The sequence below is a fragment of the Nocardioides sp. NPDC054178 genome (genome assembly GCF_055585005.1).
In genome coordinates this window covers 612,504-666,184 of record NZ_JBVJKY010000002.1, presented here as the reverse complement: position 1 = coordinate 666,184, position 53,681 = coordinate 612,504, and the positions used below count along the sequence as shown (strand labels likewise).

Below are 53,681 nucleotides of genomic sequence, written 5' to 3'. Positions count from 1 at the left end.
CCGCGGGTGTAGGCCGGGCCCGGGGGCGCCCGCCGGGGCGCCGGGGGCGCCCCCCCCGGGGGCGGGGGGGCCCCCGCCCCCCCCCCGCGCCCGACGTACGTGACGCCTCGGCGAGCGGGTGGCCAGTAGCCTCCGTGCATGCGGACTGGTCGGATCATCCTGCTCAACGGGGCGTCGAGCTCGGGCAAGAGCAGCATCGGGCGGGAGCTCCTGCCTCTGCTCGAGGACCCGTGGTTCCTGGTGCCGGTCGACGGGATCAGCGGGATGCGGTCGACGGTGCACACGCGGGAGCTCGACGACGCGGAGATCGCCGAGATGCTGCGGCGTACCCGGCTGGGCTACCACCGCGCGGTCGCGGCCCTGGCCTCGGTCGGCAACGACGTGATCATGGACTACCCGCTGAGCGAGCCCTGGCGCCTCGAAGACCTGCTCGAGGTGCTCGACGGCTACGACGTCACTCTCGTCGAGGTCTGGTGCTCGCCGGAGGAGCTCGAGCGGCGCGAGGCGGCGCGCGGGGACCGTCCGGTGGGCCTCGCCCGGTCGCAGACCCAGGTCTATGCCCACGGTGCGTACGACCTCCGCGTCGACTCCACCACCGCGACCCCGGCCGCGTGCGCGAAGGAGATCGCCGAGGCCCTTCCGGCTCTCACCGCGCCCAAGGCGTTCGACCGCCTCCGCCTCGTTCGCTCCGAGTAGGCGCCCCGGTCGGCCGAGGCGTCAGGTGCGTCGGCCGAGGCGTCATCGCCGTGCCCACTCGCCCGACGCCGGTGACTTCTCGGCCGGCGCGGCTGACTTCTCGGCCGGCGGGGGCGACCTCTCGGCGGGCGGGGTTGGCAGGGATGAGAAAATGATTCCCGACATGTCTGAAACGAAGCTTCCTCGCCCCGGTCAGGCCACCCTCGCCGGGTGGCTCATCGTGCTCGGCTCACTGCTCACCGTGGTGACGGCCTGGGACCAGATCGCCGGGCTGCGCAGCCTGGACACCCGGGAGCGGGTGGAGGAGGTGCTGGCCGAGCCGCCGCTGGCCGGCTCGGGGATCGGCCTCGACAACATCCTCGACCTCATGCACGTGATGGCGCTGGTGACCGGCGCCATGGCAGCCGCGGCGGTGATCCTCGGCTGGCACGTGCTGCAGCGCAGCAAGCAGGCCCGGCTCGCGCTCACGGTCATCGCTGCGCCGCTCTTCTTCGCCGGGATGTTCGGTGGAGGCTTCTGGTCCACGCTGGCCGCGGTGGCCGTCGTACTTCTGTGGATGTCGCCCACCCGCGACTGGTTCGACGGCGTCGCGCCGGCCAAGCGGGAGGCGCTCGAGAACGGCGACCCCGACCAGCAGTCGTACGTCGCGCCGGCTCCGCCGCAGGCCCCGACCGCAACGACCACCGAGATCAGCCCGACCGGCCCGACCTCCGGACCGGCTCGGCTCTCGGCGCAGCAGCCGCCGCCGTGGACCGGCGCGGTCGCCCAGCCCGCCAAGGCGGCGCCCAAGCGCCGGCCGGGCGCCGTGATGGCAGCGGCCGTGCTCACCTGGATCGGCTCCGGGCTCACCGCGCTGATGATGCTCGCCTCGGCGGTGACGGCGACCGCCAACCCCGACCTGATCCTCGACCAGGTGCGCAAGCAGGCGGAGAGCGACCCGGCGATGCGCGAGGTGGCGGGGCTCTACACCACCGACGTCATCGTCGCCTCGGCCTGGATCATGGCCGTGCTGGTGACGCTCGTCTGTGTCGCCGCCGGGGTGTTCGCCGCCTTCGCGATCCGCCGCCACTCCTGGGCCCGGGTCGCGCTGATGATCGCGGCAGGCACCTCGGCGCTCTCGCTGCTCCTCTTCGCCCTCGCCTTCCCGCCGGCGGTGGTCCTCTTCGGCGCGGCGGTCGCGACCTTCTCGTTCCTGCTGCGTCCCGAGGTCGCCGCGTGGTTCCGTGGCTGAGGCCGGCGGCCATAAAGCGCGGCAGCTGACCCTCGCGGCCGGATAGGCTCCGCGGCATGTCAGATCAGTACGGCTCCTTCGACAACCCCTATGGCGGCGAGCCGCCGTTCCAGGGGCAGGAGCCGCCGCCCCCGACGCCGTACGCCTCCCCGCAGCCGACACCGCCGGCACAGCAGGCGCCGCCGACGCAGCCCCAGGGATGGGGCCAGGCGCCGCCGGCCTACGGCCAGTACGCGATGGGGCAGCAGCCCCCGGCGTACCTTCGTCCTTACTATCCGCAGCCGGATCCCGACACCCGGCCGGGGACGGTGGTCGCGGCGTCGGTCATGACGATCGTGGGGTCGGTGATCGCCCTGCTGGTCTCGGTGTTCATGGTGCCCGCGGGGATCGCCGACTACAACGACCCGGCGTCCTCCGACAAGGGCGTGACGCTGGTGATGGTGATCTGGTTCGCCGTCTGCGGCGTGCTCAGCCTGATCGCGTTCCCGCTCGGGATCATGGTGCTGTTCCGCTCCAGGGTGGCCCGGATCCTGCTGACCGTCGTCGGCTCCATCGCCGCGCTGCTCTCGCTCCTCACGGTGCTCTATCCGGCGCTGATCATCTCCGCGCTGGTGATGCTGTACGCCGGCAGAGCAGGCACCTGGTTCGCCCGGCGTACGCCCGCCGACCCGCTGCAGCCCCCGGCGGCGCCGGGCACGCCACCGCCGGGCACGACACCGCCGACCCACCAGCGGTTCTAGCCGGGCTCAGGGGACGAGCGAGTCGTCCTTGGCGCCGTTCTCGGAGCCGCGGACGATCTTGTAGACGCGCAGGCCGATCCAGGCCACGACGGCCACGGCCACGACCACGATGACGATGTTCTGGAAGCGGCCGACGATCGGCTCGACCTTTTCCCAGTTGTCGCCGAGCTGGTAGCCGGCGACGACGAAGATGGTGTTCCAGATCGCCGAGCCGACGGTGGTGAGGATCAGGAACTTCCAGATCGGCATCCGGGTGACGCCGGCGGGCACCGAGATCAGCGACCGGAAGATCGGGATGAACCGGCCGAAGAAGACCGTCCAGGCGCCGTACTTCTCGAAGAACGCCTCGGTCTTCTCCAGGTCGGAGGTCTTGACCAGCGGGAGCTTCTCGCCGATCCAGTAGACCCGCTCGCGGCCGATGGCGGCACCGATCAGGTAGAGCGCGAGCGCGCCGACGACCGAGCCGAGGGTGGTCCAGATCAGTGCCTCGGCGATGGTGAACCGGCCCTGGGCGGCGGTGAAGCCGGCCAGCGGCAGGATGATCTCCGAGGGCAGCGGCGGGAAGAGGTTCTCCAGCGCGATGCCGAGCCCCGCACCCACCGGGCCGAGCTTGTCCATCAGGTCGACCGCCCAGCCGGCGACGCCGGTGAGCTCCTCGGTCTGGGCGGCGGTGAGGATCATGAGGCTCTCTTCGAAGTGTGTGGGTGGGCCGGGCGGCCGAAGCCTAGGAGGCTGCGCTGACCGCGTCCAGCTCGGCCCGGGTCAGCACGGATCGGATCTCCAGGGAGACGTCACGCAGCGACTCGCCGGGCTCGGGCGACCGGTCGATCGCACACACGACAGTGTCCACGATCGCACCAAGCGGACGGAGCGCGTTGACCGCGTCGCGCACGGCACCACCGGAGGTGATCACGTCCTCGATCAGGGTCACGCGCTTGCCGTCGAAGGAGGGTCCCTCGGCCAGCTTGGCGGTGCCGTACTCCTTCGCCTTCTTCCGGATGAAGATCGCCGGGATGCCGGTCTTGGCCGACACCATGGTCACGATCGGGATGCCGCCGAGCTCGAGGCCGCCGAGCAGCTCGGTGCCCTCCGGCAGCAGCTCGACCATGCGCGCTGCGACACGGTCCAGGAGCGCCGGGTCCGCCTCGAAGAGGTACTTGTCGAAGTACGTGTCGCTGACCTGCCCCGAGCGGAGCGTGAACTCCCCGTGCAGGCGGCAGGTGGCGTCGATGTCAGCAGCAAGGCTCTGGTCCGTGGTCACGCCCCCTAGCCTAAGTGGCATGAGCGAGCGCCAGCGAACGACCACCGCGCGACGACTTCACGGCATCCCGCCGACGATCTTCTCCGAGATGTCGGCGCTGGCCGTCGCCACCGGCGCGGTCAACCTCGGCCAGGGCTTCCCCGACGTGGACGGCCCCGCCGAGATCATCAAGGAGGCCGTCAGCGCCCTGGAGAGCGGCCGGAACCAGTACGCCCCCGGCCCCGGTATCCCCGCGCTCCGGGAGGCCGTCGCGGCCCACCAGCAGCGCCACTACAGCCTCACCTTCGACCCCGCCCGCGAGGTCGCGGTGACCACCGGCGCCACCGAGGGCATCGCGGCGGCGATCCTCGCCCTCGTCGACCCCGGCGACGAGGTGATCCTCGTCGAGCCCTACTACGACAGCTACCCCGCCATGGTGCAGTTCGCCGGCGGCGTACGTCGCCCGGTGACGCTCAGCCTGGACCCGGACGCACCCGGTGGGAGACTGCCGCGCGAAGCCCTCGAGGCGGCGGTCTCGGCGAAGACCACGGTGCTCCTCCTCAACTCCCCGCACAACCCGACCGGCACCGTGCTCACCCGCGAGGAGCTGGAGACGGTCGCCGCCTTCGCGCGTGACCACGACCTGACGGTCGTCTCGGACGAGGTCTACGAGCACCTCACCTTCGACCACACCCCGCACCTCCCGATCGCCACGTTCCCCGGGATGCGCGAGCGCACCCTGACGCTGTCGAGCATCGGCAAGTCCTACTCCTTCACCGGCTGGAAGGTCGGCTGGGCGACCGGCCCCGAGCACCTGGTCCAGGCGCTGCTGGGCGCCAAGCAGTGGCTGACGTTCACCTCCGGTGCGCCGCTGCAGCCCGCCGCTGCGTACGCGCTCGAGCATCTCGACCACTGGCCGAAGGAGCTGGCGCTCGACCTGCAGCACAGGCGCGACCTGCTCTGCGACGGACTGAGGCAGATCGGCCTGGACGTGACGATCCCGGAGGGCACCTACTTCGCCGTCTCCGACATCAGCGACCTCGGGTGGCAGGACGGGCTCGAGTTCTGCCGGGCGCTGCCCGAGCGGGCCGGCGTCGTGGCCATCCCGCTGCAGGGGTTCTACGACACGGATGCCGGCAAGCAGCTGGTCAGGTGGACCTTCACCAAGCAGCGCGAGGTGATCGAGGAGGCACTGGAACGTCTCGCCCGCGGAGAGCTGACGCGTTAGTGGTCGGCCCGGCGGTCGGCCCGGCGGTCCGCGTCGTCGTCGGCCGGAGCGCGCGGCGGCACGGCCAGGCCGAGGATGTCGCGATCGGGGTGACCGTCGTGGTCGAGGTCGGCGGCCAGCCGCGACGCCGTACGCCGCCGGCGCCACCACTCCACCATCGCGGGCACGAAGGCGAGCGCGAAGAGCAGCAGGATCAGGTAGTCGATGTTGTCGGCCAGCCAGGGCCAGCGGGAGCCGACGAAGAAGCCGAACAACGTCACCACGAGCACCCACAGCACGCCGCCGACCAGGCTCCAGAAGTAGAACCGTCGCCGGTCCATGTGGGTGACTCCGGCGACGACGGTGACGTAGGTGCGTACGAAGGCGATGAATCTGCCGATCACCAACGCCTTGTTGCCGTGCTTGTCGAAGAATTCCCGGGTCTGGTCGAAATGCCTCTTTTTGATGAACCGGCCGTCGCGTTCATAGAGCCGCGGGCCGATCTTTCGGCCGATCTCATAGCCGGTCACGTTGCCGGCGAACGCCGCCGCGACGAAGAAGAGCATCGCGATCACGATCTCGACACCGGGAGGGCCGGGAAAGAGGTCGATCTTGCCGGTCGCGATGAAGATTCCGAGCGCGATCAACAGGCTGTCGCCGGGGAGGAACGGGAAGAAGAGACCGCACTCGATGAAGATGATGATCAGGCTGATCCAGAAGAGCGGCTCGCCGAAAGTGGCCAGCAGAAAGTCCGGACTCATCCATTCCAAACCGGCCAACATCGGCGCAAAATTCCCCGCACCTGTCACGGCCCCTACGGTACCCATAGGTAACAACTCTTGTTGTCGAATATTCTGACTCGGCGATGAACGAGACACGACCGTCCGAGGCTGAATCCAGAGCGCCGTACGACCCGATGCCCCATGGGCAGCCCGAGGTCGGGCTGGGCCCGTGGCAAGGAGAGTGGCCCGAGGGGGAGCACTGGGACCCGGACCTGCTGGCCAACGGTGACCGCCGCAACGTGGTCGACCGTTACCGTTACTGGACGCTGGAGGCGATCGTCGCCGACCTCGACCAGCGCCGCCACGGCTTCCACGTCGCCATCGAGAACTGGCAGCACGACTTCAACATCGGCACCATCGTCCGCACCGCCAACGCCTTCCTCGCCGCCGAGGTGCACATCGTCGGCAACCGCCGCTGGAACCGCCGCGGCGCGATGGTCACCGACCGCTACCAGCACGTCCATCACCACCCGGACGTGCCCGCGCTCGCGGCGTACCTCCATGAACGAGGCGTACGCCTCCTCGGCATCGACAACCTGCCCGGCTCCCTCCACCTGGAGACGATGGAGCTGCCGAAGTCGGTCTGCTTCCTGTTCGGGCAGGAAGGCCCCGGCCTGTCCGAGCAGGCCCGCGAGAGCGTCGACGGCACCTTCTCGATCGCTCAGTTCGGCTCGACGCGGTCCATCAACGCCTCGGCGGCCGCGGCGATCGCGATGCACTCCTGGGTCGTCCAGCACGCCGATCTGGGCTCGGACGAGGCCTGGCGCGGCTGAGAGACGAACGATCCCCCGGGCGCACGGCCCGGGGGATCGGTGGAGCAGCTGGAGTCAGCGGGTCAGTTGGTGTTCCGCTCGTAGCAGACGACCGTGTGGTCGCCGGTCTGCCACTCGTACTTGCTCGTGATGCTGTAGGCCCTCGTCCTGGCCGGGCAGTTCTTCGCGACGGCGTTCTGGATGGAGGTCGTGCTCGGGTAGGTCGTACCGGACTTCTTGAAGGCCGAGATCGACTTGTAGGTGTGCCCGCTCAGGCAGGAGTACGGCCCGGCGAACTTCGCGCTCATGCAGCCGCGGGTGCGCTGGGTCAGCGCGATGCCCTCGAGGAACTTTGCTCGGTTGGTCGGCAGGTTCTTCAGCGAGTCCTTGCCGGGGAGGACGACGTCGCAGCGGAACCAGCGCTGGCCGGCCTTGAACTGCTCGGGGGTGGGCACGTAGAACGCGGTCGTGTACGCCGACTGGTTCCGCTTCGAGGCGGTGCTACCAAGCTTCTTGCTGAGCGCGCGCGCGCACGTCTTGACCATGTGGGAGTAGTTGGCTTCGCGGGTGAGCGAGGCCTCGGTGCGGGTCGTACCCGAGACCAGGGTGCCCAGAGCGATGGTCTTCGCGGTGTGGGCCGCGCTGCACGAGACCTTCTTGCCGGTCTGGGACCAGGAGCCGTAGGCCGTCCAGCCGTAGTTATAGCAGGTGCCGACCGTGGGCTTGGGCGGCACCGCCGCGTCGGCCTTGGTGGCGGTGAGTCCGATGAGGGAGAAGACGCCGATGACGAGCCCGAGGATGAGGGCGGCCGTCATGGGCTTCTGCGCAGGCGCGAGCGCGCCGGCACGAAGTCGAGACATGATCGTGCTTTCGAATGGGTGGGATGTGGCCGCTGAATCCTTGCAGCGAGATGCCTGGCGGGGCATAGTCAATTCGGGTGGTTGTAACCGGGTTACGACCCGGTGTCACCCACGGAAACACGACCCGCTAAAGTTAACTCCCGGGTCGCCCGGATGTGCCCCACTTCGTGGGTGCGTGGCCTCGGGGCCGGGCGGCAGCGGGGGCTCTTTCAAGGCCTCGCGACCCGGTAGCGGATCTGCACCTGCTCGCCGGTCTGCAGCACGTCGATGACGCTCATCCTCTTGCTGGTGATGCGGCGGGGGAGCAGTGGCGCTCCGGCACCGAGGGTGACCGGGCAGATCCCCGCGACCACCTCGTCGAGCAGGCCGGCGTCGTCGAACTGGCCGACCAGGTCCCCGCCGCCCACGAGCCAGATGCCGCCGTCGACCGTGGCCGCGATCTCGTCGTAGACGGGCCTCACCTCGCCCTGCACGAAGTGCACCTGCGTGCCCTGCACCTCCGGCAGGTCGGTCGCGTGCGTGAACACCCACACCGGCCGCTCGTCGTAGTACTCCCGCCACTTCTCCGGCCCGGTCAGCATCTCCGGGTCGTGCTCGATCATCCAGCGGTACGTCGTCCCGCCCATCACCAGCGCCGCCGACTCCGCCATCAGCCGCTCCCAGGACGTCTCGTCGTCCCCGTGCGGCGTCTCGAAGAGCCAGTCCAGCGAGTTGTTCTCATCGGCGATGTAGCCGTCCAGCGATGTCGCGGTGAAGTAGGTGACCTTGGGCATGCCCCCGACGCTAGGTGCGTCAGGGGCATGCCCGCCCGACCGTTCTTGCTCCATCCCTAGGTCCGGGAGGCGTCCCCCGACTCCAGGCAGGTACGCAGCGCGGTCAGGCCGCGGGAGGAGTGACTCTTCACGGTCCCCTCGCTGATCCGCAGCTCGCGCGCGGTCTCGGCGACCGACAGCTGCAGCCAGTGGCGCAGGACGACCACCTTGCGCTGCATCTCGGGCAGCGCCTGGAGCGCCTCGAACAGCTCGGACCGCTCCTCGACCTGGTCCGCCGGACCGGACCGCTCGGGCAGGTCGCCCGACCGCTCCCGCTTCCACCACGGCCGCCGGGTCTGGTCGATGTGGGCGCGGACCAGGATCGTCCGGACGTACGCCTCCTCCGACCCGGGCTCCACCCGCCGCCAGGCCGCATAGAGCTTCACCAGCGACGTCTGCACCAGGTCGTCCGCCCGGTGCCAGTCTCCGCACAGCGCGTACGCCACCCGCACCAGGTGCGGCCGCCGGGCCGCGACGAACGCGGTGAAAGCCTCGTCGTGCGCGCTCATGCCCACGGCCCTTTAGGACCGTTGTTTCGCCGAACGATCTCGGCGAACTCGTCGAGCGAGAACGGACCTCGGTCCTCGGCGTACGGCGCCGGGAGCAGGGTGTAGGCGAAAGCCCACGAGACGTCCTTCGTCCGCGTGGCGCTCTCCTTCTCCTGGACCAGGACGTACTGCTCCTTGCCGTCGACCGTGATCCGGGCGGCTGCGGTCTGCGACGTCTCGGCGGTGAAGGATTCGTTGATGTCCGGGTCGGCGACCTGTTCGAGGACCTTCACCCCGTCCTCGGTGGGGACGATCGTCGAGCCGCTGAACTCGACCGCGTCGGTGATGACGGCTTCTTCGAGGTAGCGGTCATTCGGACGATAGGCCGTGCGATCCGACCCCTCGATGTCGGCCAGCCAGCCCTCGATGGTCTGACCGGGGATGGCATAGGTGGAACCACCCTCAGCGTTCAGGGTGGTGGTTGGCGTGTGGCACGCTCTGACGAGACCCCACCGCTCGATGCCGTCTCGCTCGAAGACCACCCCGGCCGAGCCCCAGGGCGCGTCGTAGCCGAGTGGGTTCGAGATCCTTCGGACGACCCTCCAGCCGTCTCCGCTGGCCTCCAACCCGCCGTCGGATCTCAGGGAGGCGCCCGGCGTGGTGTTGGAGATGTTGTGCGCCCACGTCTGGAAGTCGTTGGTGGTGCGGGAAGCGTCGGTGAAGGCGATGTCGGACGGGTACGGGAAGTAGGCGTAGATCGTCTTCTGCCCGTCGGTCGCGGCGATCGCGAGCGTGTCGCTGAGACCGGTGGGCTCCTCGACTCGCTCGACCTCCGTCCAACCGTCCTGGAAGGTGGTCTCGCCGGTGTCGAAGTCGTACGCGACGGGGGCGAGGTCGCTCAATGGGATGTCAGCCGGCGGCGGCCACTCCTCATCGGTCGAATGCGACGCGATCGGCGGTTCCGGGGTGGCGCTCTCACGCGAGGGGACGACGACCGCGCCGATCCCGATCACGGCGGCCACCGCGGCGGCGGTGCCGGCGACCACGGCGAGCCGCCGGCGGCGTACGAGCCTCTTCCCGTCCGCCACGAGCGCGGCCGGGTCGGGGTGTGTGGGCGGGGGTTGGGGGATCGCCCGTTCCAGGGTTTCCTGCCAGTCCATGTTGCCTCCAAGGTCAGTCTCACCCCTGGATACGGATCTGGTGGCAGATCCGTTGTCCTGCTTGATCGATCCAACTCCGAGCGTTGGTAACGGGTGCACGGGGGCGCATTACGCTGGCCACCAGCGCACCGGTCGACAACGGATCTTCAAGGAGACCCCCAGATGCCCATCGCCACCCCCGAGAAGTACGCCGAGATGCTCGCGACCGCGAAGGAGAAGGGGTTCGCCTTCCCCGCGATCAACGTCTCCTCGTCGCAGACGCTCAACGCGGCACTGGCCGGCTTCGCGGAGGCCGGCTCGGACGGCATCATCCAGATCTCCACGGGCGGCGCGGAGTACCTCTCCGGCCCCACCGTCAAGAACATGGTGACCGGCTCGGTGGCCTTCGCCGCCTACGCGACCGAGGTCGCCAAGTCCTACGACGTCAACATCGCGCTCCACACCGACCACTGCCCCAAGGACAAGCTCGACGGTTTCGTACGTCCTCTGCTCGAGCTCTCCGCCGAGCGTGTCCAGCGCGGTGAGGCGCCGCTGTTCCAGAGCCACATGTGGGACGGGTCCGCGGTGCCGCTGGAGGAGAACCTGCAGATCGCCTCGGAGCTGCTGGCCACGGCCAAGGCCGCCCACATCGTGCTCGAGATCGAGGTCGGTGTGGTCGGTGGCGAAGAGGACGGCATCGTCGGGGCGATCGACGACAAGCTCTACTCGACCCCCGAGGACGCCATCGCGACCGCCGACGCACTCGGCACCTCGGGCTATCTGACGGCGCTCACCTTCGGCAACGTGCACGGCGTCTACAAGCCGGGCAACGTCAAGCTCCGCCCCTCGATCCTGCGAGACGCCCAGGACGCGGTCGTCGCCAAGCTCGGCCTTCCCTCCGGCTCGAAGCCTTTCGACCTCGTCTTCCACGGCGGCTCCGGCTCGAGCGCCGAGGAGATCGCCGAGGCGGTGTCCTACGGCGTGGTCAAGATGAACATCGACACCGACACCCAGTACGCCTTCACCCGCCCGGTCGCCGGCCACATGCTCGCCCACTACGACGGCGTACTCAAGGTCGACGGCGAGGTCGGAAACAAGAAGCAGTACGATCCTCGCGCGTGGGGCAAGCTCGCTGAGGCCGGTATGGCCACTCGGGTCGTCGAGGGTGCCCAGCATCTCGGTTCTGCGGGCAACTCCATCGGCTGATCGACACGCCGGGGACAGGCCAATGGTCCCGATTCGGAAAACGTTGTGGCACACGGCATAGCAAACTCGGGCTTATGTCGTTGTGCCGGTCATTGGTAAAGCGATTCAATGCCCCTAGCTGGACGGCGACTCTCGGGTAATCAAGTCGGACCGTCCCCTCGGCGTTGATCTTGGGAGGGACATCCTCGGTATGGAAACCACTGCGCGAAACCGCACAATCGGCGGGATCGTCATAGGCGCGATCATTCTGATCCTGCTGCTCGTCTTGTTCTCTTGCACCGTGAACAGCGGTGATCCACAGAGCTCGCCGGAGAAGGATCCGACCACCGGGGAGTCTTCGCTCCCCAGTGATCCGGACACGCTCGAGCCTGACGAGAAGCCGTCGGAGAAGGAGTCCGACGAGCCGGAGATCGTCGACGACGACATCGTCCCGGCCGCCAACACCGGAGTGACCTTCATCCCCGCGGGCAACGTGCCCCGGGCAGCACGCCCACCTGTGAGCTCGACCCGAGCGCCTGCGAGGACACTCGTCCGCCGGGCGCCGGTGTGGACATCTGCGAGATCCGCCCGGACCTGACCCAGTGCCAGGAGCCCGAGCCGCCGACCACCCCGCCGGGTGACGGCGACCCGACCACGCCGCCGGACGACGACTGCCTGCTTCCCTTCGGCCTGCTCTGCCCCGACCCCGACCCGGAGGACCCGGACCCGGAGAACCCCGGCGAGCCCGAGGACGATGAGACGGCTCCTGACGCGGTCACGGTCAGCCCCTGTGTGGTGAACGGCAACACCTCCGCGACCATCGACTGGTCGGAGGCCAAGGACAAGAGCGGGATCGACCACTACACGGTGACGTCGCGTCCCAACGCCGGCAACCCGGGTGAGACCGACAAGACCTCGGCGACCTTCCCCGACCTTCGGGCAGGGGAGACCTACAGGTTCTCGGTCACCGCGACCGACAAGGCCGGCAACGAGTCCGAGGACAGCAACGAGGTCGACTGCGTCATGGACGTCACGGCGCCTGAGGTGCCTGAGGACCTGACCGTCGAAGAGGGCGACCCGAGCGACAGCACGCTGGACGTGAGCTGGTCCAGGTCCGAGGACAACGACGGCGGCGTCGGCGACGTCACCTACAACCTCTACCGCGACGGCGAGCTCATCGCCGCCGGCAACAACACGTCCTTCGAGGACACCGGCCTGAAGGCCGGCACGGAGTACACGTACTCCGTGCAGGCCGTGGACGGTGCCGGCAACGAGTCCCGGCGCTCCGCCGGGGTCTCGGGCACGACCACGAAGATCGCGCCGACGGTCCCGACCGGTCTCGACGCGAGCGGCGAGGGTGCGCTCGGCTTCACCCTGACCTGGAACCCGTCGGTGGATGAGGACGGCGTCACGCCGGCCGCGGAGATCGACTACCGGATCAGCGTCAACGGTGGACTGTGCTTCGGTGGCACGGTCACCGGTGAGACCACCTTCGACGCGACCTGTGTCCTGCTGTGGGACACCACGCGGGTCACGGTGACGGCGATCGACGGTGACGGCAACGAGTCGGCCCCCAGCCGGGTGCTCACAGTGAACTCCGACGGTACCGAGCCGCAGCCGCTCAAGGGCAACACTGCACTCCGCCCGAACGCCGCGGACGAGGACAAGTCCGACGCTCCGGCCGACAAGCCGGCGTCGCCGGAGGCCCCGGCCGAGGACGCTCCTGCCGAGGAGCAGCCGGCCGAGGAGGACTCGCCGCTGCTGCCGGGTCTGGACGACATCCTCCCGGGTGGCGACGACGCCGCCGAGGCTCCTGCTGAGGAGCCGGCCGAGCCCGAGGCGACGCCGAGCGAGTCGGAGTCCCCGGCCGCACGGCCGACGACCGAGGAGCCTGCCGAGGAGGCGACCGAGGACGCTCCCGCCGAGGAGGACGAGGGTGGCCTGCTGGGCGACATCGTCGACTCGGTGACGAGCGCCGTGGCCGCGGTGTTCTAACCGATCACACGCCGAGAAACAGGGCGGGGAGAGCCGAGAGGCTCTCCCCGCCCTGTCTGTTGTCGGGGTGCCGCGGCGCGGTCGCCCACGGCACCGAAGACTTCCCCACGCAAGCGCACGCGTGAGGAACGTACCTGAATGTGGGCGTCGGAGGTGTGGAGGAGCGGCGGCAGACTGTTCACCGAGGTAACTCGGTCGGCATCCATCCGCACAGACGCCCGAAAACCAAGGAGTCGGATGCCCAGCGCCCCCCACAAGCCCTGGACATCCGACGATCTTGGGTGACCGACACCAAGTCTGCGTCAGTCGTGCGCACAGGTTAGGCATAGAAACGCCCATGGATCCAGATAGTTAAGACGAAATTCATGAACTTCCTGTCACGATTCGAACAGATTCGAACAGATCGAGGGGCCGAATCATCTGGATCCATACATTAGGATTTCGGCGTGCGTGTGATGACCTCCCGAGCTCGCGCGGCCATCTTCGCTCCGATCGGCGACGAGGGCCGGGCGGCGCGCGTCGAGAACCGGCTCGCGGAGGCGATCCGCTCCGGCGTGCTCGCGCACGGCGAGCGGCTGCCGAGCGAGCCCGAGCTCGCCCAGATGCTCGGCGTCGCGACGGTCACCGCGCGCGAGGCGTTGGTCGCGCTGCGCGCCAAGGGTCTGGTGGTGACGACCCGGGGGCGTGGGGGCGGCTCGTTCGTACGTGCCCCGGAGAGCGGCGACCTCGTCGAGCACAGGCTCGCCGCGATGTCGCGGGTCGAGCTGCGCGACCGGGCCACGGTCTACCTGGTGGTGCTCACCGGCTGTGCGGAGATCGCGGCGGAGCGTACGGACCCTGACGAGGTCGAGGACCTGCGCGACCTGCTGATCCCGCTCAACGTCAGCGACGTGGCCCGTTGGCGCAGCGCCGACAGCGAGCTCTACCTCTCGGTGGCCGCGCTGACCCAGTCGGCCCGGATGACTCGCGAGGTGGTCCGCCAGGAGGCCGACTTCGGCGCGCTGCTCCGGATCCCGCTCAACGAGCCGGGCTTCCGGGAGGCCGCGGCGACCCGGCATCGGGAGCTTGTCGAAGCCCTCGCGGCAGGAGATGCTGTGAGGGCACGGGAGAGCGTACGTGAGCACGTCACCCACTCCCTCGAACGCTTGGCCGAGATCCATGAGGCGGTGCGACGATGACTGAGACGATGACTCCCATCGACTGTGTGGCTCAGGTCGAGCAGCACTTCGGGCCGATCGTGACCGAGCTCGAACGGGTACGCAGCGAGGTGGCCGCTCTCTTCGAGGCGGGCCCGGTCACCACCACCTCCTTACGGGAGCTGCTCGAGCCCGGTTCGCTGGAGTTCCTGCGCAACCCCGATCTCGTCGGTGGTGGCTTCGTCGTGGCTCCGGGTGTGCTCAGCGACCGCCGGCTCTACCTCGTCTGGTGGCAGGGTGAGGAGCGTGACTTCCTCGGTGACGCCGACGCGCCGGGCACCGGAGAGGCGATCGACTACACCCGCCAGCCCTGGTACCGCAGCCCGGAGCGCACCGGAGAGCTGACCCTCGTCGGGCCGTACGTCGACTTCGTCTGCACCGACGAGTACGTCATGACCACGACGATGCCGGTCTACGCCGGAGGCCGCATGGTCGGCGTCGCCGGAGCCGACACCCTGGTCGAGACGCTCGAGACGATGCTGCTGCCCGGCTTGCGTGAGGCCGGCGCGACGCTGGTCAACGGCCACGGCAAGGCGATCGTCTCCGCCGACCCGCAGCTGCCCACCGGCGCCCCGCTCACCACCGCCCGCGACATGATCCCGTGCCGCGGGCTTCCGCTCTCCGTCGCTCTAGGCTGACGGCTTCGCCATGTGGCGCGGGGTGGTGAAGAAGAGCACCGCCACGAAGCCGACCGTGAGTGCGACCGCCGGCAGCAGCATCACCTCCGACATCGCCGAGGCGAACTCCGTGGCCACCGCGGGCGGGATCGAGGATCCCGCCGCGGTCTCGTGGCCGGCCGCCAGCGATCCGCCCAGGCCGTGGGCGTTGAGGCGGAGGTCGATGAGCACGGCGACGGCGGCGGAGCCGATCACCGACCCGACCAGGCGGGTGGCGTTGTAGACCCCGGCCCCCGCGCCGGCCAGCCGCATCGGCACGTTGCGGGTCGCGGTCGCCGCCAGGGGCGCCCAGACGGCGGCCGAGCCGAGGCCGAAGACGGCCATCGGCACCAGCAGCTGCCACAGCTGGGAGTCGACTGTCATCGGCACCGCGAGCCAGAAGAGCGAGGTGGCGCAGAGGAAGAAGGCCACGCCGGTGAGCAGCCGAGGGTGCACCCGGTCGCTCAGCCGGCCGACCAGCGGCGCGGCGAGGAGGGAGACGAGCGCCATCGGGACCATCAGCAGCGAGGCCTCGAGCGCGGTGTAGCCGCGGACGAGCTGGGCGTAGAGCATCAGCGGGAAGCCCTGCGCGACGGCGGCGAAGCCCATGCAGGAGATCGCCAGGCTGGAGACCGAGAAGTTGCGGTCGTTGAAGATGGACAGCGGCACCAACGGCTCGTTGCGGTTGCGCGCCTGCCACCAGACGAAGAGCACCATGATCGCGACGCCTCCGACGACGAGCGCCCAGGTGAGGGCGTCCCAGCCCCGCTGCTCGCCGTTCTGCAGGCCGAAGACCACACAGAACATCCCGACGCCGCTGAGTGCCACGCCGAGCCAGTCGAAGACGTGCGCGTGGGTCTCCAGCTCGGGGACCATCAGCCAGTTGAGGACGATCGCGACGATGCCGATCGGCACGTTGACGAAGAAGATCCACTCCCAGCCGCCGGCCGCGACCAGCGCCCCGCCCGCGAGCGGGCCGACGAGCGTCGCGATGCCCGCGGTCGCGCCCCACAGCGCCATCGCCGAGCCACGCCGCTCGGGCGGGAAGATCCGGGTGATGGTCGCCATCGTCTGCGGCGTCATCATCGCCGCGCCGAGACCCTGCACCGCCCGCGCCGCCACCAGCGACTCGATGCTGCCGGCGAGCCCGCACCACAGCGACGACGCCGTGAAGACCGCCAGGCCGGCGATGTAGACCCATTTGGGCCCGAAACGGTCACCGAGCCTGCCCATGATCAGGACCGGCACGGCGTACGTCAGCAGATAGGCGCTGGTCACCCACAGCACGGCGTTGGCGCTCGCGTCGAGCTCGGCCATGATGTCCGGCGTCGCGACGGTCACGATCGTCATGTCGACCAGCAGCATGAAGAAGCCGATGCACAGCGCGAACAGCGCCCGCCACGGATGCTCGGTCGTCGGCGCTGCGGTGCTCTGTGTCACGGGCTGGGTCATGGCCACAGTCAACACCTGTTCGCCGACATCTCCGCGATCGGACTGCCCGGGGTAAGACGGTGGGTGGCTGCGGGCACAATGGTGGGCATGACCCACCAGGACCTGATGGCCGGACCGCCGCCGACCCACCTCCCCGCCGACCCCGCGACCGACGACCTGGCCGCCGGCACCGAGCCCGCCGAGGTCGTCCGCCGCCACCCGGCCTCGCCCGCGGCCTGGGCTGCGCTCGCGACGGCCGCCAAGGAGGCCGGCGCCGAGGACGTGACCATCTACGCCTACGCCCGCGTCGGCTACCACCGCTCGCTCGACATGTTGCGCCGCAACGGCTGGAAGGGCCACGGCCCGGTGCCGTGGGAGCACGAGCCCAACCGTGGGTTCCTGACCAGCCTCGCCCTCCTCGCCGAGCAGGCCAAGGCGATCGGCGAGACCGAGGAGTGGGAGCGCTGCAGCGAGTTCCTGCGGGACAGCAGCCCGACGGCGTACGACACGCTTCTCGGCTGATCCTCCGCCAACCCCATACCGAATCGCGTCGGACCAGCGATTTCGCCTAGCCTTGCCCTGTGACTGAGCAGACCACCAACGCGCCCGAACCGGACCTCAACGAGCAGATGCTGGTCCGGCGCGAGAAGCGCGAGCGCCTGCTGGCCGAGGGCAAGAAGGCGTACGCCATCGAGGTCGGCCGCACGCACACGCTCGCCGAGGTGCGCGAGGCCTACGAGGACAAGCTCGAGGCCGGCGAGGAGACCCAGGACGTGGTCACGGTCGCCGGTCGGGTCATGTTCGTCCGCAACACCGGCAAGCTCGCGTTCGCGACCCTGCAGGAGGGCATCGGCACCCGGCTCCAGGTGATGCTCTCGCTCGCCGAGGTGGGCGAGGAGTCGCTCGCGGAGTGGAAGAGCCTGGTCGACCTCGGTGACCACGTCGCCGTCACCGGCCGGGTGATCTCCTCGCGGCGCGGCGAGCTCTCCATCATGGCCTCGAGCTGGGAGATGGCGTCCAAGGCGCTGCGTCCGCTGCCCGTGCTCCACAAGGACCTCTCCGAGGAGGCCCGGGTCCGGCAGCGCTACGCCGACCTGATCGTGCGTCAGGAGGCGCGCGACATGGTGCGTACGCGCGCGAAGATCACCCAGGCGATCCGCCGCCGTCTGGAGGACGACGGCTACCTCGAGGTCGAGACGCCGGTCCTGCAGCTCATCCACGGTGGTGCGCACGCGCGGCCGTTCAACACCCACATGAACGCGTTCGACCAGCCGATGACGCTGCGCATCGCGCTCGAGCTCAACCTCAAGAAGGCCGTCGTCGGCGGCGTCGACAAGGTCTACGAGATCGGCCGGATCTTCCGCAATGAGGGCGTCGACTCCACCCACAGCCCCGAGTTCACGATGATCGAGGCCTACCAGGCCTACGGTGACCAGTTCACCATCGCCGAGGAGATGCGGCAGATGTACCTCGCCGCAGCCGACGCGGTCGGCTCGCGCCAGGTCGAGACCGACGCGGGTGTCATCGACCTCGACGGCGAGTGGAAGTGGCTGCCGGTCTACGAGGGCGTCTCCGAGGCCGTCGGCGTCGAGGTCACCCCCGACACCGACGTCGACACGCTCAAGGCGCTGGCCGACAAGCACGACGTCGAGCTCGACCCGGCCTGGGGCGCGGACAAGATCGTCATGGAGCTGTGCGGCGAGCTGGTGGAACCCCACCTGATCCAGCCGACCTTCCTGTGCGACTTCCCGGCGATCGCCCAGCCGCTGGCGCGGATCAACGACGAGGAGCCGGGCAAGGTGCTCGCCTGGGACCTGATCATCGGCGGTGTCGAGCGCGGCACCGGCTTCACCGAGCTGATCGACCCGGTCGTCCAGCGCGAGGTGCTCACCCAGCAGTCCCTCCTGGCCGCCGGTGGCGACGCCGAGGCGATGCAGCTCGACGAGGACTTCCTGCGGGCGCTGGAGTACGGCGCCCCGCCGATGGGTGGTCTCGGGCTCGGCCTGGACCGGGCGATCATGCTCTTCACCGGCGCCGGGATCCGCGAGACGATCCTCTTCCCGCTGCTCAAGCCGGAGGTCTGAGGGCCGGGCGGTTCGTCAAGGTATGCAGCCGAACCGTCACATCCCTCGCGGAACTCCGCACGGGATGTGACGGTTTCCCTGCATACCTTGATGAACCGACACACGACTAAGGTGCCGATATGGAGAACGGCCGGTCGCAGACGCTGATGACCGCGCTCGGGTTCGACCCGGGGGCGGCGCAGCTCTACAGCCGCCTGCTCCCGCTCAACGGGTGGCCGTTGGTGGTCGTGGCCGCGACGCTGTCCTCCTCCGAGGAGGAGCTGCTGGAGGAGGCCGCTCCGCTGGTCGAGAGCGGTGTCATCTCCATCGGCGAGACGTTGACCGTGCTCAGCCCGACCGCGGTGGTCGCCCACATGCTGGAGCGGGCCGCGACCCGGGCGCAGGACGCCCACGACCACCTGCTCAAGATCTCCCAGTCGGTGCCGTACGTCGCCGGCACCGCCGCACGGCTCCCGGCCTCGATCGGCGAGGAGCACCCGATCGAGGGCGAGGTGATCGCGGCCGAGTTCACCCCGGAGACCTTCGAACGGCTGGTCTCGGCCACCTCGGGCGACATGATGTGGCTGCGCCCCGCGGTGACCGTGCATCCCTCGGAGATGCGGTTCATCTCGGTCATCGAGTCCACGATCAGGTCGGGACGCCGATGCCGTGGCATCTACCCGGTGGCGGCCCTGAAGCACTCGCCCGACGTGCTGCGGATGCGGGTCGAGATCGGTGAGGAGATCCGGATCCTGCCCCGCGTCGCCACCCACCTGATGGTGGTCGGCACCACGCACGCGATGTTCCCCGACCCGCTGGGCCCGGTGGAGCAGCCGATCATCAACGTACGCCAGCGGGGCATCGTCGAGGTGGTGACCAGCTACTTCGAGGAGCTGTGGCGCCGCGCCCTCCCTGCGGCCGAGCTCGAGGACCTGCCCAACGCCGAGCGCCGCCTGCTGCTCGCCGAGCTGGCCAGCGGAGCCCAGGACGAGCAGATCGCCCGGAGGCTCGGAGTCTCGCTCCGAACGGTCCGGCGACGGGTGGCCGAGCTGCTCGAGGAGCTCGGTGCGACGTCACGGTTCGAGGCCGGTGTCGAGGCCGCACGGCGAGCCTGGCTGTGACGTACGCGCCTGAATTTGCTAGCGTGTGGTCGCAAGAGCCCTGGTCTTGCCAGGGTTTTCTGCATTTGTAGGTGGATCGAGCACACACTAGATATTGGTGCGTTGAGCAGCCGGGCACGCCCGGAGGGACTCCGTCCGGAGCGAAGGAGCGACACACATGCCCGCGATCACGATCATCGGTGCCCAATGGGGCGACGAAGGCAAGGGCAAGGCGACCGACCTGCTCGGTGAGCACGTCGACTACGTCGTCAAGTTCAACGGCGGCAACAACGCCGGTCACACCGTCGTCATCCGCCAGGAGGACGGGACGAGCGAGAAGTACGCCCTCCACCTGCTGCCCAGCGGCATCCTGACCGCCGGCGTGACGCCGGTGATCGGCAACGGCGTCGTCGTCGACCTCGCGGTCCTCTTCGAGGAGCTGACCGGTCTGGAGGAGCGTGGCGTCGACATCTCCCAGCTGAAGCTGTCCGCCAGCGCCCACGTCATCGCCGACTACAACCGCCAGCTCGACAAGGTCACCGAGCGCTTCCTCGGCTCGCGCAAGATCGGCACCACCGGCCGGGGGATCGGCCCGACCTACGCCGACAAGGTCAACCGCATCGGCATCCGCGTCCAGGACCTCTTCGACGAGTCGATCCTGCGCGGCAAGGTCGAGGGCGCGCTGGAGCTGAAGAACCAGCTGCTCTCCAAGGTCTACAACCGTCGTGGCTTCACCGTCGACGCGGTCGTCGAGGACCTGCTGTCCTACGCGGACCGGATCGCGCCGATGGTCTGTGACACCGGCCTGCTGCTCAACCAGGCGCTCGACCGGGGCGAGACCGTGCTGCTCGAGGGCGGCCAGGCGACCCTGCTGGATGTCGACCACGGCACCTACCCGTTCGTGACCTCCTCCAACGCCACCTCCGGCGGCGCCTGCACCGGCTCGGGGATCCCGCCGACCCGGATCGACCGCGTCGTCGCGATCGTGAAGGCCTACACCACCCGCGTGGGCGAGGGACCGTTCCCGACCGAGCTCTTCGACGCGTCGGGCGACTACCTGCGCGAGAACGGCCACGAGTTCGGCACGACCACCGGACGCCCGCGCCGCTGTGGTTGGTACGACGCTGTGATCGCGCGCTACGCCGCCCGTGTCAACGGCGTCACCGACTTCGTCCTGACCAAGCTCGACGTGCTCGGCGGTCTCGACGAGATCCCGGTGTGCGTGGCGTACGACGTCGACGGTGTCCGCCACGACGAGATGCCCGTGAACCAGTCCGACTTCCACCACGCCAAGCCGATCTTCGAGATCCTGCCGGGCTGGAAGGAAGACATCTCGGGCGCGCGCTCGTTCGCCGACCTCCCGGCCAACGCTCAGGCGTACGTGAAGTACGTCGAGGAGATCTCCGGTGCCCCGATGTCGGTCATCGGCGTCGGGCCGGCCCGCGACGAGACCGTCATCATCAACTCGCTCACCTGACGGCGCGACGCCGAGAGGGGCCTGTCGGTCACTCTCGGCGTCGCCGCCGCGGCGTGCGCGGTGCTAGCGGCGGATCGTGATCCGCCCGGCCTTCAGGTCGACCCCGTGAGCCGGGTCGTCGCCGTCGGGCGAGGGGATCACGTGACCGATGTTGTCCTGATCCTCGAGCTCGCGCGCGGCGCGCGCGTTGCCGGGGTCGAAGACGTCGATGAAGCTGCCGAGGCCGTCGCCGAGCCCGGAGGAGACGCCGCGGCGCGAGGAGCGCAGGGCCTTGTCGCAGGCGGCGATCATCAGGCCGAGCACGACGACGACGGCGACACCGAACACGATCCAGGTCATGGTCGGGAGACTACGCCCGAGCTCACAGCAGCGAGGCGCCCTCGACGACTCCGAGCGGCTCGGCCGCGATGTCGGAGCGCCGCTGGAGACCGTCGAAGCTGACCAGGTCGGCGGCGGCGTACGCCCGCGAGCGCGCGTCATCGATGTCGTAGCCCGTGGCGCGGACCGCCAGCACCCGGCCGCCCGCGGTGACCAGGTGGCGGTGGTCGGGCTCCTCGGGCGTGGAGGCGTCGACGATCGCGGTGCCCGCGTGGATCACGTCCACGTCGTTGATCGAGTTGGCGTTGCCGGCGCCGGTGATGACGTCGCCCTTGGACGAGGACTCGGGGTAGCCGGCCGAGGCCAGGACGACGGTCACCGACGCGCCGTCGGAGAAGGTCGGCGCCTCGACGGTGTCCAGCGCACCCGTGGCCGCCGCGAGGAGCAGGTCGCCGAGGGAGGACTCCAGAAGCGCGAGGACCGGCTGGATGTCGGGGTCACCGAAGCGGCAGTTGAACTCGATCACCTTCGGGCCCTTGGCGGTCAGCGAGAGCCCGACGTAGAGGCAGCCGACGAACGGGGCGCCGCGCTTCTCCATCTCGACCAGAGTCGGCTCCACGACGGTCGCCAGCACGACCTCGGCCAGGTCCGGCTGCGCCCACGGCAGCGGTGAGTAGGCACCCATCCCGCCGGTGTTGCCGCCCTTGCCGCCGTCGAAGATCCGCTTGAAGTCCTGCGCCGGCTGGAGCGCGTAGGCCCGTGTGCCGTCGCAGATGGCGAAGAGCGAGACCTCGGGACCGTCGAGGAACTCCTCGATGACGACCCGCTCGCACGCGGCGGCGTGGGCCAGCGCCTCCGCCCGGTCACGCGTCACGACGACGCCCTTGCCTGCGGCCAGGGCATCGTCCTTGACGACGTACGGAGCGCCGAACTCGTCCAGCGCGGCGGCCGCCTCCTCGGGCGTGGTCGCCACGCGCGAGCCCGCGGTCGGCACGCCGGCCGCGGACATCACGTCCTTGGAGAACGCCTTCGACCCCTCCAGTTGCGCGGCTGCCTCCGACGGCCCGAAGACCGCGATCCCGGCGCCCCGGACCGCGTCGGCGACCCCGGCCACCAGCGGTGCCTCCGGGCCGACGATGACCAGGTCGACACCCAGCTCGCCCGCCAGCGAGGCGATCGCGGGACCGGACATGATGTCCACGTCCCGGAGCGTGGCGAACTCCGCGATCCCGGGGTTTCCGGGCGCGGCGTACACCTCGTTCCCCTCCTGGGAGAGCTTCAGAGCGAGCGCGTGCTCACGACCACCAGTGCCAACGACGAGGATCCTCACGGGCCTACCTTATGCTGCGACGAGGTGGCGGACCCGAGTGTGGTCACAGCTCGGCAGAGGGCGGGGTGACGGCCTCGTCGGGGCGGTGCTGGATGACGTCCTCGTAGTAGGACTCGGCGGCGTTGATGAGCTTGACCCACTCGCCGGCGAACTGGGAGAGCACCCAGCGGTGCTCGAGGATCTCGTGGAACATCTGCGCCGGGGTGAGCTTCGCCGCCGCGCCGGGCGGGCGCATGGCGACGATGGGCTCGTAGACCTCGCGCAGCCAGCGGCTCGCGGCGACCTCGATCGGCAGGTCGCCGAGCTCGCGGGTGGCGCGGAAGGCGGAGATGTCGTTGAGGATCCGCCGCGCCTGGGCGTCCTGGACGTCGAGCCCGGTCAGCGTACGCAGCTCGCGGCGGTGATGGCCGAGCTCGACCACCCGCGGTCGTAGGGCGACGGTGTCGCCGTCCTCGCTGGTGGTGATGTCGAGCTCCTCGACATCGAAGCCGAGGTCGTGGAGGCGCTCGATGCGCTGCTCGATGTGCCACATCTCCTCGGCGGAGAAGACCTGCTCCTCGGTGAGCTCGCGCCACAGCGCGTCGTAGCGGCTCTGCAGCCGCTCGACGATCGCGTCGATCGGGAAGGCCTCCGGCAGCGACTCGCTCGCCTGCAGGTCGAGCAGCTCGCCATAGATGTTCTGGTAGGCGACGTCGAGGTCGTACTCCCGCAGCCGGTCGGAGAGCTCCGGCTTGAGCTCGCCGGTCTCGGCATCGACCAGGTAGGCGGCGAACCCGGCCGCGTCGCGCACGAACAGGACGTTCGACAGCGACACGTCGCCCCAGTAGAAACCGGCCAGGTGGAGGCGGACGAGCAGGACGACGAGGGCGTCGATGAGGCTCGGCAGCCGGTCGGCGGCCAGGCCCCGCTCGAACAGGGCGCGGTAGGGGAGCGAGTAGGTGAGGTGCTCGGTCATCAGCGCGGCGTTGAGGTCGTTGCCGTCGTGGTCCTTGCGACCGGTGACGACGCTCTTGGCGACCACGGTCGGCAGGCCGAGGCGCTGCAGCTCGCGCAGCATGTTGTATTCGCGACGCGCGATGTCGGCCTGGGTCTCCTTGACCGCGTAGACGTTGTTGCGCACCCGCACGATGCGTACGACATGGCGGCTCAGGCCGCGGGTCAGCGGCACGACGACGTCATCCGGCCACTCCTCCAGGGGGAGTGACCAGGGCAAGGTGTAGATCGCCGGGTCGGGCCGGCTGGCGAGGATCCGCAGGGCCATACCGCCACGTTAGTGGGGCGGGGCATCGGACATGGGAGAATGTCCGCCGTGACTGTGGTGCCCAACGTTCTCGCCAACCGCTATGCCGCGGCCGACCTCGCCGGGATCTGGAGTCCCGAGCACAAGATCGTGCTGGAGCGCCAGCTCTGGGTCGCGGTGCTCAAGGCTCAGAAGGATCTCGGCATCGACGTCCCCGACGGGGTCGTGGAGGCGTACGAGAAGGTGGTCGCCCAGGGTGAGGCCGGCGTCGACCTCGACTCGATCGCGGCCCGGGAGCGGGTGACCCGTCACGACGTGAAGGCGCGGATCGAGGAGTTCGCCGCGCTGGCCGGCCACGAGCACATCCACAAGGGCATGACCTCGCGAGACCTCACCGAGAACGTCGAGCAGCTCCAGGTGCTCTCCTCGCTGAAGCTGATCCGCGACCGTGCCGTCGCGACGCTGGCGCGCCTGGCGCGGCTCGCGACCGAGCACGAGACCACGGTCATGGCCGGCCGCAGCCACAACGTCGCGGCGCAGGCGACGACGCTCGGCAAGCGGTTCGCGACCGTCGCCGACGAGATGCTGGTCGGTCTCCAGCGGGTCGAGGAGCTCATCGCCCGCTACCCGCTGCGCGGGATCAAGGGCCCGATGGGCACCGCCCAGGACATGCTCGACCTGCTCGACGGCGACGCCGGCAAGCTGGCCGCGCTCGAGGAGCGGGTCGCCACCCACCTCGGCTTCGAGAACGTCTTCACCAGCGTCGGCCAGGTCTACCCGCGCTCCCTCGACTTCGACGCCGTCTCGGCGCTGGTCCAGCTGGTCTCCGGCCCCTCCAACCTCTCCACCACGATCCGGCTGATGGCCGGCAACGAGCTGGTCACCGAGGGCTTCAAGGACGGCCAGGTCGGCTCGAGCGCGATGCCTCACAAGATGAACTCGCGCTCCACCGAGCGGGTCAACGGCCTCTCGGTGGTGCTGCGCGGCTACCTCTCGATGATCTCCGAGCTGGCCGGCGACCAGTGGAACGAGGGCGACGTCTCCGACTCCGTCGTGCGCCGCGTCGCGCTCCCGGACGCGTTCTTCGCCGCCGACGGCCTCTTCCAGACCTTCCTGACCGTGCTCGACGAGTTCGGCGCCTTCCCGGCCGTGATCCAGCGCGAGCTCGACCGCTACCTGCCGTTCCTGGCGACCACCAAGGTGCTGATGGCCGCCGTCCGCAACGGTGTCGGCCGCGAGGAGGCGCACGAGGCGATCAAGGAGGCCGCCGTCGGCACCGCGCTGTCGATGCGCAAGGGGCAGGCCGAGAACGACGTCTTCGCCAAGCTCGGTGCCGACCCCCGCCTCGGCCTGACCGAGGAGCAGATCACCTCGCTGGTCGCGGCGCCGATCGAGTTCACCGGTGCCGCCGTCGCGCAGGTCCAGGAGGTCGTACGCCGCGTGGAGGCCGTCACGGCCGCGCACCCGGAGGCCGCTGCCTACACGCCGGGGGAGATCCTCTGAGCTCGGTGACAGGCCCTTTGACGGGCCCGGTGATCACCGTCGCGGCGGTCGTCTTCCGGGACCGTGAGGGCCGGATGCTGACCGTCCGCAAGAACGGCACCGCGAGTTTCATGCTCCCCGGCGGAAAGCTGGAGCCGGGGGAGTCGGCCGCGGCGGCGGCCGTCCGCGAGGTGAGCGAGGAGCTCGGCGTACGGCTTCGGGTCGGGGAGCTCGCGCTGCTCGGCGAGTTCGAGGCGGACGCCGCCAACGAGCCGGGTCATCTGGTCCGTTCGACGGTGTTCACCTGGGCCGGCGAGGTCGCGCCGGACGCCGCTGCCGAGATCGCGGAGCTGCGCTGGGCGAGCCTTGCGGAGATCACCGAGGGAGCGGACTTCGCGCCCTTGACCAGGGAATACGTGGTCCCCGCTCTCCAGCCCGCCTGAACCACAGCGGCGCCAGACCGCACGGTGCCAGACTGTCGGCATGCCCGGGTACTTCGCCGCCGACTCCATGGTCGTCCGTGCGATGCGTCAGCGGGCCGTCGGGCTGACCTGGGGACAGCGGGCGCTGATCATCGGCGGTCTGCACCCACGGCTCTTCGTCGGCACCGCCCAGCACACGGCCCATCGGGCGACGCCCTACACCCGGCTCGCGCTGACGGCCCGGCTGATGGAGACGGTCTTCCTCGGGACGAAGCAGGAGGCCGACCGAGCGCTCGCGTTCACGGCGAAGAGGCATGTGCCTGTCGACGGGACGATGGAGGTCGACGGAGGCCCGGCCCATCCCGCGGGCTCGCACTACTCGGCCACCGACCCCGGGCTGATGTGGTGGACGGCGGCGTTCGCGCTCGACTCGGTCGAGTTCATGTATGACGCGCTCGTCCGCCCGCTGCGGCCGGACGAGCGCGAGGAGCTCTTCGACGGGTTCGTGACCTGGGCCGGTCTCTTCGGCATGCCGGCCTCGGCCGCGCCGGCTTCCTATCCCGACTTCCGGCGCCGTTTCGACGCCTGGCTCCACTCCGACGAGCCGTATCTCGTGGACGAGGCCCGTCTGGTCGGACGCCACATCGCCGGCACCGCCGGCTACCACCTCCCCGGTGGGTCACCGACCTCCGAGACCCTGCGGACCGTCGTCCAGGGCAGCCTCCCGGCGCTCGTCCGCGAGCACTACGGCATCGCGTGGTCGGCCGCGGCCGAGAGGAGATGGCGGGCCGTACGCACCGCCAGCCGCCTCCTGCACGGCCGCCTCTCGCTCCTCGGGCCCACGCCGCTGCTGCGCGGGCGGAGCGAGCGCTTCTACCAGGTCGTCCAGCGGGGCGAGCAGTCGTTGGTACGCCGGGGCGGCGTCAGCATCCCCGGCGTCTCGGACGTCACCTCGGCCTGAGGTCAGGCAGGCTTGACGTCCAGCACGACCTCGAACTCCAGCAGGTCGGCACCGGTGGAGACCGGCTTGCGCGGCGCCTCGCCCGGCGGGGTCGCGTGCGCGGCCCGGGCATCCCCGTCGCGCCAGGCCGCGAAGGACTCCTCGGAGTCCCAGTGCGTGACCACGAAGTAGCGGTCCTCACCCGCGACCGGTCGCAGCAGCTGGAAGCCGAGGAAGCCCGGTGACTTCTCGACCGACCCGGCACGCGCCGCGAACCGCTTCTCGAGCTCCGCGCCCGCCTCGGCCGGCACCTGGATTGCATTGATCTTCACCACAGACATGCCGCAAACCTATGCGAGGGCTGGGGAGGTGGCGTACGTGCCTGCGACGATGGACGGCATGTCCGATCCGGTAACCGTGACCATCGCCCGTCGAGTCTCCGTGGAGCGCCGTGACGAGATGGTCGCCTGGATGCAGGCGGGGATCCGGCTGGCCAGCGAGTTCCCCGGCTTCCTGGGAGCGGGCTGGGTGCGGCCGGCGCCCGAGTCCGACCAGTGGCACCTGCTCTACCGCTTCGACTCCCACGAGACCCTGGGCAGCTGGGACAACAGCCGCCAGCGCGGCTGGTGGCTGGGCGCGGGGGAGCCGTTCGTGGAGGAGACCCGGATCGAGCGGCGCACCGGCATCGAGGGCTGGTTCGACCCGCCCAGCACCTACGACGTCGAGCAGGTCTCCGGGGTCGCGACGGCGCCGCCGCGGTGGAAGCAGACGATCACGATCTTCCTGATGTTCTTCCCGGTCAGCCTGCTCGCCAACTGGGCCCTCGGGCCGGTGGTCGGTGAGTGGGCGCTGCCGCTGAAGGTGCTGGGAGTGATGGTCGTGACGCTGCCGTTCATGACCTACTTCGGGTTGCCGTGGATCACCCGCAACATGGAGTGGTTCCTGCACGGCCGCCCGGCGCCCTGGCGCCGCAGCTAGGGCTTGGGGGCGCCGCCGTCGGCGGAGAGCACCGCGTCGAGGAGCCCGGGGAACCGCGCGTCGAGATCCTCGCGGCGCAGCGAGAGGCGACGGGCGCGGCCGTTGGCCTCGTTGCGGACCACGCCCGCCGTGCGCAGCACCTTCATCAGGTGCGACTTCGTCGACTTCGGCACGTCCGGGTTGCTCAGGTGGCACTCCGCCATGTCGAGAGGCCCGTCGACCAGCTGGCGGGCGATCGCCAGGCGCTCGGGGTCGCTGAGTGCGAAGAGCACCGTCGTGAGCGAGAGCTCCGACCGCTCGGGGTGCGGGAGGTCCGGGGAAGAACTCATGGTTCGATAATAGTTGCACAGTCAGTGGAAGGCACGTACTCTCCTAAAAGGTTCGAAATAATTCGAACGGTGGATGGAGTGATGATGTCGGCAGACGTAGTGAGCGGTACGACCGGTACGAGGACGGGCGCGGTCGTCGGACGGCGCCTCGGCGCGGGGGTGGCCCTCGGGGCGGTGGTGCTGATGATGGCCGGGGCCAGTGCCCCGTCGCCGTTCTATCCCGATCTCCAGGTCGGCCTCGGGCTCCAGCCCTGGGTCATGACGGCGGTCTTCGCCGTCTACGCCGTCGCCCTGCTGGCCACCCTGCTCGTGTTCGGCTCGGTCTCCGACCACGTCGGCCGGCGTCCGGTGGTGACCGTCGGGTTCCTCCTGCTCGCCGGCAGCTTCGCGCTCTTCCAGGGTGCCGACACCGCCGCCGTCCTCTTCGAGGCGCGGGTCCTGCAGGGGGTCGCGAGCGGCCTGCTGCTCTCGACCCTGTCGGCAGCCGTGGCCGACTTCGAGCGGCCCTCGCGGCCCGGCTCCGCGGCCGTGGCCAACGCCATCGCGCCGATGGTCGGCCTGGCGCTCGGCGCCGTCGTCGCCGGTGTGATCCTGCAGGTGGCCGCGGATGCCCGGATCATCGTGTTCGACGCCCTCGTCGCGCTGTCCCTCGTCCTCGCCGCCGGGGTGTGGCTGGTGCCGGAGACCGCGCCCCGTCACGAGGGACTCCTCGCCTCGCTGCGTCCGCGGGTCGCCGTGCCGCCGGCCATCCGGGGTCTGCTCGCCCGCAGCGCGCCGGCGATCTTCGCGGGCTGGGCGACCGGTGGGCTGTTCCTCTCCCTCGGAGCCGCGATCGTACGCACCGAGCTGGGCGCCGGCAGCCATGTCCTGCAAGGGCTGGCGATCGGTGCCCTCGCCGGGTCCGGGGCGGTGGCGGCGTACGCCTTCCGCAACCGCTCCGCCCGGGCGACGACCCTCTACGGGACCGCCGCGCTGGCCGGCGGCACGGTGCTGAGCCTGCTCGCCCTCCCGACCGGGTCGGTGGTGGCGTACCTCGTCGCCGTGGTCGTCGCGGGCTCCGGCTTCGGGACCGCCTTCTTCGGCATCCTGCGCTCGATCATGCCGCTCCTGCCGGCCCACGAGCGGGCGGAGGTGTTCGCGGTGATCTTCATCGTCTCCTACCTGGCCTTCGGCATCCCGGCTGTCGTCGCCGGGCTGCTGACGCCGCAGATCGGTCTCGCGACCACGACCTACGCCTACGGTGCCGTCGTCGTGGTGCTCTCGGCCGCGGCCGGCCTGCTGCGCTGGCGCAGCGACGACTGACCAGGGCCGGGTCAGGGGTGCGCGATCGCGCCGCCACCCTTCCTCTCCTGGTACGTCGCCGAGAGCTCGTCGTAGGCCGCGGTGATCCGGGCCAGCTGCTCGGGGTCGGCGAGCGGGGCCAGCCCGGTGCTGACGAAGTAGGCGTTGGTGCGGTTGTAGAGGTCGCGCCCCGGGGCGACCTCGTCGCGGTCGGGATCCGGGACGGCGTAGACGCCCTTGAGGATCGCCAGGTCGTAGGGGATCGCGAAGGAGTCGGCCGAGTCCTGGTGGCTGAAGAGATAGGCGAACTCGGGGAACCCGGACCAGGCGATCCCCGACAGGCACAGCGAGCACGGCTCGTGGGTCGCCAGCAGCAGGCAGTCGGCGGGCGCCGGCCGGTCCTCTGCCGGCAGCTCGAAGAAGCGCTTGATGGCGTGGATCTCGCCGTGCCACAGCGGGTTCTCGGTCTCGTTGTTGGTCTCGGCGACCACCGTCGACAGGTCCGCGCGGCGCACGATCGCGGCGCCGAAGATCTTGTTGCCCGCCGCGACCCCGACACGGGTCAGCGGGACGATCTCCTGCTCGATCACGTCCAGCAGGCGGTGGACGTCCGCCTCGTCGGTCAGATCCATCAGACCAGCGCCTCGCCGCCGTGGGTGGCGAGCTTGCGGGCGACCTCGGCGAGGTCGGCGCGCCAGACCTCCTCGGGACCCGGCGGGAGGATGTCGTCCCAGTCGGGCGAGAAGCTGCCGCGTACGGAGAGCAGGTCCTTCGAGCGGGCCAGGAACCACATGTGCAGGTGCTCGGCGCCGTCGCCGATCCGCATCGCGTGGCAGCGGGCGATGTTGGGCAGGCTCTCCACGATCCGGGCGAGCCGCACCGTGAGGACACCGAACTCGGCCGCCTGGTGCTCGTCGAGATCGGGCAGGTCGTAGTGCTCGAGCGGCTCGAGGATCAGCACGAGCGGGAGCCCGGACTGCGCCAGGTGCTTCACCCGCCAGCTCTCGTCCTGCCAGATCACGCCGGGCAGATCGGTGCCGCACAGGGTGCAGTCCACCCCGTCCTGGCCGCTGCGCGGCTCCTCGGGGGCAGGGGGAGCGAGCGGTTTGGGGGCGATCTCGCCCTCGCGGACGACCCACGGGAAGACGTCCCACTCGGTCACGCTCGGCGCGGGCAGGTCACCGCCGGCCTGGACGCGGGCGTAGATCTGATCAGCTGTCTCGGCCATGGCTCGAAACCATGCCATATCCCGGCCCACCCTGCGGCGTGGATGCTTAGTCGAGTGAGTGACTTGACTAAGATGCCTCCATGACCACCGGTTTGCTTCCGTCCCTCCCGTCCTACGACGGTGCCGAGCTCGTCGTCCCGGCGCCGGGCGAGGGTCCGGGCAACTGGGCCGGCGCCGCGAGTGCGGTCCTGGCCGACGGTGTCTTCTGGCTGACCTGGCGCAACCGGCGCCCGCTCTCCGACGGACGCGGTGTCACGGTCAGCGTCGCCCGCTCGACCGACGGGGTGCGCTTCGAGACGGTGACCGAGGTCCACCGCGACCAGTTCGGCTGCGAGTCGCTGGAGCGGCCGGTGCTGGTGCCGCTGCCCGAGGGCGGCTGGCGGCTCTACCTCTCCTGCGCCACCTGGGACTCCAAGCACTGGTGGGTCGACAGCCTCACCGCCGACACCGTCGAGGGCCTCCCCGAGGGGCGCCGCCAGGTCGTCCACGCCGGCAGCGACACCGTCGCGGTCAAGGACCCGGTCATCGCGATCGACCCGGTGACCCAGACCTGGCAGATGTGGCTGTGCTGCCACCCGCTCACCGAGCCCGGCCACGAGGACCGGATGACGACCCGCTACCTCACCTCCACCGACGGCCTGGAGTGGCACGACGACGGCGAGGTCCTCGCCGGCCGCCCGGGCCGCTGGGACGCCCGCGGGGCCCGGGTCACCACGGTCGTCTCCCACGACCCGCTCGTCGTCCTCTACGACGGCCGCGCCGACGCCGAGTCCAACTGGTACGAGACCACCGGCATCGCCCGCTGGGACGGCACCCGGCTGGTCGCCGATGCCGAGGTGGCCCCGATCGCGAGCCCTCACTCCGACGGAGCCTTCCGCTACGCCAGTGCCGTGGCGCTGCCCGACGGCCGGATCCGCTACTACGTGGAGGCCGCCCGCGAGGACGGCGCCCACGACCTGATCACGCTGGTTCGCTGAGGTTCTGGGCGGACCTCGCCCGCTCCTGGAACGAACCCCGGCTCGAGGTGGAGAGCCAGTCGGAGAAGTCCTGTCCGCTCACCTTGGTGAGCAGCTCGATGTCCTCGGCGAAGGCAGGCAGGAGCTGCTCGCGCTGCTCCGGCGTCAGTCGCGGCCGGTGGTGGTCGCCCGGTCCGGAGAGCTGGCGCAGCAGCGGCGGATAGCTCTTGCGCCACACCTCCGGCGGCGCGAACTGGGCGAGCCAGGCACCGCCCCTGACCACGGGACCGAGCACCTTCGGACGCCAGCCGGGTTCGACGTACGTCCTGCTGTTGTCCTTCGGGATGTGGTCGACGTGGCCCTGCTCGATGCCGAGGAAGCGGCAGGCGCGGTCGACCGTCGCGGCCGGCTCGTCGACGATGTCGCGGTAGCGCACGACCAGCACGCGGTCCTGGCCGACCAGCCCGTAGAGGTGGTCGAGCTGGCGGCCGTAGAGCCCGAGCTCGCGGTAGCGCCAGAACGGCGCCCAGCCGTCGTGGGCGCGCCGGTCCTGGAGCCGGAACGCCGTGGGGAAGTCGGCGACGGGCTCCAGTCCGTCGCACCACAGGTGCATCCAGTTGGAGTAGGCGCGGTCGATCGGGTCGCGCACGACGGCGATCAGCTTCACGCCCGGAAGCTCCTGGGCGATCCGCCGCTGGGCGCCGGTGGACCAGAGGTAGAACGGCGTGCTCTCGCCCCTGACCGCGTGCTCGGGGGCGGCGGCGAAGAGCCGGTCGTAGTCCGTACGCCGCCAGATCCACTCCTGCTGGGAGTGCTTGTCGCCGGGGCCGCGCCAGTGCGGCGGCGGAGCGTCGTCGCACAGCCAGTACTTCGGCTCCTTCGGCGTTGTGGCGAACACCTGCGGGTGCCTGGCCAGCGCCGAGTGCAGAGCCGTGGTCCCGGCCTTCGGTGCCCCGATGATCAAGAAGTCTGGCTGTGGTCGTCGTTCCATGCGCGCGGCCCTCCCGCTTAAATTGCTCGAAACAGTCTACTTAAGCGAGAAACGGTTTGGGAGAGGTATCTCTTAGGCTGATCCCGTGGCTGACCTCAACATCCCCCCGGCGCCGGCGATCCCGGGCGCGAAGCACGTCCACTCCGGCAAGGTGCGTGACCTCTACGAGCTGGAGGAGGGGCCGTACGCCGGCCAGCTCCTGATGGTCGCCAGCGACCGCATCTCGGCCTTCGACCACGTCTTCGACACGGTCATCCCGGACAAGGGCGAGATCCTCACCCGGCTGTCGCTGTGGTGGTTCGGGCAGTTCGAGGACCTGGTGCCGACCCATGTGCTCTCGACCGATGTCCCCGCGGCCGTCGAAGGCCGTGCGGTGGTCGCCCAGAAGCTCCACATGCTGCCCGTCGAGTGCGTCGCGCGCGGCTACCTGACCGGGTCCGGCCTGCGGGAGTACGAGGCCACCGGCGAGGTCTGCGGCATCCGGCTCCCGGCCGGTCTCGTCGACGGCTCGCGGCTCACCCCGCCGATCTTCACGCCGGCCACGAAGGCAGAGCTCGGCGACCACGACGAGAACGTCACCTACGAGTACATCTCCAAGCTGATCGGCGAGGACGACGCCGCCGCGGTGCGCCGGCTCACCCTGGCGGTCTACCAGCGCGCCGACGAGATCGCCCGCGGCTGCGGCCTCATCCTCGCCGACACCAAGTTCGAGTTCGGCGTACGCCAGGACGACCTCGGCATCCGCACGATCGTGCTCGCCGACGAGGTGCTCACGCCCGACTCCTCCCGCTACTGGGACGCGGCGCAGTGGCACCCGGGCAGCGCGATCCCCAGCTTCGACAAGGATGTGATCCGGCGCTGGCTGCTCTCGCCCGAGTCCGGCTGGGACCGGGCCGCCGGTGGTCCGCCGCCGGAGCTGCCCGAGGAGATCGTCGCGCGCACGCGGGCGAAGTACGTCGAGGCGTACGAGAAGCTGACCGGGCATCGATTCTGAGACACGTGTCGCACTAAAAACCGCGGACCGTGTTTCTCGGGTGGCTACCTGCGGGTAAGTTGTGACGCGTAACACGCACACCACTGGAGGCCATGTGTCCACGTACAACCTCGCTTCGCTGCTCGAAGACTCGGCGGCGAACTATCCCGAGCGCACCGCGATCGTGCTGGGGGACATCCGTCTGAACTACGCCCAGATCAACGGTGCCGCCAACCAGGTCGCGAACCTGCTGGCGAGCAAGGGCGTCGGTGCGGGTGACCGGGTCGCCCTGATGAGCCCGAACCTGCCCTACTTCACGATGGTCTACTTCGGCATCCTCAAGGCCGGAGCCACCGTCGTCCCGCTCAACGTGCTGCTCAAGGGACGCGAGGTGGCCTACCACCTCAAGGACTCCGACGCGAAGGCCCTCTTCGCCTTCGAGGGCACCCCGGAGCTCGCCATCGGCGCCGAGGCGCACGCGGGCGCGCAGGAGGCCGGGGTCGAGAACTTCTTCCTGATCACCGCCGACCCGACCGCCGCGTCGCCGATCGAGGGTGTGACCACGCTCGGCCAGGGCATCGGGGCGCAGCCGCCGACCTTCGACACCGTGGCGACCGACGAGGACGACACCGCGGTCATCCTCTACACCTCCGGCACCACCGGGCAGCCCAAGGGCGCGGAGCTGCGCCACCGCAACATGCGCGACAACGCGCTGGCCGGCGCCGAGCTCTTCGGTGCCTCGGCCGAGCGGCCCGACACCTATCTCGCCGTGCTGCCGCTCTTCCACGCCTTCGGCCAGACCGTGGTGCAGAACGGCGCGATCGCCTTCGGCGGCACCATCGTGCTGCTGCCCCGCTTCGACGCCACGGCCGCGCTGGCGACGATGCTCAAGGAGAGCGTCACGTTCTTCGCCGGTGTGCCGACGATGTACTGGGGGCTGCTCGGTGCCCTCTCCGAGGACACCGACGTGGCCACCCTCGCCGAGAACCTCCGCGTCGCCGCCGCCGGTGGCTCGGCCCTCCCGGTCGAGATCCACAAGGAGTTCGAGAAGCGCTTCGGGGTCACCATCCTCGAGGGCTACGGCCTCTCCGAGACCTCCCCGGTCGCGTCGTTCTCGCTCTACGGCCAGCCGGTGCGTCCGGGCTCGATCGGGGTCCCGATCCCCGGCGTCGAGATGCGCCTGATCGACCCGGCCTCCTGGGACGACATCGAGTGGACCCCCGACGCGATCGGCGAGATCGCGATCAAGGGCCACAACATCTTCAAGGGCTACTACAACCGTCCCGAGGCCACCGCCGAGGTGCTCACCTCGGAGGGCTGGTTCCGGTCGGGTGACCTCGCCAAGCGCGACGAGGACGGGTGGTACTACATCGTCGACCGCGCCAAGGAGCTCATCATCCGCGGCGGCTTCAACGTCTACCCGCGTGAGATCGAAGAGGTCCTGCTGACCCACCCGGCGGTCTCGCTGGCCGCCGTCATCGGTGTCCCGCACGACTCCCACGGCGAGGAGATCAAGGCCGTCCTCGTCCTCAAGCCCGGCGCCTCCGCGACCTCCGAGGAGATCGTGGCCTGGTCGAAGGAGCAGATGGCGGCCTACAAGTACCCGCGCATCGTCGAGATCGTCGACGCCCTCCCCATGACCGCCACCGGCAAGATCCTCAAGCGCGAGCTCAAGTAGGTCTTTCGTACGTCGGCAGGTGCCGTAGCTCGAAGATCGCAGTCACTCCGTGGCTGCGATCTTCGAGTTTAGGACGGTCTGATCTGGGGTAGAACGGTTTCGTGGAGCACTCGGGGGATGCGAAGCTGCCGTTCGACCATGCCGGCATGGTGCGACTTCGTGACGAGATACAGGGCGGCGTCGTCGCGCGATGGCAGCTGCGCGAGCTGCACGCACACGACCACGACATCCGCCGTCTCGTACGAAACCGGGAGCTCGCCGCGATCCACCCCGGGGTCTACATCGGTCACACCGGCATTCCGACCTGGGGCCAGCGTGCGTGGGCGGCCGTGCTGGTGTGCTGGCCGGCGGCACTGACCGGGAGATCGGCGCTGCCGAAGCCGCCGGAGCGAGGCCCGATCCGGGTGATGGTCCCGATGAGTCGCACCGTGCGCGCGCCCGACGGCGTGATCGTCCGGCGGCGCGCTCGTTTCGACGGGTACGTCGACTGGGCTGCGTATCCACCGCGACAGCTGATCGCCGAGGCGGCGATCGATGCGGCCGCGGAGGGGCCGCATGTCGGTCAAGCGTTCTCGATGCTCGCGGACCTCGTTCAGACCAAGGCCGTGACGGCATCGGCCCTGATTGAGGCTCTCGGCTACCGCAAACGGTTGAGCAACCGGAGCCTTCTGGCAGAGCTTCTCGAGGACCTGAAGGCCGGAGCGTGCTCGGTCCTCGAACGCGAGTACCTCCGCCGTGTCGAGCGAGCCCACGGCCTGCCCACGGGAGAGCGGCAGGTCCCCGACTCGATCCGGGGCGTCTCGGTCGAGCGTGACGTCGCCTATGCGGCGTACGGGCTGGTCGTGGAGCTCGACGGCCGTGCCTTCCACGGCAGCGCCGCAGCTCGCGACGCCGACCACGCTCGTGATCTGGATGCTGCCGCAGCCCACAAGGTTCGGACTGTTCGGCTGACCTACGGCCAGGTGCTCGGCGACCCGTGCCGGACAGCGGCTCGCATAGGCGAGCTGCTTCGGTTCGGGGGCTGGGAAGGTCAGGTGCGTTCGTGCTCAGCCTGCCCCTCGGGCTCTCCCGGATAAGCTCGAAGATCGCGTTCACCAGGTGGCTGCGATCTTCGACCTACGGTGCGATGTGTTCGTTGCGATCCACGCCGAGCGCGTCGAGGGCCGCCTCGACCGCGGCGATCCGCCCGCCTCGGTCGGCCGGGATGAGCTCGACGGAAGCGTGGCCGTCGGCGATCCGGATGCCCAGGAGGGTGCGGTCGGCGTGAGGGAGCCGCTCGACCTGCACCCGGAAGGCTTCCGCTCTCCGGTCGAGAACCCATCTCGGCTCCGTGTCGCCCATGCCCCAGACCTCGATGAGACCAGGACGTACGCCGAGAGCGATCGCCGCTCCGTTGTTGAGGCCGACCTGGTTCACCCCGAGCGCCCGCGCGTGCTCCCTGGTGCCCTTCGATGCGAACCCCGTGACGACGGCGGCATCGGGATGGGCCGCGAGGATGCGCTCGGCGAGGACGCGTCGGCGTCGGGTCATCATCGGCATGACCACGGCGATCACGACCGCGCACAGAGCCGAGGACACGGCCACGGTGATCAGGACCCCGATGGCTCTGCCGTCGGCGCCGAACGCTTGGGCTGCCAGTAGGGCAACGAGTGGCGCGACGCCGAGCGTGACCTTCACGAGATGGTTGCGACGCTCTGCGCGTTTGTCGAGCCGTCTGCGTGGTGCGGGCATCGCGAGATCTCCAGTCTTCAAGAGCACTGAATCATCGCGTGTCGGGACGTGGCGGGCCATGCCTTTTCGGGACCGGCCGCCGTGGGTCGGTGTTCCCCGACGTGCGCCGCCGCGGCCGCCCGCCGGGTGGATCAAAATGCGACGGTGTTCGGAACCGGAGCATCTCGTGGGCCCCGGCGCCGACGGCGGCCAGCGCGAGCAGGCAGGTGACGCCCCCGCTGACCAGGGCGAACGAGCCCGAGGTCAGCTGGGCGACAGCGCCGCCGCGGAGGTTGCCGATCTCCGGCCCGCCGGCGCCGACGATCATCTCGATCGCGGCGGTCCGGCCGCGCAGGTCGTCGGGCACGGCGAGCTGGATCAGGGTGCCGCGGGTGACGACGCTGACCGAGTCGGCGGCTCCGGCGACGGCGAGCAGGGCCAGGCACAACCAGGGCGAGGTGGCCAGCCCGACGGCGCCGAGGCTGAGGCCCCACACGGCGGCGGCGACGATGGTGATCACGCCCGGCCGGCTGCGCCGGGTGAACGAGCCCGAGAAGAGGGAGGCGGCGACCCCGCCGACCGCGATCGCGGTCAGGAACAGCCCGAGGGTGCGCGGGTCACCGTCGAACCTCTCCTCGTTGACCAGCGGGAACAGGCTCACCGGCATGGCCAGGACGGTCGCCGCCAGATCGACGAGGAGCACGCCGCGTACGACCGGCTGGGTGGACGCGAAGCGCAGGCCTTCGAGGACTCCGCCGCCGCTCGTCCTCGTCGCGGGCGCGAGGGCCGGGAGGCCGGCGACCCCGAGGAACCCGGCGGCGAAGGAGGCCGCGTCGACGGCGTACGCGATCTCGAGACCGGCATAGCCGATGATCAGCCCGCCCAGGGCCGGGCCCAGGAGCATCGACCCCTGGAAGCTCAGCCGGTTGAGGGCGAGCCCGGCGGCGACCTGGTCGGTGGTGAGCAGCCGCGGGATCACGCCCATGCCCGCGGGAGCGGCTACCGACCCGGCGGCCGCCATGAGCGCGACCAGCGCGAGGACGGGGCCGAGCGAGGAGGGCGAGGTGCCGAGCCAGAGGGCCTGGGCGACCAGCAGCAGCGCCAGCACGAGCTGGACGACGGTCGTCGCCATCAGGATCGAGCGCCGGTCCACGCGGTCCGCCACGGCGCCGCCCCAGAGACCGATCACGAGCATCGGGACGAGCTGCGCGAGCGCGACGCTGCCGGACCAGAACGGGCTGTGGGTCGCCTCCCAGACCTGGTACATCACCGCGACGACCGAGATCTGCCCACCGAGCCCCGAGACGGCCCGCCCGATGAAGAACCGGCGGAAAGCAGGTGACGTACGCAACGGGGTGATGTCGATCAGCAGGTGGCGCACGAGGACCGACGGTAAAGCCGGTGATGGCCGATCGCCAACGGTTTAGGTGAGCGGCGTATGGCCCACCTAGACTGCAGCCATGCCTCGCGTTGTCGTCGACGTCATGCCCAAGCCCGAGATTCTCGACCCGCAGGGGAAGGCCGTTCTCGGCGCCCTGCCGCGGCTCGGGTTCACCGGGGTCACCGAGGTCCGTCAGGGCAAGCGGTTCGAGCTGGAGATCCCTGAGGTCACCGACGACGCGCTCGCCCAGATCGAGAAGCTGGCCGAGACCTTCCTGGCCAACACGGTGATCGAGAACTTCGTCGTTCGGGTCGAGCAGTGAAGATCGGCGTCATCACCTTCCCGGGCACGCTCGACGACGTCGACGCCCAGCGCGCGGTCCGCGTCGGTGGCAACGAGGCCGTCGCCCTCTGGCACGGCGACCACGACCTGCAGGGCGTCGACGCGGTGATCCTGCCGGGCGGCTTCTCCTACGGTGATTACCTGCGCTGCGGTGCCATCTCCCGCTTCGCCCCGATCATGACCGAGGTCATCGAGGGCGCCCAGAAGGGCCTTCCGGTGCTCGGCATCTGCAACGGCTTCCAGATGCTGGTGGAGTCCCACCTGCTTCCCGGCGGCCTGCTGCGTAACGACCACCTCAAGTTCATCTGCCGCGACCAGAAGCTGCGCATCGAGAACGCCTCCACCGCCTGGACCTCCGCGTTCACCCAGGGCCAGGAGATCGTGGTCCCGCTGAAGAACGGCGAGGGGCAGTACGTCGCCGACGCCGACACCATCAAGCGGCTCGAGGACGAGGGCCGCGTCGTCGCGCGCTACCTCGACGTCAACCCCAACGGCTCGGTCAACGACATCGCCGGCATCACCAACGAGGCCGGCAATGTCGTCGGCCTGATGCCCCACCCCGAGCACGCGGTCGAGACCCTCACCGGCTCCGGCACCGACGGCCTCGGTTTCTTCACCTCGCTGGCCGAGAAGGCCTTCGCCTGACCTCAGGCGTACGAATCGGCCCGGCTCGCGAATCGCGAACCGGGCCGATCGTCGTCTGGGTCTGTTCCTCCGCCTTGCTGGAGGAACGCTCACTCGACCCCGGGAGCGACCCGCCCGGGGACGTACGCACGCGACCCGGAGGGTCGCCGGAGCACGACGCTCAGCGAGGCGATGATCCCGAGCGCGCCGAGGGCGGCCGCGGCGTAGAAGGCCTCCCGCATCCCGGGGACGACCTCGCCGGGGGTGCCGTTGGCGACGTAGACCGAGGCGATCACGGCCAGCCCGATCGAGCCACCGAGCTGCTGCATGGTCTGCACCAGACCCGAGGCCGAGCCGGCGTGGGCGGCGTCGACGCCCTCGAGGCCGAGAGCCGTGGTGGAGGTGAAGACGAGCGAGGCGAAGGCGCCGTTGAGCAGGAACGGGGCCAGCACGGCGCCGGCGTACGTGCTCGACTCCGTCAGCGTGCTCAGCCACAGGAACGACACCGTCAGGCCGGTGGCGCCCAGGACCAGCACCCGCGGCATCCCGATCCGGGCCGCGATGCGCGGCGCGATCCGCGACATCGCGAAGATCATCAGGGTGAGCGGCAGGAACGCCAGTCCCGAGGCGAGCGGTCCCATGCCGAGCACGCCCTGCAGGTAGATCACGGTCAGGTAGAACGTCGCGAACTGGGCTCCGACCAGCCCGACCGCGGCGATGAACGCGGCGACGCGGCGGTGGCTGTTGAAGAGGTGGAGCTGCAGCAGCGGGTGGGCGACCCGGCGCTCGGTGAGCACGAGGGCGACCAGCAGGAGCAGGCCGACGACGATGCCGCCGATGGTGCGCACGGAGGTCCAGCCGTGCTCCGGTGCGCCGATCAGCGACCAGACGATCGCGGCCGCACCGCCGGTGGCGGTCACGGCGCCGACGATGTCGAAGCGCCCCGGTCGCGGGGCGGTCTCGGCGACGAGGCGGCCGACGAGGGCGAGCACGACGAGCCCGATCGGCACGTTGATGAACAGGGTCCAGCGCCACGACGCGATGTCGGTCAGGATCCCGCCGAGGATCAGGCCGATCGAGGCACCGCTGGAGGAGACGGCCGCGAAGAGGGCGATCGCCCGGGCGCGGCCGGCCTCATCCTTCGCCGACGTGGTCAGCAGCGCGAGCACCTGGGGTGCGGCGATCGCGGCACCGAAGCCCTGCAGCGCGCGGGCGATGACGAGCAGGTCGTCGGTCGGCGCGAGCCCGCCGGCCAGTGAGAAGAGGGTGAAGACGGAGAGACCGGCGACGAACGTACGCCGCCTGCCGAAGACGTCGCCGAGCCGGCCGCCGAGCAGCAGCAGGCCGCCGAAGGCGAGGGTGTAGCCGTTGAGCACCCAGGTGAGTGCCGCCGGGGTGAACTCGAGGTCGTCGGCGATCCGGGGGAGTGCGACGTTCACGACCGCCGAGTCGAGGACGATCATCAGCTGGGCGACCAGGACCAGGGCGATCCCGGCGCCGGCGGCCTTGGCGGCCGCGGGTGGCTTGGGTGGTGCCACGGTGGATGTCATTCAAGAGCTCCTGTTGGAGACGGAAAGAGAGTACAGTGAAGCGGAGGAAGTCTCCGCTTGTATGGAACACTACCGGAGTGTGTCTCCGGTTAGCAACGCCTTTTCGATCGGGCGCCGTGTCGTGCCGGCGGTGACTGCTGTTAACGTGAGGCCCCCGCAGAGTGGCGGGAGCCACGGAGGAGGTCTGGATGAGAGCCGACGCGAAGCGCAACCGCGAGCGGCTGATCGAGGTCGCCCATGCGGTGTTCAAGGAGCGCGGCCTCGACGCACCTCTGGACGAGGTGGCTCGGCGCGCGGGTGTCGGTCCTGGCACCCTCTACCGCCACTTCCCCACGCGCGAGGCGCTCCACGAGGCGATCATGGCGACCTGGATCGAGGAGGTCTCCGCCCATGTCGAGAAGGCGATGGCGACCGAGGGTGGCTGCCGGGAGAAGCTGCTCGCCTGGTTCGAGGAGTACGTCTCGCTGCTGACCCGTCACCAGGGTGCCGCCGCCAAGATCACGGCCTCCTTGGGCTGCCAGGACTCCCCGCTGCGCACCAAGTGCCAGACCTACGCCGACGCCAACGAAAGTGTCCTGACGGAGATGGCCGACCAGGGCGTGCTGCGCGACGGTGTCGACAACCTCGACGTGTGCCGTCTCCTCGGCGGCGTCGCGACCATGGCCGACCAGTCCTCGCTCGAACCCAAGGACGTACGTCCCATGCTCGACGTCATCGCGAACGGCGTCCTCAAATCCTGACCCCATCTGGGGCAGACTGGACATATGTCCTTCACCTCGCCGGTAAGCGGCCCGCAGAGCCCGCTGAAGCTGGAGTTTCCTCAGTCGCTCGCGACCTATGACGACTACGCCGCCGCCCAGAAGACGGTCGACTTCCTCTCCGACAAGGAGTTCCCGGTCGAGAACTGCATGATCGTCGGCACCGAGCTGAAGCAGATCGAGCGGATCACCGGCCGCCTCACCTGGAGCAAGGTCGCCTTGGCGGGCGTCCTGTCCGGTGCCTGGCTCGGTGTCTTCGTCGGCCTGATCATGTCCCTCTTCGGCAACGAGAACTTCCTCTTCATCCTGCTCTCGACGGTGCTGCTGGGTGTCGTCTTCGGCCTCATCTGGTCGCTGATCGGCTACGCCGCCACCCGCGGCACCCGCGACTTCTCGAGCGTCAAGGTGATCGTGCCGACCAAGTACGAGGTGCTGGTCGAGCACAAGGTCGCCGCCCGCGCCCGCGAGCTCCTCGCCGACCTGCCGGGCGCCCTCCCCAACCCCTTCTCCTGAGCGCTCACCGCCGCGCCTGTCTCAGATGATGAGACAGGCGCGGCGTTCGCGTGTAGTCACGCGTCTTCCGGGGAAGAACTCCGATGGAGAGGGAGGCCCCGATGTCATCTCAGATCAACGTACGTCCCGACGATCTCGTCAGGCTCGCCGACCGCTGCATCGACTGGGCGATGGACCTGACCGCTGCGACCACGGACAACGCCGGCGCGCTCGAGGTCGCCTCGCGCGACGCCGGCAACACCGCGGGCGGCTACGCCACCACGGCTGCCCACGGGCCGCTGGTCGAGGCCGCGTCCAGCGCGCTCGAGTCGTTCGCCGCGGTCTTCGAGGCCGACGCCGACGCCCTCATGCTGTGTGCGTTCGACATCTCCGCGACCGACGAGGAGGTCGCCCGAGCGGCCCGGTCCAGCAACTCGCTGCCCCCTGGGCCGACGCCGCGACCGCCGGAGCCGACCCCGGGTCCGCCGCCGCCTTCGCCCACGCCGAGCCCGTCCCCGGGCCCCACCCCGACCCCGCGCTGAGGAGCCCCGAGATGTCCGAAGGCACCTGGAAGCTGTGGGACGACGCGGCGTCGATCGACGACGCGTCGCGAGGCTGGACCTCGATCGCGAAGGCGCTCGACGGCGTCACCGAGTCGTTCATCAGCCGCTCCAAGGACGTGGTCGCCGACTGGGAGGGCCAGACGGCCGAGTCCTACGAGGGGCACCGCAAGACGCTCCTGACCGACCTCGACAAGGCGCGGGACCTCGCCGACAAGGCGTCCGCGGCGACGGCCCGGATCGCCGGCACCGTACGCATCGCCCAAGGTCACCTCGACCAGTCCTGGGCCACCGTGGCCCACGTCCCGCACCAGGGCAGCCCCTCGGGCGACATCCGGTTCGAGCCCGAGACCCCCGCGGACAGCAAGCTCGTCACCGACGCCATCGCGCGAGCCTCCGAGATCCGGTCCGGCCTCGACCGCGACCTCGACGCCGACCGGCAGGTGCTGGTCGACACGACCGCTGCCTGGCAGGGGCTGTCGAGGAGCATGGCGGCGATCGCCGAGTCCGGGCAGGACCCGTTCCACCTCCCCGCCGACGTCGACTCGGTCGGCATGATCAACGTCGACGGAAAGACCTACATCAACACCGGCAGCGGCGACGACGTGGTCACGGTCGGGATCAACCCGTTGACCGGGAAGCAGGTCGTCACCGTCAACGGTCAGATGTACGAGGTGCCTCCCGGCAACGAGATCGTCATCCGCGCCGGCGAGGGCAACGACGAGATCAACGTCCCGCAGGGCACCAACGTCAACCTCTCCCTGCTCGGCGGCAGAGGTGACGACCGGCTCAACGGCGGCAGCGGCAGCGACCGCATCCTCGGCGGCCAGGGCCGCGACCACATCTTCGCCGGCGACGGCGACGACCGGATCTCGGGTGGCACGGATCGCGACTACATCGACGCCCAGGGCGGCAACGACCTCGCCACCGGAGCGGGCGGCGACGACACCGTCTACGGCATGGCCGGCAACGACCGGATCAGCGGCGGCCGCGGCCAGGACTACCTCGAAGGTGCCGACGGCGACGACCTGCTCGTCGGCGGTGACGGCAACGACATCGCCTCCGGTGGTGACGACAACGACCGGATCCACGGCGGCGCCGGTGACGACGTGAGCTACGCCGGGCGGGGGACCGACACCACCTACGGTGGCTCGGGTGACGACAAGGCCCACAGCGAGTCCGGCGATACCGACGAAGACGTCGAGCAGCACGTGACGGTCCAGATCACCGAGGTCCCGGAGTGGATCAAGATCGAGGGTTCACCCGAGTTCGTCGCTCGGACCCGTGCCGACCTCGAGATGCTGGCCGCATCCCCGACAGGGCAGCAGATGCTGGCTGCGCTGGACCGGAGGCACGACGACTCGGGTGTGTTCGGGATCGGGCAGGAGAACCTGACCATCCGCGAGTACGTCGGTGACACCCCGAACAGCTCGGCGTCCGACGGGCCGATGGGCGGCAACGAGATCGAGTACATGCCGGACATCGACACGATGAACACCGGCAACCGGTATCCCCAGACGCCTGTCGACGGCCCGCCGGTCGGGGTGCTCTACCACGAGATGGCGCACGTCTACGACTACATGCACGACACGCTCGAGCCCGGCGAGTATCACGGTGACGACCCCGAGAACCAGGGGACGAACAACCGTGAGCGCGAGGCTGCCGGCCTACCTGTCGACCACGACAACGACCCGAGCACGCCGGAGCAGATCGATCCCGACCATCCCTACGTCTACACCGAGAACGGGCTCCGCGACGAGATGGGAGCGCCGCACCGTGATCACTACTAGGTCGATGATGCTCGCATCGCTGCTGACGGCGGGAGGTCTGGTGATGAGCGGCTGCGCGAAGGTTCCGGAGGGGGAGCGGGAGATCGAGGGCGTCCAGTTCGAGTCCCGGATCGCCACGGCCGGCGATGCGCTCGAGGTCAGCTATCGGGTGATCAACGGCGCGAAGACCGACGTCTACGTGGTCGACGCGGTGCCGACGTACGCCAACGGGGCGCTGCAGCCGCCATCGGCGGACACCGTCTACGTCCTGGGCAGCGGCGGCAGCCGGGCGGAGGTGAGCAAGCGGGTCTTCGCGCTGCCGGACGACAAGACGTTCGCCCAGATGCCGGCGGTCGGTTGGGCCAAGCTCGCGGCGGGTGAGGAGCTGGAGCGAGACGTACGCGTGCCGCTCCCGCTCGAGGAGAATCGCCCGTTCACCGACGACTCCGTCGAGGAGCTCCCGGACCCGGTCGAGGAGGTCATCTTCTGCGTCGGTGTCCTCGACCTCCGCGATCTCTACCCCGACGGCGTGCCCGCCGAGGTCACCGGGCTCGCCCACTCCGACTCGGCCGCCGAGGCCCAGCAGATCTTCTGCTCCGATCCGGCGCCCCTGGACTGATGACGCGCGTCGGCGCACTCGTGGTGGCGCTGCTGATGTCACTCAGCGGGTGCGCCGAGGACTCGCCCTACGGCGAGTTCGGTCCGTCGGGCTCGTCTCCCGCGCCGGAGGCGACGTTCGATGCCGAGGTGGCAGTCGGCGACACCGAGGTCCGGGTGATCTACCGGTTCGTCAATGACGGTGCTGCGCCCCTGCTCCTCATCAACCGGCCCGCGGTCCCGGCGGGGGCGGGCGTCCGCTATCGGGAGGATGCGGCGTACGTCACCGAGGACGCCGGGGGTGGGGCACTGCTGTCGCAGGCGATCTTCGGCTTCCCGGACACCGACCAGACCTGGGCGTCGATCCCGAGGGTCGGGGTCACGGAGGTGGCGCCGGGCCAGGCGGTCGAGGTCGATGTGCGGTCGGCGTTGCCGTTGACCTGGTTCCATCCGTTCGGGACCGACCTCGGAACAGGGCCGATGTCGATCCCGAACGACGTCGACGAGGTCCGGTTCTGTCTCGGCGTGGTCTCGGCACCCTTTCCCGAGTCGATGACGCCGCGGACCGAGGAGGGCCAGACCCGGACCGTCGGCCACGCCGGCGCCGCCCAGCACCTGTTCTGTTCGGAGCCCGAGGAGCTGCGAAGCTGAGCGGTCAGCGGCCGTGGGCCAGGTCGTACCAGGTCACCTCGGTGGCCATGCCGGTCGCGCTGCGGCCGAGACGCTTCTGGTAGGCGACGAGGGCGACCTGGGTGTTCCAGTCGAGGACGCCGGTGATCTTCGGACGCTCGGGCTCGGAGGTGGCACTGAGCGCGCGCTGGAGGTCGCGGACGCTCTCGCCGGAGGAGCCGCGCTTCAGGAGCGGGCGGCTGTTCGCCGCCCACAGCGTCTTCCAAGCGCCCTGGGTCCAGGTCTTGCGCACCGTCAGCCCGTGGGAGCGCTGCCAGGCGTTGACCGAGCGCACCAGCCCCGCGTCGTACGTCCCGTCGATCGGGCCGCCGAAGCTCCCGCGCTCGCGGAGCATGCACTCGAGCGCCTTGGTGTAGATCGGCGAGGGGGTGTAGGAGCTGGTGCGCGGCCTCAGGGCGGGATACGAGGTGAAGCTGACCGGGACGCCACCGCAGTGGGTCACCGGCCGCGCGTAGGAGCCTCGGCCGAGGTCGACGAAGTTGGAGTCGATCTCGATGGTGGTGCCGCCGTGGGTCTCCTTGTGCGGGCCGCGGTACTGCTTGACGCGGCGGTGCGGGCTCCACGGCTTCTCGGGGATGTAGCGGGTCGAGGTGCCGGCGCGGCCGTCCCAGTCGGCGATCCACAGGTCGGCCGGGTAGACGAAGCCGCGCGGCTGGGCGTGCCAGACGGCCTGCATCGCCTTGATGCCGGACGACGCGCTCGAGTACAGCCCCGGGCGGTAGCCCAGCTTCTTGATCCGGTAGCTCCAGGCCGAGACGAACCACATCGCCGACTCACGGCAGCGCTTGTTGCCGATGTCGAAGCCCTCGAGGTCGTAGAACATCGTGCTGCCGGCGGCGATGCCGTAGCGCTTGGCGGCGTTCACGGTCGCGTCGGCCTGGTTGACGCCCTGGCGCTTGGCGGTGGCGTACTGGTCGGTCGAGCGGGCGCTGATCCGTGGGTCGTCGCGGTAGCGCGGGAAGTGCGGGTTGCAGGAGGCCTGCGGGCCGAGCGTGATCGGCAGGAGCCGCCACCCGCGGGCCTGCTGAGTGCGCACCCAGGTCGCGCTGAGGTTGGTCTGGGTGCGGCAGCCGCGGGAGTTGCCGGCGATGTAGATGCCGACCGCGCCGAAGTTGGAGTGCTTCCACCAGCGGTCCATCGCCGCCTGCGACGGCGCCTGGCACTGGTCGAAGCCGTAGCCGGTGAAGTTGCCCGGCGTGACCGGGTTCGCGGCGGCCGCGGGGCTGGGTGTTGCCAGCCCCGCGACGCCGACGACACCGGAGATCAGGCTCGCGCCGAGTGCCCGTCTGACGTACTTGAACCTGGTGAAGTCCCCCATATTTCGTCACGGTAGTCACAACCGTCACTTAGTTACCAGTGGACTCGCCCGGCGTGGGTCAGGAGTACGCCAGCAGCGTCTCGTCGATCTTCTCCCAGGCCGCGCGCAGCTCCGCCAGGTCCTCGGGCCGCTTCCGGGCCAGGTCGGCCTGCTCGCGTACGTCCTGGCTCAGGTCGTAGAGGTGGTCGGTGCCGTCGAGCTGCAGGTACTTCAGCGAGCCACGGCGCAGGGCCCGCTGTCCGCGCATGCGCCAGAAGAGGTCCTGGGTCTCGCGCGGCCGGCCGCCGAAGAGGTGCGGGACCAGGCTGGTGCCGTCCAGCGGGTAGTCCTCCGCCGGCGTCGCGCCGGCGAGCTCCAGGAAGGTCGCGGTCCAGTCGGTCGTGACCGCGGGCTCGTCGCTGACCTGGCGGCCGGGCAGGGTGCCGGGCCAGCTCAGGATGGTCGGCACCCGGATGCCGCCCTCGTTGAGGCCCGACTTGGCTCCGGTGAACGGCCACACGTTGGAGAACCGCTCGCCGCCGTTGTCGCTGGCGAAGAAGACCACGGTGTCGCGGAGCTGGCCGGTGCGCTCGAGGGCCCTGATGACCTGGCCGATCGACTGGTCGAGGTCCTCGACCATCGTCTTGTACGTCGCCAGCGAGCCGCCGTCGTTGTGGAAGAGGACGCCCTTCTCGCCGTCCTCGATCCGGGCGGTCAGCTCATCGCTCACGGCCTTGTCCTCGGGGCCCTCCCAGGGCCAGTGCGGGGTGGTGAAGTTGAGGTTCAGCAGCCACGGGGCGTCGTGGTCGCGCTCGATGAAGCTGACGGCCTTCTCGGTGACGATCTCGGTGTAGTAGCGAAGGTCCTCGACCTCCACCTCGTCCTCGTAGAGGTCGTGGTCGCCGTTGTGGTTGATCTTCGAGAAGTAGTCGAGGCCACCGGAGAAGTTGCCGAAGAACTCGTCCCAGCCGACCCGGGTCGGGCTGTACCAGGGCAGGTAGCCGCAGTGCCACTTGCCGAAGAGCGCGGTCGCGTAGCCCTGCTCCTTCAGCAGCGAGGCGAGCGTCGGGTGGTCGAGCGGGATGCCGTGGAGCTCGTTCGGCGACGAGATCGGTTCCGGGAGCCCGCCGGCCAGGCGGCCGGGGTAGCGCCCGGTGTAGAGGCCGAAGCGGGTGGGGGAGCAGACCGAGGAGGCGGAGTACGCATCGGTGAACCGCACGCCCGAGGCCGCGAGCCGGTCCAGGTGGGGCGTCTCGATGTCCGGGGAGCCATAGGCGGACAGGTCGGCCCAGCCGAGGTCGTCGCCCAGGATGACCAGGAGGTTGGGCTTGCGCTTGGGACGGGTGACCTTGCGGGCCTTGAACGGCGCCTCGGTGGCTGCGTTGGCGGGAGTGGCGAGGCCGGTGGCGGCGACCGCGCCGGCCCCGGTGGCGAGGAGGCTGCGTCGGCTGAACGTGCTGGGGGAGGACACCGGATGGCCTTTCTTTAGTGAATAACTACGGATAGAAGACTAGGTGGTGGTCCAACCGGTGGGCGGGGGTCTCGGGTCGCGGACGCCACGGGACATTGGTCCCGTGGCATATGGGCCCTAACCAAAGCCGCGCGACGGCGTTACCTTGGTAAAGGAACGGATCGCCAAGGGGGTGGGGACCTGTGCAGCAGCGACGTGATCGGGTGACGCCGGTCCTCTTCGCGATCACGGTCATGCTCGCGCTGACGGTCGCCGGGATCATCCATGTCGCCCACGGTGGCGAGGTGATCGGACCCTTCGCGGTCGCCGACCAGGTCAGCTCGACCACCAAGCAGGCCAACACCCCCTACGTCTGCTGGGACGGCAACGGCTCGGGCTCGCTGACCCGGTGCCCGGACCCGCGCGGCGAGGACGGCATGAAGTGGGTCTTCCCCGGCTACCAGGAGGCGGCCCGGAGCGGCGACTGTGCCCACGGTGAGACCGGCCCGCGCGATCTCTTCGTGGAGTGCTCGATGTCCTGGCGCGACACCCCGGTCTACCTCCACTACGCCTACTGGGACGAGTGGCGGACCGGCCAGAAGAAGTACGCCGCCATCGGGTCGACCCCGATGATCGAGCAGCGCCCCGACGGCGCGATGTCGCTCTACTGGCGCCCGCGCCGGTTGCCCACCCCGCACGGCGAGGCCTCCTGGGTCACCGCCGAGATGGTGGAGGGTCACGGCTGGAGCGTCGCCGCCTACGCCGGCGACGGTGAGGTGGCCCGGGCCGCGCTCGACGAGTTCGGTGAGATCCGCGACCTGCGGGAGTGGCGCGGGCTGCCCCGCTGACGACCGGTGACGAGTCGGGGGATTGGGCACTTCTGACGTAGATTTCTGCCCGTGACCGAGACTTCGTCCGCTGCCGTTGCGTCCGATCTTCCGCTCCTGGACACCGTGCACCACGCTGCCGGTGACCCTGACCGAGACCAGCCCTGGGCCGAGCTCGGCCTGAAGGAGGACGAGTACGCCGAGATCCGCCGCATCCTCGGGCGCCGCCCGACCGGTGCCGAGCTGGCGATGTACTCGGTGATGTGGTCGGAGCACTGCTCCTACAAGTCCTCCAAGGTGCACCTGAAGCAGTTCGGCGAGATCCCGCAGGAGACCCCGGCCGGCAAGATGCTGGCCGGCATCGGCGAGAACGCGGGCGTGCTCGACGTCGGGCAGGGCTACGCGGTCACGTTCAAGGTCGAGTCGCACAACCACCCCTCCTACGTCGAGCCCCACCAGGGCGCCGCGACCGGCGTCGGCGGCATCGTCCGCGACATCCTCGCGATGGGCGCGCGGCCGGTTGCCGTGATGGACCCGCTCCGCTTCGGCCCGCTCTCGGAGCCGGACACCCACCGGGTGCTGCCCGGGATCGTCTCCGGGGTCGGCCACTACGGCAACTGCCTCGGTCTGCCCAACATCGGTGGTGAGGCCGTCTTCGACGCCTCCTACCTCGGCAACCCGCTGGTCAACGCGCTCTGTGTCGGCGTACTGCGCCACGAGGACCTCCACCTCGCCAAGGCGTCCGGCGCCGGCAACCTGGTGATCATGTACGGCGCGCGCACCGGTGGCGACGGCATCGGCGGCGCCTCCATCCTGGCGTCGGTCGAGTTCGACGAGGACGGTCCGGCCAAGCGCCCGAGCGTCCAGGTCGGCGACCCGTTCATGGAGAAGCTGCTGATCGAGTGCACCCTCGAGCTCTTCGCCGCCGGCATCGTGCGCGGCATCCAGGACTTCGGCGCGGCCGGCATCTCGTGTGCCACCTCGGAGCTCGCCGCTGCCGGTGACGGCGGCATGCACGTCGAGCTGACCAAGGTCCCGCTGCGTGACTCGACGCTCGCGCCGGAGGAGATCCTGATGAGCGAGTCCCAGGAGCGGATGATGGCCGTCATCGCGCCCGAGGACGAGGCCACCTTCATGGCCATCTGCGACAAGTGGGACGTCGAAGCGGCCACGATCGGCACCGTCACCGGCGAGGGCCGGCTCCGCGTCGACTGGCACGGCGAGCCGATCGTCGATGTCGACCCGCGCACCGTCGCCCACGACGGCCCGGTCTACGAGCGCCCCTACGCCCGTCCGTCGTGGCAGGACGCCCTGCAGGCCGACGTGGCCGAGAAGCTCCCGCGCGCGGCCTCGGCCGACGAGCTCCGCTCGACCATCCTGACGCTGGTCGCCTCCGAGAACCTGTGCGACAAGTCCTGGATCACCGAGCAGTACGACCGCTACGTGCGCGGCAACACCGTCCTCTCCCAGCCCGCCGACGGCGGCATGATCCGCGTCGACGAGTCGACCAACCTCGGTGTCGCGCTCGCGACGGACGCCAACGGCCGCTTCGCCAAGCTGGACCCCTACGCCGGTGCCCAGCTCGCGCTCTCCGAGTCCTACCGCAACGTCGCCTCCGTCGGCGCCAAGCCGCTGGCCATCTCCGACTGCCTCAACTTCGGCTCCCCGGAGGACCCCGACGTGATGTGGCAGTTCGCCGAGGCCACCCGGGGCCTGAAGGACGCCTGCCTCGAGCTCGGCATCCCGGTCACCGGCGGCAACGTCTCCCTCTACAACCAGACCGGCGACGTCGCCATCCACCCCACGCCGGTGGTCGCGACGCTCGGTGTGATCGAGGACGTCACCACGCGTACGCCTTCGGACTTCCAGGCGGCCGACGAGGTCGTCGTCCTGCTCGGCGAGACCCACGAGGAGCTCTCCGGCTCGGAGTGGGCCCACGTCGTCCACGGCCACCTCGGCGGGCTGCCGCCGAAGGTGAACCTCGGTGCCGAGAAGGCGCTCGCCGAGCTGCTGCTCGAGGCACGCTTCGTGACCTCCGCCCACGACCTCTCCGACGGTGGCCTGATGCAGGCGCTCGCCGAGCCGGCGATGTCCTCGGGGATCGGCGTCTCGGTCACGCTGGCCGGCGACCCGTTCGTCGCGCTCTTCTCGGAGTCGGTCGCCCGCGCGATCGTCACCGTGAAGGCTGACGACGTCGAGCGGCTCACCTCGCTGGCCGAGCGCCACGGGGTCGCCGCGACGAAGCTCGGGGTGACCGGTGGCGCTGCCTACTCGATCGCCTATGACGGCGGCGCCGTCGAGATCCCGCTCGAGGAGCTCACCGGCGTCTGGCGCTCGACGCTGCGCGACGCGCTGGCCTGACGGTCCGCGCGGTCCGCGCGGTCCGCGCGCCGGCGCGGCTTGCGGTGGATGATCCACTCGGCGATCAGCAGGTTCACGACCCAGCTGACCCAGGCCGAGGCCGCGGCCGCGCTCGCGAGGGTGGGGTCCTCGGTACCGATGTCGGCGCCGGTCATGACCTCGGGCACGAAGATCATGAGCAGCACCATGCCCCAGAACCGGTTGGCGACGATCGAGAACGCCATCGCATAGCTGCGGTACATCCACTCGCGGTGGTCCTTGAAGCGCCGCTGCCGGGCGGCGCGGTAGCCCTGCACGGTGAACAGCAGGAACAGCACGGCCAAGAAGGTGTTGCCGACCTGCTGCGACGGCCCGGCGGCGGGGAACTGGCTGGTGACCAGCGCCGCCACGCCGGTCGGGATCGCGGTGGCGACGTAGGTGCGCCCGGTCCAGCGATGCACCTTCGGGTGGTTGGTGCGCAGCCACGGCCACAGCTGGAGTACGCCGCAGCAGAGCATCACCGAGCCGAAGAAGATGTGCGTCACCAGCGCCGGGTAGAAGGCCGGCCCGCGGTCGGTGTCGACGAGCGACTGCGACGGGTCCAGGCCGACGTACCGCGGCAGGGCCGTCACCAGGAAGATCACCGTCACCGCGGCCAGCGGGAAGACCCACCACTGGCGTGCCAGGGGTCTTGTCGAAGTGCTCATGAGCCGTCCGATCTAATAGCGTATGATGTTAACTGTTTACAGGGTACGCAGTTAGAGAGGGTGGTCAACCCGTTTCTGGAAGAAGCAGTGCATGATGGACGCGATGAGCTCCGAACTGATCCCTCGTCTCTGGGGCAAGCCTCCGGTCGGCCGGCGTGGCCCGAAGCCGGCGCTGAGCGTCGCCCAGATCGTCGAGGCCGCCTACGTCATCGCTGATGAGCAGGGCCTTGCCGCCGTCTCGATGGCCAGGGTCGCCGAAGCGGTCGGCTGCTCGCCGATGGCGCTGTATCGGCACGTGAAGAACAAGGACGAGCTGCTCATCCTGCTCGCCGACCGCCTCAGTGCCGAGCTGCCGGAGCCGTCGCGGGACCTGGGGTGGCGCGAGGGTCTGGCGGCCTGGATGCGTGCGCAGGTCGATCTGGCGCTGAGCAAGCCGTGGTTCCTGGACCTGCCGCTCGGGGCCGCGCTGCCCGGGCCGAACCGGCTCGCCTGGCTCGACCTGGGGTTCTACTACCTGCGCGAGGTGGCGCTGCCCGCGGAGGAGAAGCTGGCGATCCTGGGCATCATCGCGCAGTACGGCCTGGGCGAGGCGAGGATCGAGGTCGAGGCCGCTCGGCTGACGGAGAACCCCTATGCGACGTTCGAGCAGATGCTCGTGACGTACGCGGACCCGGAGCGGTTCCCGAACCTGATGGCGTCGATGGCCACCTGGCAGCCCGCCGGGCCCGACGAGGAATCCGACTCCGACGACCCGTCCGCGTTCGGGCAGAGCCTGCTGATGGCCGGGATCGCGGCCCACATCGAGCGCCATCTCGAGCGCAGCGTTCCCAAGTAAAGGTCGATACCCTGGCGGGGATGTTCCCCCACCTGCATCGCCCCGTGTCCTACGTCCTCGCCCTCGTGCTCGCTGCCGGAGCGCTGCTCCTCGGCGCCGCTCCCGCGTCCGCGGGGGAGGGCGGCACCATCAAGCGGCTGGCGAACTCCGCGCGCGCCGACGCAGGTCTGGACCCGCTCGCGCGCGACTCCGCGCTCGACGGGCTGGCCCGGAAGTGGGCCTACAAGATCGCCGCTGATCGGGCGCTCTCGCACAACCCCGACCTCGCCGAGCAGGTGCCGGAGGGGTGGCAGGGGGTCGGGGAGAACGTCGCCATGGGCTACCCGACCGGCGCGGCGATGCACCGGGGCTGGATGGGCTCCGACGGTCACCGGGCCAACATCCTGGGCGACTACACCCACATCGGGATCGCCTTCGTGAAGGTCGACGGCACCAGCTGGGGCGTCCAGGTCTTCGCGAAGTACCCGCCGGGTGTGCGGCCGACCGCGAAGCCGGAGGCCACCGCCGCGCCGGCACCGACCACTCCGACGAAGACCAAGGCCCCGACTCCGCGGCA

General features: G+C 69.9%; 57 protein-coding genes (1 of these 57 only partly in view). 35 read left to right on the top strand and 22 right to left on the bottom strand.

The window, feature by feature from the left end; translation table 11 throughout:
- The first annotated feature begins 138 nt into the window (after window positions 1-138).
- The 3 genes from ACZ6WN_RS09950 to ACZ6WN_RS09940 all read left to right on the top strand — a co-directional run bounded on the left by ACZ6WN_RS09950 (window position 139) and on the right by ACZ6WN_RS09940 (window position 2,667).
- Window positions 139-696, top strand: coding sequence for a chloramphenicol phosphotransferase CPT family protein (locus tag ACZ6WN_RS09950; RefSeq protein ID WP_465864461.1), 558 nt, complete (start codon window positions 139-141; stop codon window positions 694-696).
- 163 nt (window positions 697-859) lie between these two features.
- Window positions 860-1,927, top strand: coding sequence for a hypothetical protein (locus tag ACZ6WN_RS09945; protein WP_465864459.1), 1,068 nt, complete (start codon window positions 860-862; stop codon window positions 1,925-1,927).
- Between the two features lie 56 nt (window positions 1,928-1,983).
- Complete coding sequence (locus ACZ6WN_RS09940) at window positions 1,984-2,667, top strand: hypothetical protein (RefSeq protein ID WP_465864457.1); 684 nt, start codon at window positions 1,984-1,986, stop codon at window positions 2,665-2,667.
- A 6-nt stretch (window positions 2,668-2,673) separates the two neighbouring features.
- Here ACZ6WN_RS09940 and ACZ6WN_RS09935 read toward each other — a convergent pair whose 3' ends face one another.
- Together ACZ6WN_RS09935 and pyrE are read right to left on the bottom strand one after the other, a co-directional pair.
- Window positions 2,674-3,348 carry a DedA family protein gene (locus ACZ6WN_RS09935; protein ID WP_465864455.1) on the bottom strand — a complete coding sequence of 225 codons (675 nt, stop codon included), beginning with the start codon at window positions 3,346-3,348 and terminating at the stop codon, window positions 2,674-2,676.
- 43 nt (window positions 3,349-3,391) lie between these two features.
- Window positions 3,392-3,928, bottom strand: a complete 537-nt coding sequence (gene pyrE / locus ACZ6WN_RS09930) for an orotate phosphoribosyltransferase (protein WP_465864453.1) — start codon at window positions 3,926-3,928, stop codon at window positions 3,392-3,394.
- A 19-nt stretch (window positions 3,929-3,947) separates the two neighbouring features.
- Here pyrE and ACZ6WN_RS09925 point away from each other — a divergent pair, with 19 nt between their 5' ends.
- On the top strand, window positions 3,948-5,135 hold the full coding sequence (locus ACZ6WN_RS09925) for an aminotransferase class I/II-fold pyridoxal phosphate-dependent enzyme (RefSeq protein WP_465864451.1): 1,188 nt from the start codon (window positions 3,948-3,950) through the stop codon (window positions 5,133-5,135).
- Here the strand turns inward: ACZ6WN_RS09925 and ACZ6WN_RS09920 are convergent.
- On the bottom strand, window positions 5,132-5,875 hold the full coding sequence (locus tag ACZ6WN_RS09920; RefSeq protein ID WP_465864450.1) for a DedA family protein: 744 nt from the start codon (window positions 5,873-5,875) through the stop codon (window positions 5,132-5,134). The two genes, ACZ6WN_RS09925 and ACZ6WN_RS09920, sit on opposite strands and share 4 nt — an antisense overlap.
- Window positions 5,876-5,979: 104 nt before the next feature.
- On the opposite strand from ACZ6WN_RS09920, the gene ACZ6WN_RS09915 reads away from it, so the two are divergent.
- A complete protein-coding gene (locus ACZ6WN_RS09915) occupies window positions 5,980-6,669 on the top strand; it encodes a TrmH family RNA methyltransferase (protein ID WP_465864448.1) in 690 nt (229 codons plus the stop codon).
- Between the two features lie 62 nt (window positions 6,670-6,731).
- On the opposite strand, the gene ACZ6WN_RS09910 is transcribed toward ACZ6WN_RS09915, so the two are convergent.
- The 4 genes from ACZ6WN_RS09910 to ACZ6WN_RS09895 form a co-directional block, all read right to left on the bottom strand.
- Window positions 6,732-7,508, bottom strand: coding sequence for a septum formation family protein (locus ACZ6WN_RS09910; RefSeq protein ID WP_465864446.1), 777 nt, complete (start codon window positions 7,506-7,508; stop codon window positions 6,732-6,734).
- A gap of 209 nt (window positions 7,509-7,717) precedes the next feature.
- Complete coding sequence (locus tag ACZ6WN_RS09905) at window positions 7,718-8,281, bottom strand: dihydrofolate reductase family protein (protein ID WP_465864445.1); 564 nt, start codon at window positions 8,279-8,281, stop codon at window positions 7,718-7,720.
- A 56-nt stretch (window positions 8,282-8,337) separates the two neighbouring features.
- Entirely contained in the window at window positions 8,338-8,829 is a 492-nt protein-coding gene (locus ACZ6WN_RS09900; RefSeq protein ID WP_465864444.1) for a SigE family RNA polymerase sigma factor, read from the bottom strand.
- Complete coding sequence (locus ACZ6WN_RS09895; protein WP_465864442.1) at window positions 8,826-9,968, bottom strand: hypothetical protein; 1,143 nt, start codon at window positions 9,966-9,968, stop codon at window positions 8,826-8,828. Before ACZ6WN_RS09895 ends, ACZ6WN_RS09900 begins: the two co-directional genes overlap by 4 nt.
- A gap of 162 nt (window positions 9,969-10,130) precedes the next feature.
- Here ACZ6WN_RS09895 and fbaA point away from each other — a divergent pair, with 162 nt between their 5' ends.
- The 5 genes from fbaA (at window position 10,131) to ACZ6WN_RS09870 (ending at window position 14,961) form a co-directional block, all read left to right on the top strand.
- Entirely contained in the window at window positions 10,131-11,153 is a 1,023-nt protein-coding gene (gene fbaA, locus ACZ6WN_RS09890) for a class II fructose-bisphosphate aldolase (RefSeq protein WP_465864441.1), read from the top strand.
- Window positions 11,154-11,343: 190 nt separating this feature from the next.
- Entirely contained in the window at window positions 11,344-11,730 is a 387-nt protein-coding gene (locus tag ACZ6WN_RS09885; protein ID WP_465864439.1) for a hypothetical protein, read from the top strand.
- A complete protein-coding gene (locus tag ACZ6WN_RS09880; RefSeq protein ID WP_465864437.1) occupies window positions 11,700-13,127 on the top strand; it encodes a fibronectin type III domain-containing protein in 1,428 nt (475 codons plus the stop codon). Before ACZ6WN_RS09885 ends, ACZ6WN_RS09880 begins: the two co-directional genes overlap by 31 nt.
- 455 nt (window positions 13,128-13,582) lie before the next feature.
- The gene (locus tag ACZ6WN_RS09875; RefSeq protein ID WP_465864965.1) at window positions 13,583-14,305 is read left to right on the top strand and encodes a FadR/GntR family transcriptional regulator; all 723 of its coding nucleotides are present in this window, start codon (window positions 13,583-13,585) and stop codon (window positions 14,303-14,305) included.
- The gene (locus ACZ6WN_RS09870; protein WP_465864435.1) at window positions 14,302-14,961 is read left to right on the top strand and encodes a cache domain-containing protein; all 660 of its coding nucleotides are present in this window, start codon (window positions 14,302-14,304) and stop codon (window positions 14,959-14,961) included. Before ACZ6WN_RS09875 ends, ACZ6WN_RS09870 begins: the two co-directional genes overlap by 4 nt.
- On the opposite strand, the gene ACZ6WN_RS09865 is transcribed toward ACZ6WN_RS09870, so the two are convergent.
- The gene (locus tag ACZ6WN_RS09865; RefSeq protein ID WP_465864433.1) at window positions 14,953-16,431 is read right to left on the bottom strand and encodes a DHA2 family efflux MFS transporter permease subunit; all 1,479 of its coding nucleotides are present in this window, start codon (window positions 16,429-16,431) and stop codon (window positions 14,953-14,955) included. The two genes, ACZ6WN_RS09870 and ACZ6WN_RS09865, sit on opposite strands and share 9 nt — an antisense overlap.
- 87 nt (window positions 16,432-16,518) lie before the next feature.
- Between ACZ6WN_RS09865 and ACZ6WN_RS09860 the strand changes: the two genes are divergently transcribed.
- The 4 genes from ACZ6WN_RS09860 to ACZ6WN_RS09845 all read left to right on the top strand — a co-directional run bounded on the left by ACZ6WN_RS09860 (window position 16,519) and on the right by ACZ6WN_RS09845 (window position 21,050).
- Entirely contained in the window at window positions 16,519-16,932 is a 414-nt protein-coding gene (locus ACZ6WN_RS09860; RefSeq protein WP_465864431.1) for a DUF3151 domain-containing protein, read from the top strand.
- Window positions 16,933-16,991: 59 nt separating this feature from the next.
- The gene (gene lysS / locus ACZ6WN_RS09855) at window positions 16,992-18,494 is read left to right on the top strand and encodes a lysine--tRNA ligase (RefSeq protein WP_465864429.1); all 1,503 of its coding nucleotides are present in this window, start codon (window positions 16,992-16,994) and stop codon (window positions 18,492-18,494) included.
- 119 nt (window positions 18,495-18,613) lie between these two features.
- A complete protein-coding gene (locus ACZ6WN_RS09850; RefSeq protein WP_465864427.1) occupies window positions 18,614-19,594 on the top strand; it encodes a helix-turn-helix transcriptional regulator in 981 nt (326 codons plus the stop codon).
- A gap of 157 nt (window positions 19,595-19,751) precedes the next feature.
- Window positions 19,752-21,050 carry an adenylosuccinate synthase gene (locus ACZ6WN_RS09845; RefSeq protein ID WP_465864426.1) on the top strand — a complete coding sequence of 433 codons (1,299 nt, stop codon included), beginning with the start codon at window positions 19,752-19,754 and terminating at the stop codon, window positions 21,048-21,050.
- A gap of 63 nt (window positions 21,051-21,113) precedes the next feature.
- Here the strand turns inward: ACZ6WN_RS09845 and ACZ6WN_RS09840 are convergent, their stop codons facing one another.
- From ACZ6WN_RS09840 to ACZ6WN_RS09830, 3 genes are read right to left on the bottom strand one after another with little or no spacing between them, the layout of a single operon-like run.
- Window positions 21,114-21,389 (bottom strand): hypothetical protein, encoded by a 276-nt coding sequence (locus tag ACZ6WN_RS09840; RefSeq protein WP_465864424.1) that lies wholly within the window; start codon window positions 21,387-21,389, stop codon window positions 21,114-21,116.
- Between the two features lie 22 nt (window positions 21,390-21,411).
- A complete protein-coding gene (gene purD, locus ACZ6WN_RS09835) occupies window positions 21,412-22,698 on the bottom strand; it encodes a phosphoribosylamine--glycine ligase (protein ID WP_465864423.1) in 1,287 nt (428 codons plus the stop codon).
- A 43-nt stretch (window positions 22,699-22,741) separates the two neighbouring features.
- The gene (locus tag ACZ6WN_RS09830; RefSeq protein ID WP_465864421.1) at window positions 22,742-23,959 is read right to left on the bottom strand and encodes a DUF4032 domain-containing protein; all 1,218 of its coding nucleotides are present in this window, start codon (window positions 23,957-23,959) and stop codon (window positions 22,742-22,744) included.
- 54 nt (window positions 23,960-24,013) lie between these two features.
- Here ACZ6WN_RS09830 and purB point away from each other — a divergent pair, with 54 nt between their 5' ends.
- Genes purB through ACZ6WN_RS09815 form a run of 3 tightly spaced genes read left to right on the top strand, consistent with a single transcriptional unit; the run spans window position 24,014 to window position 26,803 of the window.
- Window positions 24,014-25,441, top strand: coding sequence for an adenylosuccinate lyase (purB, locus tag ACZ6WN_RS09825; protein ID WP_465864964.1), 1,428 nt, complete (start codon window positions 24,014-24,016; stop codon window positions 25,439-25,441).
- A 5-nt stretch (window positions 25,442-25,446) separates the two neighbouring features.
- A complete protein-coding gene (locus tag ACZ6WN_RS09820; protein ID WP_465864419.1) occupies window positions 25,447-25,863 on the top strand; it encodes an NUDIX hydrolase in 417 nt (138 codons plus the stop codon).
- A gap of 40 nt (window positions 25,864-25,903) precedes the next feature.
- Window positions 25,904-26,803 carry an oxygenase MpaB family protein gene (locus ACZ6WN_RS09815; protein ID WP_465864417.1) on the top strand — a complete coding sequence of 300 codons (900 nt, stop codon included), beginning with the start codon at window positions 25,904-25,906 and terminating at the stop codon, window positions 26,801-26,803.
- Between the two features lie 2 nt (window positions 26,804-26,805).
- Here ACZ6WN_RS09815 and ACZ6WN_RS09810 read toward each other — a convergent pair whose 3' ends face one another.
- Window positions 26,806-27,123, bottom strand: coding sequence for an antibiotic biosynthesis monooxygenase family protein (locus ACZ6WN_RS09810; RefSeq protein ID WP_465864415.1), 318 nt, complete (start codon window positions 27,121-27,123; stop codon window positions 26,806-26,808).
- Between the two features lie 58 nt (window positions 27,124-27,181).
- Between ACZ6WN_RS09810 and ACZ6WN_RS09805 the strand changes: the two genes are divergently transcribed.
- Entirely contained in the window at window positions 27,182-27,760 is a 579-nt protein-coding gene (locus tag ACZ6WN_RS09805) for an antibiotic biosynthesis monooxygenase (RefSeq protein WP_465864413.1), read from the top strand.
- Here the strand turns inward: ACZ6WN_RS09805 and ACZ6WN_RS09800 are convergent.
- Window positions 27,757-28,089, bottom strand: coding sequence for an ArsR/SmtB family transcription factor (locus tag ACZ6WN_RS09800; protein WP_465864411.1), 333 nt, complete (start codon window positions 28,087-28,089; stop codon window positions 27,757-27,759). The genes ACZ6WN_RS09805 and ACZ6WN_RS09800 overlap by 4 nt on opposite strands.
- 84 nt (window positions 28,090-28,173) lie before the next feature.
- Here ACZ6WN_RS09800 and ACZ6WN_RS09795 point away from each other — a divergent pair, with 84 nt between their 5' ends.
- Window positions 28,174-29,391 carry an MFS transporter gene (locus tag ACZ6WN_RS09795; RefSeq protein WP_465864409.1) on the top strand — a complete coding sequence of 406 codons (1,218 nt, stop codon included), beginning with the start codon at window positions 28,174-28,176 and terminating at the stop codon, window positions 29,389-29,391.
- 11 nt (window positions 29,392-29,402) lie between these two features.
- On the opposite strand, the gene ACZ6WN_RS09790 is transcribed toward ACZ6WN_RS09795, so the two are convergent.
- Together ACZ6WN_RS09790 and ACZ6WN_RS09785 are read right to left on the bottom strand one after the other, a co-directional pair.
- A complete protein-coding gene (locus ACZ6WN_RS09790) occupies window positions 29,403-30,002 on the bottom strand; it encodes a nucleoside deaminase (RefSeq protein ID WP_465864407.1) in 600 nt (199 codons plus the stop codon).
- Window positions 30,002-30,598 (bottom strand): hypothetical protein, encoded by a 597-nt coding sequence (locus ACZ6WN_RS09785; protein ID WP_465864405.1) that lies wholly within the window; start codon window positions 30,596-30,598, stop codon window positions 30,002-30,004. The genes ACZ6WN_RS09790 and ACZ6WN_RS09785 overlap by 1 nt, the downstream gene beginning before the upstream one ends.
- Window positions 30,599-30,678: 80 nt before the next feature.
- On the opposite strand from ACZ6WN_RS09785, the gene ACZ6WN_RS09780 reads away from it, so the two are divergent.
- Entirely contained in the window at window positions 30,679-31,575 is an 897-nt protein-coding gene (locus tag ACZ6WN_RS09780; protein WP_465864404.1) for a hypothetical protein, read from the top strand.
- Here the strand turns inward: ACZ6WN_RS09780 and ACZ6WN_RS09775 are convergent.
- Complete coding sequence (locus ACZ6WN_RS09775) at window positions 31,559-32,545, bottom strand: sulfotransferase family protein (RefSeq protein WP_465864403.1); 987 nt, start codon at window positions 32,543-32,545, stop codon at window positions 31,559-31,561. The genes ACZ6WN_RS09780 and ACZ6WN_RS09775 overlap by 17 nt on opposite strands.
- 85 nt (window positions 32,546-32,630) lie before the next feature.
- On the opposite strand from ACZ6WN_RS09775, the gene ACZ6WN_RS09770 reads away from it, so the two are divergent.
- The 3 genes from ACZ6WN_RS09770 to ACZ6WN_RS09760 all read left to right on the top strand — a co-directional run bounded on the left by ACZ6WN_RS09770 (window position 32,631) and on the right by ACZ6WN_RS09760 (window position 36,272).
- Window positions 32,631-33,539: a phosphoribosylaminoimidazolesuccinocarboxamide synthase gene (locus ACZ6WN_RS09770; protein WP_465864402.1), complete on the top strand. Its 909-nt coding sequence runs from the start codon at window positions 32,631-32,633 to the stop codon at window positions 33,537-33,539.
- Window positions 33,540-33,633: 94 nt separating this feature from the next.
- Complete coding sequence (locus ACZ6WN_RS09765; RefSeq protein ID WP_465864400.1) at window positions 33,634-35,196, top strand: long-chain-fatty-acid--CoA ligase; 1,563 nt, start codon at window positions 33,634-33,636, stop codon at window positions 35,194-35,196.
- 101 nt (window positions 35,197-35,297) lie between these two features.
- Window positions 35,298-36,272, top strand: coding sequence for a hypothetical protein (locus ACZ6WN_RS09760; RefSeq protein WP_465864399.1), 975 nt, complete (start codon window positions 35,298-35,300; stop codon window positions 36,270-36,272).
- Between the two features lie 40 nt (window positions 36,273-36,312).
- Here the strand turns inward: ACZ6WN_RS09760 and ACZ6WN_RS09755 are convergent, their stop codons facing one another.
- Both ACZ6WN_RS09755 and ACZ6WN_RS09750 read right to left on the bottom strand, forming a co-directional pair.
- Window positions 36,313-36,927: a hypothetical protein gene (locus tag ACZ6WN_RS09755; protein WP_465864398.1), complete on the bottom strand. Its 615-nt coding sequence runs from the start codon at window positions 36,925-36,927 to the stop codon at window positions 36,313-36,315.
- Between the two features lie 31 nt (window positions 36,928-36,958).
- Entirely contained in the window at window positions 36,959-38,287 is a 1,329-nt protein-coding gene (locus ACZ6WN_RS09750; RefSeq protein ID WP_465864397.1) for an MFS transporter, read from the bottom strand.
- 79 nt (window positions 38,288-38,366) lie between these two features.
- On the opposite strand from ACZ6WN_RS09750, the gene purS reads away from it, so the two are divergent.
- Window positions 38,367-38,609 (top strand): phosphoribosylformylglycinamidine synthase subunit PurS, encoded by a 243-nt coding sequence (purS, locus tag ACZ6WN_RS09745; protein WP_091045685.1) that lies wholly within the window; start codon window positions 38,367-38,369, stop codon window positions 38,607-38,609.
- A complete protein-coding gene (gene purQ, locus ACZ6WN_RS09740; protein ID WP_465864396.1) occupies window positions 38,606-39,274 on the top strand; it encodes a phosphoribosylformylglycinamidine synthase subunit PurQ in 669 nt (222 codons plus the stop codon). Before purS ends, purQ begins: the two co-directional genes overlap by 4 nt.
- 89 nt (window positions 39,275-39,363) lie before the next feature.
- Here purQ and ACZ6WN_RS09735 read toward each other — a convergent pair whose 3' ends face one another.
- Window positions 39,364-40,803 (bottom strand): MFS transporter, encoded by a 1,440-nt coding sequence (locus ACZ6WN_RS09735; protein ID WP_465864395.1) that lies wholly within the window; start codon window positions 40,801-40,803, stop codon window positions 39,364-39,366.
- A 188-nt stretch (window positions 40,804-40,991) separates the two neighbouring features.
- Here ACZ6WN_RS09735 and ACZ6WN_RS09730 point away from each other — a divergent pair, with 188 nt between their 5' ends.
- The 6 genes from ACZ6WN_RS09730 to ACZ6WN_RS09705 all read left to right on the top strand — a co-directional run bounded on the left by ACZ6WN_RS09730 (window position 40,992) and on the right by ACZ6WN_RS09705 (window position 45,630).
- Window positions 40,992-41,543, top strand: a complete 552-nt coding sequence (locus tag ACZ6WN_RS09730; RefSeq protein WP_465864394.1) for a TetR/AcrR family transcriptional regulator — start codon at window positions 40,992-40,994, stop codon at window positions 41,541-41,543.
- Window positions 41,544-41,567: 24 nt separating this feature from the next.
- On the top strand, window positions 41,568-42,074 hold the full coding sequence (locus tag ACZ6WN_RS09725) for a YflT domain-containing protein (protein WP_465864392.1): 507 nt from the start codon (window positions 41,568-41,570) through the stop codon (window positions 42,072-42,074).
- Window positions 42,075-42,175: 101 nt separating this feature from the next.
- Window positions 42,176-42,595 carry a hypothetical protein gene (locus ACZ6WN_RS09720; protein WP_465864390.1) on the top strand — a complete coding sequence of 140 codons (420 nt, stop codon included), beginning with the start codon at window positions 42,176-42,178 and terminating at the stop codon, window positions 42,593-42,595.
- An 11-nt stretch (window positions 42,596-42,606) separates the two neighbouring features.
- Window positions 42,607-44,403 (top strand): M91 family zinc metallopeptidase, encoded by a 1,797-nt coding sequence (locus ACZ6WN_RS09715; RefSeq protein ID WP_465864388.1) that lies wholly within the window; start codon window positions 42,607-42,609, stop codon window positions 44,401-44,403.
- A gap of 4 nt (window positions 44,404-44,407) precedes the next feature.
- Window positions 44,408-45,001: a hypothetical protein gene (locus ACZ6WN_RS09710; RefSeq protein WP_465864386.1), complete on the top strand. Its 594-nt coding sequence runs from the start codon at window positions 44,408-44,410 to the stop codon at window positions 44,999-45,001.
- Complete coding sequence (locus ACZ6WN_RS09705) at window positions 45,001-45,630, top strand: hypothetical protein (protein WP_465864384.1); 630 nt, start codon at window positions 45,001-45,003, stop codon at window positions 45,628-45,630. Before ACZ6WN_RS09710 ends, ACZ6WN_RS09705 begins: the two co-directional genes overlap by 1 nt.
- A 4-nt stretch (window positions 45,631-45,634) precedes the next feature.
- Here ACZ6WN_RS09705 and ACZ6WN_RS09700 read toward each other — a convergent pair whose 3' ends face one another.
- Window positions 45,635-46,987, bottom strand: coding sequence for a glycoside hydrolase domain-containing protein (locus ACZ6WN_RS09700; protein WP_465864382.1), 1,353 nt, complete (start codon window positions 46,985-46,987; stop codon window positions 45,635-45,637).
- A 58-nt stretch (window positions 46,988-47,045) separates the two neighbouring features.
- Window positions 47,046-48,437, bottom strand: a complete 1,392-nt coding sequence (locus tag ACZ6WN_RS09695) for a sulfatase-like hydrolase/transferase (RefSeq protein WP_465864380.1) — start codon at window positions 48,435-48,437, stop codon at window positions 47,046-47,048.
- 182 nt (window positions 48,438-48,619) lie between these two features.
- Between ACZ6WN_RS09695 and ACZ6WN_RS09690 the strand changes: the two genes are divergently transcribed.
- Together ACZ6WN_RS09690 and purL are read left to right on the top strand one after the other, a co-directional pair.
- On the top strand, window positions 48,620-49,264 hold the full coding sequence (locus ACZ6WN_RS09690) for a hypothetical protein (protein WP_465864378.1): 645 nt from the start codon (window positions 48,620-48,622) through the stop codon (window positions 49,262-49,264).
- 51 nt (window positions 49,265-49,315) lie between these two features.
- Window positions 49,316-51,604 (top strand): phosphoribosylformylglycinamidine synthase subunit PurL, encoded by a 2,289-nt coding sequence (gene purL, locus ACZ6WN_RS09685; protein ID WP_465864376.1) that lies wholly within the window; start codon window positions 49,316-49,318, stop codon window positions 51,602-51,604.
- Here purL and ACZ6WN_RS09680 read toward each other — a convergent pair.
- A complete protein-coding gene (locus ACZ6WN_RS09680; protein WP_465864374.1) occupies window positions 51,523-52,290 on the bottom strand; it encodes a DUF2306 domain-containing protein in 768 nt (255 codons plus the stop codon). The genes purL and ACZ6WN_RS09680 overlap by 82 nt on opposite strands.
- Before the next feature lie 103 nt (window positions 52,291-52,393).
- Between ACZ6WN_RS09680 and ACZ6WN_RS09675 the strand changes: the two genes are divergently transcribed.
- Both ACZ6WN_RS09675 and ACZ6WN_RS09670 read left to right on the top strand, forming a co-directional pair.
- Window positions 52,394-53,125 carry a TetR/AcrR family transcriptional regulator gene (locus tag ACZ6WN_RS09675; RefSeq protein ID WP_465864372.1) on the top strand — a complete coding sequence of 244 codons (732 nt, stop codon included), beginning with the start codon at window positions 52,394-52,396 and terminating at the stop codon, window positions 53,123-53,125.
- Between the two features lie 20 nt (window positions 53,126-53,145).
- On the top strand, window positions 53,146-53,681 hold the 5' portion of the coding sequence (locus ACZ6WN_RS09670) for a CAP domain-containing protein (protein ID WP_465864370.1). The gene runs 484 nt beyond the window's last position; the window shows 536 of its 1,020 coding nt (coding positions 1-536); it begins with the start codon at window positions 53,146-53,148; its stop codon lies beyond the right edge, outside the window.

Coding starts and splice junctions, on each gene's coding strand:
- ACZ6WN_RS09950 (WP_465864461.1), top strand. CDS start 139: ATGCGGACTGGTCGGATCATCCTGCTCAACGGGGCGTCGAGCTCGGGC.
- ACZ6WN_RS09945 (WP_465864459.1), top strand. CDS start 860: ATGTCTGAAACGAAGCTTCCTCGCCCCGGTCAGGCCACCCTCGCCGGG.
- ACZ6WN_RS09940 (WP_465864457.1), top strand. CDS start 1,984: ATGTCAGATCAGTACGGCTCCTTCGACAACCCCTATGGCGGCGAGCCG.
- ACZ6WN_RS09935 (WP_465864455.1), bottom strand. CDS start 3,348: ATGATCCTCACCGCCGCCCAGACCGAGGAGCTCACCGGCGTCGCCGGC.
- ACZ6WN_RS09925 (WP_465864451.1), top strand. CDS start 3,948: ATGAGCGAGCGCCAGCGAACGACCACCGCGCGACGACTTCACGGCATC.
- ACZ6WN_RS09920 (WP_465864450.1), bottom strand. CDS start 5,875: ATGAGTCCGGACTTTCTGCTGGCCACTTTCGGCGAGCCGCTCTTCTGG.
- ACZ6WN_RS09915 (WP_465864448.1), top strand. CDS start 5,980: ATGAACGAGACACGACCGTCCGAGGCTGAATCCAGAGCGCCGTACGAC.
- ACZ6WN_RS09910 (WP_465864446.1), bottom strand. CDS start 7,508: ATGTCTCGACTTCGTGCCGGCGCGCTCGCGCCTGCGCAGAAGCCCATG.
- ACZ6WN_RS09905 (WP_465864445.1), bottom strand. CDS start 8,281: ATGCCCAAGGTCACCTACTTCACCGCGACATCGCTGGACGGCTACATC.
- ACZ6WN_RS09900 (WP_465864444.1), bottom strand. CDS start 8,829: ATGAGCGCGCACGACGAGGCTTTCACCGCGTTCGTCGCGGCCCGGCGG.
- ACZ6WN_RS09895 (WP_465864442.1), bottom strand. CDS start 9,968: ATGGACTGGCAGGAAACCCTGGAACGGGCGATCCCCCAACCCCCGCCC.
- fbaA (WP_465864441.1), top strand. CDS start 10,131: ATGCCCATCGCCACCCCCGAGAAGTACGCCGAGATGCTCGCGACCGCG.
- ACZ6WN_RS09885 (WP_465864439.1), top strand. CDS start 11,344: ATGGAAACCACTGCGCGAAACCGCACAATCGGCGGGATCGTCATAGGC.
- ACZ6WN_RS09875 (WP_465864965.1), top strand. CDS start 13,583: ATGACCTCCCGAGCTCGCGCGGCCATCTTCGCTCCGATCGGCGACGAG.
- ACZ6WN_RS09870 (WP_465864435.1), top strand. CDS start 14,302: ATGACTGAGACGATGACTCCCATCGACTGTGTGGCTCAGGTCGAGCAG.
- ACZ6WN_RS09865 (WP_465864433.1), bottom strand. CDS start 16,431: ATGACCCAGCCCGTGACACAGAGCACCGCAGCGCCGACGACCGAGCAT.
- ACZ6WN_RS09860 (WP_465864431.1), top strand. CDS start 16,519: ATGACCCACCAGGACCTGATGGCCGGACCGCCGCCGACCCACCTCCCC.
- ACZ6WN_RS09850 (WP_465864427.1), top strand. CDS start 18,614: ATGGAGAACGGCCGGTCGCAGACGCTGATGACCGCGCTCGGGTTCGAC.
- ACZ6WN_RS09845 (WP_465864426.1), top strand. CDS start 19,752: ATGCCCGCGATCACGATCATCGGTGCCCAATGGGGCGACGAAGGCAAG.
- ACZ6WN_RS09840 (WP_465864424.1), bottom strand. CDS start 21,389: ATGACCTGGATCGTGTTCGGTGTCGCCGTCGTCGTCGTGCTCGGCCTG.
- ACZ6WN_RS09830 (WP_465864421.1), bottom strand. CDS start 23,959: ATGGCCCTGCGGATCCTCGCCAGCCGGCCCGACCCGGCGATCTACACC.
- ACZ6WN_RS09815 (WP_465864417.1), top strand. CDS start 25,904: ATGCCCGGGTACTTCGCCGCCGACTCCATGGTCGTCCGTGCGATGCGT.
- ACZ6WN_RS09810 (WP_465864415.1), bottom strand. CDS start 27,123: ATGTCTGTGGTGAAGATCAATGCAATCCAGGTGCCGGCCGAGGCGGGC.
- ACZ6WN_RS09805 (WP_465864413.1), top strand. CDS start 27,182: ATGTCCGATCCGGTAACCGTGACCATCGCCCGTCGAGTCTCCGTGGAG.
- ACZ6WN_RS09800 (WP_465864411.1), bottom strand. CDS start 28,089: ATGAGTTCTTCCCCGGACCTCCCGCACCCCGAGCGGTCGGAGCTCTCG.
- ACZ6WN_RS09795 (WP_465864409.1), top strand. CDS start 28,174: ATGTCGGCAGACGTAGTGAGCGGTACGACCGGTACGAGGACGGGCGCG.
- ACZ6WN_RS09790 (WP_465864407.1), bottom strand. CDS start 30,002: ATGGATCTGACCGACGAGGCGGACGTCCACCGCCTGCTGGACGTGATC.
- ACZ6WN_RS09785 (WP_465864405.1), bottom strand. CDS start 30,598: ATGGCCGAGACAGCTGATCAGATCTACGCCCGCGTCCAGGCCGGCGGT.
- ACZ6WN_RS09780 (WP_465864404.1), top strand. CDS start 30,679: ATGACCACCGGTTTGCTTCCGTCCCTCCCGTCCTACGACGGTGCCGAG.
- ACZ6WN_RS09775 (WP_465864403.1), bottom strand. CDS start 32,545: ATGGAACGACGACCACAGCCAGACTTCTTGATCATCGGGGCACCGAAG.
- ACZ6WN_RS09755 (WP_465864398.1), bottom strand. CDS start 36,927: ATGCCCGCACCACGCAGACGGCTCGACAAACGCGCAGAGCGTCGCAAC.
- purS (WP_091045685.1), top strand. CDS start 38,367: ATGCCTCGCGTTGTCGTCGACGTCATGCCCAAGCCCGAGATTCTCGAC.
- ACZ6WN_RS09735 (WP_465864395.1), bottom strand. CDS start 40,803: ATGACATCCACCGTGGCACCACCCAAGCCACCCGCGGCCGCCAAGGCC.
- ACZ6WN_RS09730 (WP_465864394.1), top strand. CDS start 40,992: ATGAGAGCCGACGCGAAGCGCAACCGCGAGCGGCTGATCGAGGTCGCC.
- ACZ6WN_RS09725 (WP_465864392.1), top strand. CDS start 41,568: ATGTCCTTCACCTCGCCGGTAAGCGGCCCGCAGAGCCCGCTGAAGCTG.
- ACZ6WN_RS09720 (WP_465864390.1), top strand. CDS start 42,176: ATGTCATCTCAGATCAACGTACGTCCCGACGATCTCGTCAGGCTCGCC.
- ACZ6WN_RS09715 (WP_465864388.1), top strand. CDS start 42,607: ATGTCCGAAGGCACCTGGAAGCTGTGGGACGACGCGGCGTCGATCGAC.
- ACZ6WN_RS09710 (WP_465864386.1), top strand. CDS start 44,408: ATGATGCTCGCATCGCTGCTGACGGCGGGAGGTCTGGTGATGAGCGGC.
- ACZ6WN_RS09705 (WP_465864384.1), top strand. CDS start 45,001: ATGACGCGCGTCGGCGCACTCGTGGTGGCGCTGCTGATGTCACTCAGC.
- ACZ6WN_RS09700 (WP_465864382.1), bottom strand. CDS start 46,987: ATGGGGGACTTCACCAGGTTCAAGTACGTCAGACGGGCACTCGGCGCG.
- ACZ6WN_RS09680 (WP_465864374.1), bottom strand. CDS start 52,290: ATGAGCACTTCGACAAGACCCCTGGCACGCCAGTGGTGGGTCTTCCCG.
- ACZ6WN_RS09675 (WP_465864372.1), top strand. CDS start 52,394: ATGAGCTCCGAACTGATCCCTCGTCTCTGGGGCAAGCCTCCGGTCGGC.